The 55430-nt window shown below is 62.1% G+C and carries 60 protein-coding genes (2 of these 60 running past the window's edge); 35 read left to right on the forward strand and 25 right to left on the reverse strand.

Translation table 11 applies throughout. The features are described from left to right. Both SB765_RS13660 and SB765_RS13665 read left to right on the forward strand, forming a co-directional pair. Window positions 1-210: the end of a biliverdin-producing heme oxygenase gene (locus SB765_RS13660; RefSeq protein ID WP_341797677.1), read on the forward strand. 384 nt of this gene lie to the left of the window's left edge; only the last 210 of its 594 coding nucleotides appear in the window; its start codon lies off the left edge, out of view; it ends in the stop codon at window positions 208-210. Between the two features lie 54 nt (window positions 211-264). Continuing rightward, window positions 265-678, forward strand: coding sequence for a YbaN family protein (locus SB765_RS13665; RefSeq protein WP_341797676.1), 414 nt, complete (start codon window positions 265-267; stop codon window positions 676-678). Here the strand turns inward: SB765_RS13665 and arcD (SB765_RS13670) are convergent. Further along, window positions 658-2085, reverse strand: a complete 1428-nt coding sequence (arcD, locus tag SB765_RS13670) for an arginine-ornithine antiporter (RefSeq protein ID WP_341797675.1) — start codon at window positions 2083-2085, stop codon at window positions 658-660. The two genes, SB765_RS13665 and arcD (SB765_RS13670), sit on opposite strands and share 21 nt — an antisense overlap. Before the next feature lie 435 nt (window positions 2086-2520). On the opposite strand from arcD (SB765_RS13670), the gene arcD (SB765_RS13675) reads away from it, so the two are divergent. From arcD (SB765_RS13675) to SB765_RS13735, 13 genes are all read left to right on the forward strand, one after another. Next, a complete protein-coding gene (arcD, locus tag SB765_RS13675; RefSeq protein WP_410931473.1) occupies window positions 2521-3948 on the forward strand; it encodes an arginine-ornithine antiporter in 1428 nt (475 codons plus the stop codon). A 33-nt stretch (window positions 3949-3981) separates the two neighbouring features. Beyond that, window positions 3982-5244 carry an arginine deiminase gene (gene arcA / locus SB765_RS13680; RefSeq protein WP_410931474.1) on the forward strand — a complete coding sequence of 421 codons (1263 nt, stop codon included), beginning with the start codon at window positions 3982-3984 and terminating at the stop codon, window positions 5242-5244. 69 nt (window positions 5245-5313) lie between these two features. Further along, a complete protein-coding gene (locus tag SB765_RS13685; protein ID WP_016501296.1) occupies window positions 5314-6324 on the forward strand; it encodes an ornithine carbamoyltransferase in 1011 nt (336 codons plus the stop codon). A 102-nt stretch (window positions 6325-6426) separates the two neighbouring features. Next, a complete protein-coding gene (gene arcC / locus SB765_RS13690; protein WP_410931475.1) occupies window positions 6427-7356 on the forward strand; it encodes a carbamate kinase in 930 nt (309 codons plus the stop codon). Between the two features lie 55 nt (window positions 7357-7411). Continuing rightward, complete coding sequence (locus SB765_RS13695; RefSeq protein WP_410931476.1) at window positions 7412-7780, forward strand: DUF5064 family protein; 369 nt, start codon at window positions 7412-7414, stop codon at window positions 7778-7780. Between the two features lie 170 nt (window positions 7781-7950). After that, the gene (locus tag SB765_RS13700; protein WP_016501299.1) at window positions 7951-9459 is read left to right on the forward strand and encodes a sigma-54-dependent transcriptional regulator; all 1509 of its coding nucleotides are present in this window, start codon (window positions 7951-7953) and stop codon (window positions 9457-9459) included. Between the two features lie 127 nt (window positions 9460-9586). Then, window positions 9587-10792 (forward strand): sodium/glutamate symporter, encoded by a 1206-nt coding sequence (gene gltS / locus SB765_RS13705; RefSeq protein ID WP_341797671.1) that lies wholly within the window; start codon window positions 9587-9589, stop codon window positions 10790-10792. Between the two features lie 278 nt (window positions 10793-11070). Next, entirely contained in the window at window positions 11071-11454 is a 384-nt protein-coding gene (gene gcvH / locus SB765_RS13710; protein ID WP_016501301.1) for a glycine cleavage system protein GcvH, read from the forward strand. An 11-nt stretch (window positions 11455-11465) separates the two neighbouring features. Further along, entirely contained in the window at window positions 11466-14321 is a 2856-nt protein-coding gene (gcvP, locus tag SB765_RS13715) for an aminomethyl-transferring glycine dehydrogenase (RefSeq protein WP_341797670.1), read from the forward strand. Between the two features lie 154 nt (window positions 14322-14475). Beyond that, the gene (locus tag SB765_RS13720; protein WP_341797669.1) at window positions 14476-15852 is read left to right on the forward strand and encodes an L-serine ammonia-lyase; all 1377 of its coding nucleotides are present in this window, start codon (window positions 14476-14478) and stop codon (window positions 15850-15852) included. Window positions 15853-15879: 27 nt separating this feature from the next. Further along, the gene (gcvT, locus tag SB765_RS13725) at window positions 15880-17001 is read left to right on the forward strand and encodes a glycine cleavage system aminomethyltransferase GcvT (RefSeq protein WP_410910808.1); all 1122 of its coding nucleotides are present in this window, start codon (window positions 15880-15882) and stop codon (window positions 16999-17001) included. 357 nt (window positions 17002-17358) lie between these two features. Further along, a complete protein-coding gene (locus SB765_RS13730; RefSeq protein WP_016501305.1) occupies window positions 17359-17571 on the forward strand; it encodes a cold-shock protein in 213 nt (70 codons plus the stop codon). A gap of 94 nt (window positions 17572-17665) precedes the next feature. Continuing rightward, window positions 17666-18154 (forward strand): RDD family protein, encoded by a 489-nt coding sequence (locus SB765_RS13735; RefSeq protein WP_016501306.1) that lies wholly within the window; start codon window positions 17666-17668, stop codon window positions 18152-18154. A gap of 119 nt (window positions 18155-18273) precedes the next feature. On the opposite strand, the gene lptG is transcribed toward SB765_RS13735, so the two are convergent. Both lptG and lptF read right to left on the reverse strand, forming a co-directional pair. Then, complete coding sequence (gene lptG / locus SB765_RS13740; protein WP_063426410.1) at window positions 18274-19335, reverse strand: LPS export ABC transporter permease LptG; 1062 nt, start codon at window positions 19333-19335, stop codon at window positions 18274-18276. Continuing rightward, window positions 19328-20443: an LPS export ABC transporter permease LptF gene (gene lptF, locus SB765_RS13745; RefSeq protein ID WP_410931477.1), complete on the reverse strand. Its 1116-nt coding sequence runs from the start codon at window positions 20441-20443 to the stop codon at window positions 19328-19330. Before lptF ends, lptG begins: the two co-directional genes overlap by 8 nt. Before the next feature lie 301 nt (window positions 20444-20744). Here lptF and SB765_RS13750 point away from each other — a divergent pair, with 301 nt between their 5' ends. The 5 genes from SB765_RS13750 (at window position 20745) to rlmF (ending at window position 27247) form a co-directional block, all read left to right on the forward strand. Continuing rightward, entirely contained in the window at window positions 20745-22238 is a 1494-nt protein-coding gene (locus SB765_RS13750; RefSeq protein WP_341797667.1) for a leucyl aminopeptidase, read from the forward strand. 50 nt (window positions 22239-22288) lie between these two features. Next, window positions 22289-22717, forward strand: a complete 429-nt coding sequence (locus tag SB765_RS13755; RefSeq protein WP_410910807.1) for a DNA polymerase III subunit chi — start codon at window positions 22289-22291, stop codon at window positions 22715-22717. A gap of 5 nt (window positions 22718-22722) precedes the next feature. Then, window positions 22723-23088 (forward strand): hypothetical protein, encoded by a 366-nt coding sequence (locus tag SB765_RS13760; protein WP_016501311.1) that lies wholly within the window; start codon window positions 22723-22725, stop codon window positions 23086-23088. 185 nt (window positions 23089-23273) lie between these two features. Beyond that, window positions 23274-26120 (forward strand): valine--tRNA ligase, encoded by a 2847-nt coding sequence (locus SB765_RS13765; RefSeq protein WP_341797664.1) that lies wholly within the window; start codon window positions 23274-23276, stop codon window positions 26118-26120. A gap of 173 nt (window positions 26121-26293) precedes the next feature. Beyond that, window positions 26294-27247, forward strand: coding sequence for a 23S rRNA (adenine(1618)-N(6))-methyltransferase RlmF (gene rlmF, locus SB765_RS13770; RefSeq protein ID WP_410931478.1), 954 nt, complete (start codon window positions 26294-26296; stop codon window positions 27245-27247). A 51-nt stretch (window positions 27248-27298) separates the two neighbouring features. Here rlmF and SB765_RS13775 read toward each other — a convergent pair whose 3' ends face one another. Further along, window positions 27299-27580 carry an HU family DNA-binding protein gene (locus tag SB765_RS13775; protein ID WP_003255106.1) on the reverse strand — a complete coding sequence of 94 codons (282 nt, stop codon included), beginning with the start codon at window positions 27578-27580 and terminating at the stop codon, window positions 27299-27301. A gap of 370 nt (window positions 27581-27950) precedes the next feature. Between SB765_RS13775 and yejK the strand changes: the two genes are divergently transcribed. Next, on the forward strand, window positions 27951-28958 hold the full coding sequence (gene yejK, locus SB765_RS13780; protein WP_410931479.1) for a nucleoid-associated protein YejK: 1008 nt from the start codon (window positions 27951-27953) through the stop codon (window positions 28956-28958). Here the strand turns inward: yejK and SB765_RS13785 are convergent. The 4 genes from SB765_RS13785 to SB765_RS13800 form a co-directional block, all read right to left on the reverse strand. Continuing rightward, window positions 28918-29247 carry a GIY-YIG nuclease family protein gene (locus tag SB765_RS13785; protein WP_258911672.1) on the reverse strand — a complete coding sequence of 110 codons (330 nt, stop codon included), beginning with the start codon at window positions 29245-29247 and terminating at the stop codon, window positions 28918-28920. The genes yejK and SB765_RS13785 overlap by 41 nt on opposite strands. Continuing rightward, window positions 29240-29716, reverse strand: coding sequence for a nuclear transport factor 2 family protein (locus tag SB765_RS13790; RefSeq protein ID WP_016501316.1), 477 nt, complete (start codon window positions 29714-29716; stop codon window positions 29240-29242). The genes SB765_RS13785 and SB765_RS13790 overlap by 8 nt, the downstream gene beginning before the upstream one ends. Before the next feature lie 63 nt (window positions 29717-29779). After that, window positions 29780-31060, reverse strand: coding sequence for a CynX/NimT family MFS transporter (locus tag SB765_RS13795; protein ID WP_410910806.1), 1281 nt, complete (start codon window positions 31058-31060; stop codon window positions 29780-29782). Between the two features lie 13 nt (window positions 31061-31073). Beyond that, window positions 31074-31724, reverse strand: coding sequence for a FadR/GntR family transcriptional regulator (locus SB765_RS13800; RefSeq protein WP_016501318.1), 651 nt, complete (start codon window positions 31722-31724; stop codon window positions 31074-31076). Between the two features lie 139 nt (window positions 31725-31863). Here SB765_RS13800 and SB765_RS13805 point away from each other — a divergent pair, with 139 nt between their 5' ends. Then, window positions 31864-33048, forward strand: coding sequence for an alkaline phosphatase family protein (locus SB765_RS13805; RefSeq protein ID WP_410931480.1), 1185 nt, complete (start codon window positions 31864-31866; stop codon window positions 33046-33048). A 171-nt stretch (window positions 33049-33219) separates the two neighbouring features. On the opposite strand, the gene hisC is transcribed toward SB765_RS13805, so the two are convergent. The 10 genes from hisC to SB765_RS13855 all read right to left on the reverse strand — a co-directional run bounded on the left by hisC (window position 33220) and on the right by SB765_RS13855 (window position 41142). After that, window positions 33220-34266: a histidinol-phosphate transaminase gene (gene hisC / locus SB765_RS13810; protein ID WP_410910804.1), complete on the reverse strand. Its 1047-nt coding sequence runs from the start codon at window positions 34264-34266 to the stop codon at window positions 33220-33222. A gap of 2 nt (window positions 34267-34268) precedes the next feature. Beyond that, window positions 34269-35594 carry a histidinol dehydrogenase gene (gene hisD, locus SB765_RS13815; protein ID WP_410931481.1) on the reverse strand — a complete coding sequence of 442 codons (1326 nt, stop codon included), beginning with the start codon at window positions 35592-35594 and terminating at the stop codon, window positions 34269-34271. A gap of 126 nt (window positions 35595-35720) precedes the next feature. Next, a complete protein-coding gene (gene hisG, locus SB765_RS13820; RefSeq protein WP_016501322.1) occupies window positions 35721-36356 on the reverse strand; it encodes an ATP phosphoribosyltransferase in 636 nt (211 codons plus the stop codon). Window positions 36357-36447: 91 nt separating this feature from the next. Beyond that, window positions 36448-37713 carry a UDP-N-acetylglucosamine 1-carboxyvinyltransferase gene (murA, locus tag SB765_RS13825; protein WP_016501323.1) on the reverse strand — a complete coding sequence of 422 codons (1266 nt, stop codon included), beginning with the start codon at window positions 37711-37713 and terminating at the stop codon, window positions 36448-36450. Between the two features lie 23 nt (window positions 37714-37736). After that, on the reverse strand, window positions 37737-37976 hold the full coding sequence (locus SB765_RS13830) for a BolA family protein (protein ID WP_016501324.1): 240 nt from the start codon (window positions 37974-37976) through the stop codon (window positions 37737-37739). A 118-nt stretch (window positions 37977-38094) separates the two neighbouring features. Beyond that, window positions 38095-38397, reverse strand: a complete 303-nt coding sequence (locus SB765_RS13835) for a lipid asymmetry maintenance protein MlaB (RefSeq protein ID WP_341797659.1) — start codon at window positions 38395-38397, stop codon at window positions 38095-38097. Continuing rightward, window positions 38394-39041 (reverse strand): phospholipid-binding protein MlaC, encoded by a 648-nt coding sequence (locus SB765_RS13840; RefSeq protein WP_341797658.1) that lies wholly within the window; start codon window positions 39039-39041, stop codon window positions 38394-38396. Before SB765_RS13840 ends, SB765_RS13835 begins: the two co-directional genes overlap by 4 nt. Before the next feature lie 9 nt (window positions 39042-39050). After that, complete coding sequence (mlaD, locus tag SB765_RS13845; RefSeq protein ID WP_016501327.1) at window positions 39051-39536, reverse strand: outer membrane lipid asymmetry maintenance protein MlaD; 486 nt, start codon at window positions 39534-39536, stop codon at window positions 39051-39053. After that, on the reverse strand, window positions 39536-40333 hold the full coding sequence (gene mlaE, locus SB765_RS13850) for a lipid asymmetry maintenance ABC transporter permease subunit MlaE (protein ID WP_016501328.1): 798 nt from the start codon (window positions 40331-40333) through the stop codon (window positions 39536-39538). The genes mlaD and mlaE overlap by 1 nt, the downstream gene beginning before the upstream one ends. Further along, a complete protein-coding gene (locus SB765_RS13855) occupies window positions 40333-41142 on the reverse strand; it encodes an ATP-binding cassette domain-containing protein (protein ID WP_016501329.1) in 810 nt (269 codons plus the stop codon). The genes mlaE and SB765_RS13855 overlap by 1 nt, the downstream gene beginning before the upstream one ends. Window positions 41143-41390: 248 nt before the next feature. On the opposite strand from SB765_RS13855, the gene SB765_RS13860 reads away from it, so the two are divergent. The 12 genes from SB765_RS13860 (at window position 41391) to SB765_RS13915 (ending at window position 49175) form a co-directional block, all read left to right on the forward strand. Beyond that, on the forward strand, window positions 41391-42365 hold the full coding sequence (locus SB765_RS13860) for an SIS domain-containing protein (RefSeq protein ID WP_410931482.1): 975 nt from the start codon (window positions 41391-41393) through the stop codon (window positions 42363-42365). Window positions 42366-42376: 11 nt separating this feature from the next. Then, window positions 42377-42901, forward strand: a complete 525-nt coding sequence (locus tag SB765_RS13865; protein WP_016501331.1) for a KdsC family phosphatase — start codon at window positions 42377-42379, stop codon at window positions 42899-42901. An 8-nt stretch (window positions 42902-42909) separates the two neighbouring features. Beyond that, window positions 42910-43482, forward strand: a complete 573-nt coding sequence (gene lptC / locus SB765_RS13870) for an LPS export ABC transporter periplasmic protein LptC (RefSeq protein WP_410931483.1) — start codon at window positions 42910-42912, stop codon at window positions 43480-43482. Continuing rightward, window positions 43469-43993, forward strand: a complete 525-nt coding sequence (gene lptA, locus SB765_RS13875) for a lipopolysaccharide transport periplasmic protein LptA (RefSeq protein ID WP_016501333.1) — start codon at window positions 43469-43471, stop codon at window positions 43991-43993. The genes lptC and lptA overlap by 14 nt, the downstream gene beginning before the upstream one ends. Continuing rightward, window positions 43994-44719, forward strand: a complete 726-nt coding sequence (gene lptB / locus SB765_RS13880) for an LPS export ABC transporter ATP-binding protein (RefSeq protein WP_016501334.1) — start codon at window positions 43994-43996, stop codon at window positions 44717-44719. 175 nt (window positions 44720-44894) lie between these two features. Then, the gene (locus tag SB765_RS13885) at window positions 44895-46388 is read left to right on the forward strand and encodes an RNA polymerase factor sigma-54 (protein ID WP_041167860.1); all 1494 of its coding nucleotides are present in this window, start codon (window positions 44895-44897) and stop codon (window positions 46386-46388) included. Between the two features lie 79 nt (window positions 46389-46467). Next, window positions 46468-46776, forward strand: a complete 309-nt coding sequence (hpf, locus tag SB765_RS13890; RefSeq protein ID WP_016501336.1) for a ribosome hibernation-promoting factor, HPF/YfiA family — start codon at window positions 46468-46470, stop codon at window positions 46774-46776. A 12-nt stretch (window positions 46777-46788) separates the two neighbouring features. Further along, a complete protein-coding gene (gene ptsN, locus SB765_RS13895; RefSeq protein WP_341797657.1) occupies window positions 46789-47253 on the forward strand; it encodes a PTS IIA-like nitrogen regulatory protein PtsN in 465 nt (154 codons plus the stop codon). A gap of 2 nt (window positions 47254-47255) precedes the next feature. After that, on the forward strand, window positions 47256-48110 hold the full coding sequence (rapZ, locus tag SB765_RS13900; protein WP_016501338.1) for an RNase adapter RapZ: 855 nt from the start codon (window positions 47256-47258) through the stop codon (window positions 48108-48110). Between the two features lie 19 nt (window positions 48111-48129). Beyond that, entirely contained in the window at window positions 48130-48402 is a 273-nt protein-coding gene (locus SB765_RS13905) for an HPr family phosphocarrier protein (protein WP_341797656.1), read from the forward strand. An 88-nt stretch (window positions 48403-48490) separates the two neighbouring features. Further along, window positions 48491-48862 carry a type II toxin-antitoxin system RelE/ParE family toxin gene (locus SB765_RS13910; protein WP_341797655.1) on the forward strand — a complete coding sequence of 124 codons (372 nt, stop codon included), beginning with the start codon at window positions 48491-48493 and terminating at the stop codon, window positions 48860-48862. Further along, window positions 48855-49175, forward strand: a complete 321-nt coding sequence (locus SB765_RS13915; protein ID WP_341797654.1) for a helix-turn-helix domain-containing protein — start codon at window positions 48855-48857, stop codon at window positions 49173-49175. Before SB765_RS13910 ends, SB765_RS13915 begins: the two co-directional genes overlap by 8 nt. 36 nt (window positions 49176-49211) lie before the next feature. On the opposite strand, the gene SB765_RS13920 is transcribed toward SB765_RS13915, so the two are convergent. From SB765_RS13920 to pmbA, 6 genes are all read right to left on the reverse strand, one after another. Next, the gene (locus SB765_RS13920) at window positions 49212-50105 is read right to left on the reverse strand and encodes a ZIP family metal transporter (protein ID WP_410931484.1); all 894 of its coding nucleotides are present in this window, start codon (window positions 50103-50105) and stop codon (window positions 49212-49214) included. A gap of 11 nt (window positions 50106-50116) precedes the next feature. After that, window positions 50117-50728: a superoxide dismutase gene (locus SB765_RS13925; RefSeq protein WP_016501340.1), complete on the reverse strand. Its 612-nt coding sequence runs from the start codon at window positions 50726-50728 to the stop codon at window positions 50117-50119. Between the two features lies 1 nt (window position 50729). Continuing rightward, window positions 50730-51191, reverse strand: coding sequence for a hypothetical protein (locus tag SB765_RS13930; RefSeq protein ID WP_016501341.1), 462 nt, complete (start codon window positions 51189-51191; stop codon window positions 50730-50732). Between the two features lie 28 nt (window positions 51192-51219). Then, the gene (locus tag SB765_RS13935) at window positions 51220-52596 is read right to left on the reverse strand and encodes a class II fumarate hydratase (protein ID WP_410910801.1); all 1377 of its coding nucleotides are present in this window, start codon (window positions 52594-52596) and stop codon (window positions 51220-51222) included. Then, entirely contained in the window at window positions 52589-52990 is a 402-nt protein-coding gene (locus SB765_RS13940) for a FagA protein (RefSeq protein WP_341797651.1), read from the reverse strand. Before SB765_RS13940 ends, SB765_RS13935 begins: the two co-directional genes overlap by 8 nt. Window positions 52991-53117: 127 nt before the next feature. Then, window positions 53118-54464, reverse strand: a complete 1347-nt coding sequence (pmbA, locus tag SB765_RS13945; protein WP_063426389.1) for a metalloprotease PmbA — start codon at window positions 54462-54464, stop codon at window positions 53118-53120. 109 nt (window positions 54465-54573) lie between these two features. Between pmbA and yjgA the strand changes: the two genes are divergently transcribed. Continuing rightward, complete coding sequence (gene yjgA / locus SB765_RS13950) at window positions 54574-55092, forward strand: ribosome biogenesis factor YjgA (RefSeq protein WP_027595596.1); 519 nt, start codon at window positions 54574-54576, stop codon at window positions 55090-55092. Between the two features lie 124 nt (window positions 55093-55216). Here yjgA and tldD read toward each other — a convergent pair whose 3' ends face one another. Then, window positions 55217-55430, reverse strand: the 3' end of a protein-coding gene (gene tldD, locus SB765_RS13955) for a metalloprotease TldD (protein ID WP_341797650.1). It continues 1226 nt past the right edge of the window; the window shows 214 of its 1440 coding nt (coding positions 1227-1440); its start codon lies off the right edge, out of view; its stop codon occupies window positions 55217-55219.

A 55430-nucleotide genomic window follows, 5' to 3' on the forward strand; every position in this document is an offset into this window, starting at 1 on the left:
CTGGAGCTGTCCGACACCTTCGGTGCCCGCCACCTGGGCGAGCCAGCCGGTGGCCGTGCCGAAGGCTGGAAGCAGTTCACCCGCATCCTCGATGGCCTTGAGCTGTCCGCTGAAGAGGAAGCCGCTGCCGAACGCGGTGCAGTTGCCGCCTTCGAGCGTTTCACCGAACTGCTCAAACATGCCTATGCTGCGGATGCCGCGCTGGTCTGATACGCCGTACCCGGCCACCCTACCGGTGGCCGAACCGCTTTTTGCAGTGAGACCATGACCCGACCTGCCCGCTCGAAGATCGCCCGCCTGTTGTATGGAATCCTGGCTTACGTGAGCCTCGGGGTGGGCTTGGTCGCGATCGTCATACCCGGTTTGCCGACCACCGAATTCATCCTGCTGGCCGCCTGGGCGGCGACCCGCAGCTCGCCGCGCCTGTCTGCCTGGCTGGAGAACCACCGGCTGTTCGGGCCGATTCTCTACAACTGGCGCAACGGCAAGGTGATCCAGCGCCGGGCCAAGGTAAGCGCTACCATCAGCATGCTGCTGTGCGCGGGCCTGATGCTGACGTTTCTGGAGCACCACTGGCCGGTGTTCGTGGCAATCGCCGGCATGACCCTGGGCAACCTGTGGATCTGGTCACGCCCGGAACACGCCTGCCCTGCCCCGTCACAAGCTCAACAACCCTGAATACAGGGCGTAGGCCGCCAGTGCAGCGCCCGCCAGCACGGCGGCGAAAATCAGCTTTTCCCATGTGGTGAACAATGCCTGGCCCTGCTCATGCTTGGCCCTGGCGAACAGGATCACGCCGGGGGCATACAGCAGCGCCGACAGCAGCAGGTACTTGAGCCCGCCGGCATACAACAGCCACACGGCATACAGCAAGGCAACCAGCGCCACCAGCAAGTCCTTGCGGCGCAGCCCCGGTTGCCCGGCGTAGGTTTCTGCACGCACAGCCAGCAGCACGGCATACGCCGCCGACCACAGGTAAGGCACCAGGATCATCGACGAAGCCAGGTAGATGAGGCTGGTGTAGGTACCGGCCGAGAACAGCGTAATCAGCAGGAAGCCCTGGATCATGCAGTTGGTCAGCCACAGGGCGTTGGAGGGCACATGGTTGGCGTTTTCCTTGGCCAGAAAGCGCGGCATGGTCTTGTCCCGCGCCGTGGCGAACAGGATCTCGGCACACAGCAGCGCCCAGGACAGCAACGCACCCAGCAGCGAAACCGCCAGGCCGAGGCTGATCAGCAACGCCCCCCAAGGGCCGACGATATGCTCCAGGACCGAGGCCAGCGACGGGTTCTGCAAACCGGCCAGTTCAGGCTGGGTCATCACCCCCAGCGAAAGCACGTTGACCAGCACCAGCAGCGCCAGCACACCAAGAAAACCGATAACGGTAGCCTTGCCCACATCCGAACGACGCTCGGCGCGCCCGGAGTACACGCTGGCGCCCTCGATGCCGATGAACACGAACACGGTCACCAGCATCATGTTGCGCACCTGCTCCAGCACGCTGCCGAATTGCGGGTTGCTCAAGCCCCAGATGTCACGGGTGAAGATATCGGCACGAAAGGCGAACGCCGCAATCACCACGAACATCAGCAACGGCACCACTTTGGCCACGGTGGTCACCTGGTTGATGAACGCAGCTTCCTTGATGCCGCGCAGAACCAGAAAGTGGACTGACCACAGCAGCAACGAGGCACAGCCGATGGCGATCGGCGTGTTGCCTTCGCCGAAAACCGGAAAGTAAAAGCCCAGGGTGCTGAACAGCAGTACGAAATAGCCGACATTACCCAGCCAGGCGCTGATCCAGTAGCCCCAGGCTGACGAGAAGCCCATGTAGTCGCCGAACCCTGCCTTGGCGTAGGCGTACACCCCCGAGTCCAGTTCCGGCTTGCGGTTGGCCAGTGTCTGGAACACAAACGCCAGGGCCAGCATGCCGACGGCGGTGATGCACCAGCCGATCAGCACCGCCCCGACATCGGCACGCGCCGCCATGTTCTGTGGCAGCGAGAAGATCCCGCCACCGATCATCGAGCCGACCACCAGTGCGATCAGCGCGCCCAGGCGCAGCTTCTGTCCCGGTTCGCTCATGCATCCCCCATTTTTTTACGCGCTGTCATACCTTTGAAACAGCCCTGCAGGCCATATAAATGTGGTTACTTATAAGAGAACCCGCCACTCAAGCTATAGCACTCATAACTGCTTTGTCTATGCATCCTTCCTTAAAAGCTAGCAGCTGGACAGCAACTAGAACAGTTCCCGATAAAACTCAAAATTATTGTGAAAAATTTGCGAAAGCGTCAAAAACGGCTAGCTTCAAGCATCGCAGGCTGAACAGAGCGTTTGCTCTAGAAAGACATGGAGGTGCCAGCGCGCAAGGCTTGCAGCTTTAGCTGTCGGCACTCTCCAGGAGCACCCGTGAAGGAAATTTCCTCCTTCACGTCGCCTTAAACTGACACAAGTCAGCTTACGGCATCGGCGTCGGATTTATGCTGACGTCAACTTTCTCCTGGCAGGAGTTGTTAAATGTCTGATTCATCCGGAAAACTAAAGCTCGGCGCGTTAGTTGCACTTGTCGTCGGTTCGATGATTGGCGGCGGGATCTTCTCGCTGCCGCAAAACATGGCCGCCAGTGCAGGGGTTGGCGCCGTGCTGATCGGCTGGGGCATCACCGCGGTCGGCATGCTGACCCTGGCGTTCGTGTTCCAGACCCTGGCCAACCGCAAGCCTGACCTGGATGGCGGGGTGTATGCCTACGCCAAGGCCGGTTTCGGCGACTACATGGGCTTTTCCTCGGCCTGGGGCTACTGGATCAGTGCCTGGCTGGGTAACGTCGGCTACTTCGTGCTGCTGTTCAGCACCTTGGGTTACTTCTTCCCGATCTTCGGGGAAGGCAACACGCCGGCCGCCATCATTGGCGCATCGGTGCTGTTGTGGGCGGTGCACTTCCTGGTGCTGCGCGGCATCAAGGAAGCCGCATTCATCAACCTGGTCACCACCGTGGCCAAAGTGGTGCCGCTGGTGCTGTTCGCGCTGATCTGCCTGTTTGCCTTCAGGCTCGACATCTTCACCGCCGACATCTGGGCCCTGGGTACACCGGAGCTGGGCAGCGTGATGAACCAGGTGCGCAACATGATGCTGGTCACCGTGTGGGTGTTCATCGGCATCGAGGGCGCGAGCATCTTCTCGTCCCGGGCGGAAAAGCGCTCTGACGTGGGCAAGGCCACGGTCATCGGCTTTGTCACCGTGCTGCTGTTCCTGGTGCTGGTCAACGTACTGTCGCTGGGCATCATGACCCAACCGGAACTGGCCAAGCTGCAGAACCCGTCGATGGCAGCCGTACTGGAGCATGTGGTCGGCCACTGGGGCGCGGTGCTGATCAGCGTCGGCCTGATCATCTCGCTGTTGGGGGCCTTGCTTTCGTGGGTACTGCTGTGCGCCGAGATCATGTTCGCTGCCGCCAAAGACCACACCATGCCGGAGTTCCTGCGCCGCGAAAATGCCAACCAGGTACCGGCCAACGCCCTGTGGCTTACCAACGCCATGGTGCAGATCTTCCTGGTGATCACGCTGTTCTCCAACAGCACCTACCTGTCGCTGATCTACCTCGCCACCTCGATGATCCTGGTGCCCTACCTGTGGTCGGCAGCCTATGCGTTCCTGCTGGCACTGCGCAGCGAAACCTACGAGCAGGCCCTGGCCGAACGCAAGAAAGACCTGATCATCGGCGGCATCGCCCTGCTGTACGCCATCTGGCTGCTGTACGCCGGCGGCGTGAAATACCTGCTGCTCTCGGCCCTGCTCTACGCACCTGGGGCGATTTTGTTCGCCAAAGCCAAGCGTGAAGTTGGCCAACCTATCTTCACCAACGTGGAAAAACTGATCTTCGCAGCCGTGGTCATTGGCGCCCTGGTGGCAGCTTATGGCCTGTACGACGGCTTCCTGACCCTTTGACCCACGTCTTCGTTCAATTGGAGGAATGAAACCATGTCCGCTGAAAAACAGAAGTACGGTGTCCACTCCGAAGCCGGCAAACTGCGCAAAGTGATGGTTTGCTCGCCGGGCCTGGCGCACAAGCGCCTGACGCCGAGCAACTGTGACGAGCTGCTGTTCGACGATGTGATCTGGGTCGACCAGGCCAAGCGTGACCATTTCGACTTCGTCACCAAAATGCGCGAGCGCGGCGTGGATGTGCTGGAAATGCACAACCTGCTGACCGACATCGTGCAGCAACCCGAAGCCCTCAAGTGGATCCTTGACCGCAAGATTACCTCTGACACCGTGGGTGTCGGCCTGACCAACGAGGTGCGTAGCTGGCTCGAAGGGCTGGAACCACGCCACCTGGCAGAGTTCCTGATTGGCGGCGTGGCGGGCCAGGACCTTCCAGTAAGCGAAGGCGCCGAAGTGATCAAGATGTACAACAAGTACCTGGGCCACTCCAGCTTCATTCTGCCGCCGCTGCCCAACACCCAGTTCACCCGCGACACCACCTGCTGGATCTACGGTGGCGTGACGCTCAACCCGATGTACTGGCCTGCGCGACGCCAGGAAACCCTGCTGACCACAGCCATTTACAAGTTCCACAAGGAATTCACCGGCGCCGACTTCCAGGTGTGGTACGGCGACCCGGACAAGGATCACGGTAACGCCACCCTCGAGGGCGGCGACGTGATGCCGGTCGGCAAGGGCATCGTGCTGATCGGCATGGGTGAGCGCACCTCGCGCCATGCCATCGGCCAACTGGCTCAGAACCTGTTCGAGAAAGGCGCGGCCGAGAAAGTCATCGTCGCTGGCCTGCCGAAGTCCCGCGCGGCGATGCACCTGGACACCGTGTTCAGCTTCTGCGACCGCGACCTGGTAACGGTGTTCCCGGAGGTGGTGAAAGAGATCAAGCCATTCATCATCACCCCAGACTCCAGCAAGCCCTATGGCATGAACATCGCGCCGCAGGATGCCTCGTTCCTCGAGGTGGTATCCGAACAGTTGCTGGGCAACAAAGACAAACTGCGCGTGGTCGAGACCGGCGGCAACAGCTTTGCCGCCGAGCGCGAACAATGGGATGACGGCAACAACGTGGTGGCCATCGAGCCGGGCGTGGTCATCGGTTATGACCGCAACACCTACACCAACACCCTGCTGCGCAAGGCCGGCATCGAGGTCATCACCATCAGCGCCGGCGAACTGGGCCGGGGCCGGGGCGGCGGCCACTGCATGACCTGCCCGATTGTGCGTGACCCGATCGACTACTAACGACCATTGCACCCGGCCGCGCCCACAAAGTGCCGGCCGGGACACTACCGGACTCAAGGAGAAGCAATCATGGCGTTCAACATTCACAACCGCAACCTGCTCAGCCTGGAACACCACACCAACCGTGAGCTGCGCTACCTGCTGGACCTGTCCCGCGACCTCAAGCGTGCCAAGTACACTGGCACCGAGCAGCAGCACCTGAAGGGCAACAACATCGCGCTGATCTTCGAAAAAACCTCCACCCGTACCCGCTGCGCCTTCGAAGTGGCGGCTTACGACCAGGGCGCGAACGTTACCTACATCGACCCCAACTCTTCGCAGATCGGCCACAAAGAGAGCATGAAGGACACCGCCCGCGTGCTCGGGCGCATGTACGACGCCATCGAGTACCGTGGCTTCAAGCAGGAAATCGTCGAAGAGCTGGCCAAGTTTGCCGGCGTACCGGTGTTCAACGGCCTGACCGATGAGTACCACCCCACCCAGATGATCGCTGACGTGCTGACCATGCGCGAGAACAGCGACAAGCCGCTGCACGACATCAGCTACGCCTACCTGGGCGACGCCCGCAACAACATGGGTAACTCGCTGCTGCTGATAGGCGCCAAGCTCGGCATGGACGTGCGCATTGCTGCGCCAAAGGCACTGTGGCCGCATGACGACCTGGTCGAGCGCTGCAAGAAGTACGCTGAGGAAAGCGGCGCCCGCATCACCCTCACCGAAGACCCGAAAGCGGCGGTCAAGGGTGTGGACTTTGTTCATACCGACGTGTGGGTTTCGATGGGCGAGCCGATCGAAGCCTGGGGTGAGCGCATCAAGCAGCTCAAGCCTTACCAGGTGAATGCCGAGCTGATGAAGTCCACTGGCAACCCACGGACCAAGTTCATGCACTGCCTGCCAGCGTTCCATAACTCCGACACCAAGGTCGGCAAGCAGATCGCCGAACAGTACCCGGACCTGGCCAACGGCATCGAAGTGACTGACGACGTGTTCGAGTCGCCGGCCTGCATCGCCTTCGAGCAGGCGGAAAACCGCATGCACACCATCAAGGCAATCCTGGTATCGACCCTGGCTGACCTCTGACAATCACTTCGCTCCTGTGGGAGCTGGCTTCCGGCGATGCCGGCAAGCCAGCTCCCACAAAGGATCGAGGCGCTCACCCCATCTGCGTAAAGGACATTCCCCATGCGTATCGTTGTTGCATTGGGCGGCAACGCCCTGCTGCGTCGCGGCGAGCCCATGACCGCTGACAACCAGCGCGCCAATATCCGCACCGCCACCGAACAGATCGCCAAGATTCACCCTGGCAACGAACTGGTCATCGCCCACGGCAACGGTCCGCAAGTCGGGCTGCTGTCGCTTCAGGCCCTGTCCTACAAGCCTGACGAGGCTTACCCACTGGACGTGCTGGGTGCAGAAACCGAAGGCATGATCGGCTACATGATCGAACAGGAACTGGGCAACCTGCTGGCTTTCGAGGTGCCGTTCGCCACCCTGCTCACCCAGGTGGAAGTGGACGCCAACGACCCCGCCTTCAAGGACCCGACCAAGTTCATCGGCCCGGTCTACAGCAAGGAAGAGGCCGAGCGCCTGGCCAAAGAGAAAGGCTGGGTGGTCAAGGCCGATGGCGACAAGTACCGTCGTGTGGTGGCCAGCCCGAAACCCAAGCGCATCTTCGAAATCCGCCCGATCAAGTGGCTGCTGGAAAAGAACAGCATCGTGATTTGCGCAGGCGGTGGCGGCATCCCCACCATGTACGATGAAAACCGCAAGCTCAAAGGTATCGAAGCGGTCATCGACAAGGACCTGTGCTCGGCACTGCTGGCAGAGCAATTGGAAGCCGACCTTCTGATCATCGCCACTGACGTCGATGCAGCCTACATTGACTGGGGCAAGCCGACGCAAAAAGCCATTGCCCAGGCCCACCCGGACGAACTCGAACGCCTCGGCTTCGCCGCCGGTTCCATGGGGCCGAAAGTGCAAGCTGCCAGTGACTTTGCCCGCAAAACCGGCAAGGTGGCGGTGATCAGTTCGCTGGAAAACATTGAAGACATTGTCAAAGGTACTGCCGGCACACGGGTTTCCACCGAGAAGCCTGGGATCAGCTACCGTTGAATGCAGTTGGCGGGTGCCTGGCGCCCGCCGTTTTCGACCTCCGGGAGGATTCGCCATGGCTCAGTTTCAACCCGGTCACGTGCATATCGAGCGCACTGCGCTGAACAGCACCGACCACAGTTACGACCTCAACATCGAGTACGAAGCGACGCAAGATCCCAAGGAAGGCCGCGGCATACAGTTCCATATGCATGGCAGCATCGAAGGCAAGACGATTGATGAAAAGTTCTTTCTGCCCAAGGACCAGGTGCTGCCCAGTTTCTTGATGGTGATGAGCCGCAAGGCCCAGGCCCACCTCGCCCCGCCCAAGAAATTCGAAACCCTTGGCTCACCGCACAAGATCTACGACGCGATGTTCGAAGATATCCGCGCCAAACTGGATGTGAAGTCGGGCGACTCGATCAAGCCTGAACATCTGGAGTGATTTCAGAATTTTGGGGCTGCTTTGCAGCCCATTCGCGGCACAAGGCCGCTCCTACAGGAGAATGCATAAACTTTGTGGGAGCGGCCTTGTGTCGCGATGGGGCTGCAAAGCGGCCCCGGCAATGTTAAGGCATACTACCGCCCTCCCCGGCCACCACCTTTCGCCTCCTCATGCGCATCCACGTCAGCTTCATCGACCGCGTCGGCATCACCCAGGAAGTCCTCGCCCTGCTCGGTGCCCGCCACCTCAACCTGGACGCCGTGGAGATGGTCCCGCCGAACGTCTACATCGACGCCCCCACCCTCAGCCCCGCCGTGCTCGAAGAACTGCATGATGCACTGTTCGAGGTGCAGGGCGTGCAATCGGTGGACGTGGTCGACATCCTCCCAGGCCAGCGTCGTCACCTGCAGCTCGATGCCCTGCTGGCAGCGATGAGCGACCCGGTGCTGGCAGTGGACAGCGCAGGCCTGGTGCTGCTGGCCAACCCGGCGCTGATCGCCCTGTGCGGCCGCGAATCCGCCGGGCGCTCGGTGGGTGAACTGTTCGGCGACCCCGCGCTGCTGCAAGCGCTGCTGGACAACAACTTCCACCTGCCCATGCGCGAGATGCAGCTCAACGGCCAGAGCCTGCTGCTGGACGCCATGCCGATCACCAACGCCGGTGGCCTGCTGACGCTGTACCCCCCGACGCGCATGGGCGAACGCCTGTCGGCCCTGCACCACGACCACGCCGAAGGCTTCGATGCCCTGCTCGGCGAGTCGCCCGCCATCCGCACCCTCAAGGCCCGGGCCCTGCGCGTGGCGGCGCTCGATGCACCGCTGCTGGTGCATGGCGAAACCGGCACCGGTAAAGAGCTGGTGGCCCGCGCCTGCCATGCCATCAGCAGCCGCCATGCGGCACCATTCCTGGCGCTGAACTGTGCCGCACTGCCCGAAAGCCTGGCCGAGAGCGAGTTGTTCGGTTACGCCCCTGGCGCCTTCACCGGCGCGCAACGCGGTGGCAAGCCTGGGCTGATGGAGCTGGCCAACCAGGGCACGGTGTTCCTTGATGAAATTGGCGAAATGTCACCGTATTTGCAGGCCAAGCTGCTGCGTTTTCTAAGCGATGGCAGCTTCCGTCGGGTGGGCGGCGACCGCGAAGTGAAGGTGGATGTGCGCATCATCAGCGCCACCCACCGCGACCTGGAGCGCATGGTCGCCGAAGGCAGCTTCCGCGAAGACCTGTTCTACCGCCTCAACGTGCTCAACCTGCAGGTACCGCCCTTGCGCGACAGGGGCCAGGACATCCTGATGCTGGCGCACTTCTTCATGCAGCAAGCCTGCACACAGATCCAGCGCCCAGCCTGCCGGCTGACCCCCGCCACCCACTCTGCACTGCTGGCCAACCCTTGGCCGGGCAACGTGCGCCAGCTACAGAACGTGATTTTCCGCGCTGCAGCCATCTGCGAGGGCAACCTGGTGGATATCGGCGACCTGGACATTGCTGGCACCTCGGTGGCCCGCGGGCAGGACGGCGAAGTGGCCAGCCTGGAACAGGCCGTGGGTGATTTCGAGCGGGAACTGTTACAGCGCCTGTATGCCAGTTACCCGTCGACGCGGCAGCTGGCCGGGCGCTTGCAAACTTCGCATACCGCTATTGCCCAGCGGCTGCGTAAATATGGAATACCCGGGAAACTTTGATGCGTGTCGTCAAAACCGACAGCTCATTCAGACTTTTCCTAGCCGTGTAGCCGCAATTGACTGGAGTGCTCGCCGTAGAATGGTGACATCGTAATTTCGCATGTCACCTTGAACGAAGAGTACCTTGATGTTTGAACTCGATTTTTACGGGACACTTGTAGCCGCCTCTTTAGTACTGCTACTGGGGCGCGGGCTGGTCGCGCGCATTGGTTTCCTGCGCGTTTACAATATCCCGGAACCTGTTGCAGGCGGATTGGTCGTTGCCTTGGCACTTTTGGCATTACGCAGCTTCGATATACAGGTCCAGTTTGATACCTCATTGCAAACCCCGTTGATGCTGGCGTTCTTCGCCACCATCGGTTTGAGTGCAGACTTCGCCAGCCTGAAGAAAGGCGGGCGTGTGGTCGCCGTGTTCCTGCTGGTGGTGACTGGCTTGCTCCTGGTGCAGAACGCCATGGGCATCGGCCTGGCAACGGCCTTGGGGCTCGACCCGTTGATGGGCCTGCTGGCCGGTTCGATCAGTCTCTCCGGTGGCCACGGCACAGGCGCCGCCTGGGGCGCGACGTTCACTGAAAAATTTGGCCTGCCTTCGGCCTCCGAACTGGCGATGGCCTCTGCCACTTTCGGCCTGGTATTGGGCGGCCTTATTGGCGGCCCGGTTGCCAGGCTGCTGATCAAGCGGGTAAAGACGCACGGCAGCGAAGAAGAAGCCCCCCAACTGCCAAAAGGCTTTGAGCAGCCGAATAAAGAGCGCCTGATTACATCATCTTCATTCATCGAAACCTTGGCCCTGATTGCCGTCAGCTTGCTGGCGGGCACCCTCCTTCACGGTTTATTGAAAAGCACTGCATTTGAATTACCGACCTTCGTGTGCGTATTGTTCGTCGGCGTGCTGTTGCGCAACGTTCTTTCCGCATTCGGCTTCTACCGTGTATTCGAGCGGGAAGTTTCGGTCTTGGGCAATGTCAGTTTGTCCCTGTTCCTGGCCATTGCCTTGATGTCGCTGAAGTTGTGGGACCTGGCCGCACTGGCCTTACCCTTCTTTATATTGCTGGCCGCGCAAACACTGGTCATGGCACTGTTCGCGATCTTCGTGACGTTCCGGGTGATGGGCCGCAACTACGATGCGGCAGTACTGGCTGCCGGGCACTGCGGCTTCGGCCTGGGGGCAACGCCGACGGCCATCGCCAACATGCAGGCGGTGACCCAGCGCTACGGCGCCTCGCACATTGCTTTCCTGGTAGTGCCGATGGTGGGCGCGTTCTTCATCGACATCATCAATGTGATCGTGATCAAGTTGTACCTGGCATTGCCCTTCCTTACTGGAGGTTGAATCCCGACAACCCCACCTGTATCGATTTCAATACATCGGATTGAAATCGATACACACGCATTCGAATGCGCCTGCACAAGGGTTTGATCCCAAAACCCATTCCTCCTCCTCGCTAACTGTAGCGTTTTCATTCCACAAAAATGACAAATGGATTGCATTAATTAGATAAGTTGTTGATTTAAAAGGATTTATTATGATTGGCCGCATTATTGCTTAGGGATCCCAACCCAAGAGCGCGGAGCCACCGCGCCCAACGCCCTGCTTCCCGAGGATTCCCCATGAGCGAGTTGCGTTTCACTGAAGATCACGAATGGCTGCGCGTCGAAGCCGATGGCAGCGTCACCGTGGGCATCACTGCCTACGCCCAGAACGCCCTTGGCGATGTGGTTTTCGTGCAACTGCCCGAGTTGCAGCAGTATGAGAAAGGTAGCGAAGCGTCCACCGTCGAGTCGGTCAAGGCCGCCAGCGGCGTGTACATGCCGCTGACCGGCGAAGTGGTCGAGGTCAACGGCCAGCTCGAAAGCAGCCCTGAACTGGTCAACGAAGACCCGATGGGGGAAGGCTGGTTCTTCCGCTTCAACCCGGCCGACATGAGCGAAGTCACCGCCCTGCTCGACCAGGACGCGTACGACCGCCTGATCAAAGCCAACGACGACGCCTGAGGAACCCCGCCATGACCATCAACCTCAGCACAGCCAACGAATTCATCGCCCGCCACATCGGCCCTCGCGCCGCTGACGAGCAGGCCATGCTCGCCGCCCTGGGCTTCGACTCGCTGGACGCCATGACGGCCGCAGTCATCCCAGACAGCATCAAGGGCACCAGCGTATTGGGCTCGCACGACGGCCAGAGCGAAGCCGACGCGCTCGCCGCGCTCAAGGCCATCGCCGGCAAGAACCAGCTGTTCAAAAGCTACATCGGCCAGGGCTACTACAACACCCACACCCCGGCGCCGATCCTGCGCAACCTGCTGGAAAACCCGGCCTGGTACACCGCCTACACACCGTACCAGCCAGAAATTTCCCAAGGCCGCCTGGAAGCGCTGCTGAACTTCCAGACCCTGATCAGCGACCTGACCGGCCTGCCGATCGCCAACGCCTCCCTGCTCGACGAAGCCACTGCTGCGGCCGAGGCCATGACCTTCTGCAAGCGCCTGTCGAAGAACAAGGCCAGCCACGCCTTCTTCGCCTCCGTGCACTGCCACCCGCAAACCCTCGACGTGCTGCGCACCCGTGCCGAGCCGCTGGGTATCGAGGTGGTGGTCGGCGACGAGCGTGAGCTGGGCGATGTCAGTGCCTTCTTCGGCGCCCTGCTGCAATACCCCGCCAGCAACGGTGAAGTGTTTGACTACCGTGAAGTGGTACAGCGCTTCCACGCCGCCAACGCGCTGGTCGCCGTCGCGGCCGACCTGCTGGCCCTGACCCTGCTGACCCCACCGGGCGAGTTTGATGCCGACGTGGCCATCGGCAGCGCCCAGCGTTTTGGCGTACCACTGGGCTTCGGTGGCCCGCACGCGGCTTACTTCGCCACCCGGGACGCGTTCAAGCGCGACATGCCGGGCCGCCTGGTCGGCGTATCGATCGACCGCTTCGGCAAGACCGCCCTGCGCCTGGCCATGCAGACCCGCGAGCAGCACATCCGCCGCGAAAAGGCCACCAGCAACATCTGCACCGCCCAGGTGCTGCTGGCCAACATCGCCAGCATGTTCGCCGTTTACCACGGCCCGGCCGGCCTCAAGCGCATTGCCGAACGCACCCATGCACTGACCGCGATCCTGGCCGCCGGCCTGAAGACGCTGGGCGTACAGGTAGTGGGCGCCAGCGCCTTCGACACCCTGACCCTGGCTACTGGCACTGCCACCGCAACCCTGCATGACAAGGCACGCGCCCAGGGCATCAACCTGCGCCAGATCGATGCCGCCCACGTGGGCCTGTCGCTGGACGAAACCAGCAGCCAGGCTGACGTTGAATCCCTGTGGCAGCTGTTCGGCGACGACAAGGCCCAGCCTGACTTCGCCGCCCTGGCCGCCAGCACCGGTTCGCTGCTGCCTGCCGCCCTGCTGCGCCAGTCGGCCATCCTCGAACACCCGGTGTTCAACCGTTACCACAGCGAAACCGAGCTGATGCGCTACCTGCGCCGCCTGGCCGACAAGGACCTGGCACTGGACCGCAGCATGATCCCGCTGGGCTCGTGCACCATGAAGCTGAACGCGGCCAGTGAAATGATCCCGGTTACCTGGGCCGAGTTCGGCAACCTGCACCCGTTCGCCCCGGCCGCGCAGAGCCAGGGCTACCTGCAGATGACCACCGAGCTGGAAGCCATGCTGTGCGCCGCCACCGGCTATGATGCCGTGTCGCTGCAGCCCAACGCCGGCTCCCAAGGCGAGTACGCAGGCCTGCTGGCCATCCGCGCCTACCACCGCAGCCGTGGCGAAAGCCACCGCGACATCTGCCTGATCCCGTCGTCGGCCCACGGCACCAACCCGGCCACCGCACACATGGCTGGCATGCGCGTAGTCGTCACCGCCTGTGACGCCCGCGGCAACGTCGATGTCGAGGACCTGCGCGCCAAGGCCATCGAGCACCGCGAACGCCTGGCCGCGATCATGATCACCTACCCGTCGACCCACGGTGTGTTCGAGGAAGCGATCGGCGAAATCTGCGCGATCATCCACGACAACGGTGGCCAGGTGTACATCGACGGCGCCAACATGAACGCCATGGTCGGCCTGTGCGCGCCGGGCAAGTTCGGCGGCGACGTATCGCACCTGAACCTGCACAAGACCTTCTGCATCCCGCACGGTGGCGGCGGCCCGGGCGTTGGCCCGATTGGCGTCAAGTCGCACCTGGCGCCGTTCCTGCCAGGCCATGCGCAGCTGGAAAACACCGAAGGGGCGGTGTGCGCCGCACCGTTCGGCAGCGCCAGCATCCTGCCGATCACCTGGATGTACATCCGCATGATGGGCGGTGCCGGCCTCAAGCGTGCTTCGCAGATGGCGATCCTCAACGCCAACTACATCGCCCGCCGCCTGGAAGAGCACTATCCTGTTCTGTATACCGGTGGCAATGGCCTGGTGGCCCACGAGTGCATCCTCGACCTGCGCCCACTGAAAGACACCAGCGGCATTAGCGTCGACGACGTGGCCAAGCGCCTGATCGACTTCGGTTTCCACGCCCCGACCATGTCCTTCCCGGTGGCCGGCACGCTGATGATCGAACCGACCGAAAGCGAGGCCAAGGAAGAACTGGACCGCTTCTGCGACGCGATGATCCAGATCCGCGAAGAAATCCGTGCGGTCGAAAGCGGTAGCCTGGACAAGGACGACAACCCGCTGAAGAACGCCCCGCACACGGCGGCCGAGCTGGTTGGCGAGTGGGCCCACGGCTACAGCCGCGAGCAGGCGGTCTACCCGCTGCCAAGCCTGGTGGAAAGCAAGTACTGGCCGCCGGTCGGCCGGGTCGACAACGTGTTCGGCGACCGCAACCTGGTGTGCGCCTGCCCGTCGATCGAGAGCTATCAGGACGCCTGATTGCGCTCAGGCCCGCTACCTGACTTGAGGTGTGGACCTCTGTGGGAGCGGGCGCGCCCGCGAATGCGATGATGCCTTCACCGACGCATTCGCGGGCACGCCCGCTCCCACAGGGTTCACCGTCCGCCTAATTTTCCTGGCTGGAGGAACCACCATGTCACTGAGCGTCTTCGACCTGTTCAAGATCGGCATCGGCCCCTCCAGCTCCCATACGGTCGGCCCGATGCGTGCTGCCGCACGTTTTGCCGAAGGCCTGCGCCGCGACGGACTGCTGCCCAGCACGGTTAGCGTCAAGGCCGAGCTGTATGGCTCCCTGGGCGCCACCGGCAAGGGCCACGGCAGTGACAAGGCCGTACTGCTAGGCCTTGAAGGTGAACACCCCGACACCGTCGACACCGGCTCCATCCCAGGCCGCCTGCAAGCCATCCGCGACAGCGGCCACATCAACCTGCTGGGCGAACAGCGCATTGCGTTCATCGAAAAGCAGCACCTGGCAATGATCCGCAAGCCGCTGGACTACCACCCCAACGGCATGATCTTCCGCGCCTTCGACGACGCCGGCCTGCAAATCCGCAGCCGCGAATACTACTCGGTGGGCGGTGGTTTCGTGGTCGACGAGGATGCCGCCGGTCACGACCGTATCGTCGAGGACAGCACAGTGCTGCCCTACCCGTTCAAGACCGCCAAGGAACTGCTTGGCCACTGCACCACGCAAAACCTGTCGGTAAGCCAGGTGATGCTGGCCAACGAGGCCGCCTGGCGCCCGGAGGCGGAGACCCGCGCCGGGCTGCTGCGTATCTGGCAGGTGATGCAGGATTGCGTCGAAGCCGGCTGCCAGCATGAAGGCATCCTGCCGGGCGGGCTCAAGGTCAAGCGGCGGGCGCCAGCCCTGTATCGCCAGCTGAGCCGCCACCCGGAAGCCAGCCTGCGCGATGCGTTGTCGGTGCTCGACTGGGTCAACCTCTACGCCTTGGCAGTGAACGAGGAAAACGCCAATGGCGGGCGTGTGGTTACCGCACCCACCAACGGCGCGGCGGGCATCGTCCCGGCGGTGATGCACTACTACATGCGCTTCGTGCCGGGCGCCAGCGACGACGGGGTGGTGCGTTTTCTGCTCACCGCCGCGGCGATCGGCATCCTGTACAAAGAGAACGCCTCCATCTCCGGCGCCGAAGTGGGCTGCCAGGGTGAAGTCGGCGTGGCCTGTTCCATGGCCGCCGGCGCGCTGTGCGAAGTGATGGGCGGCAGCGTGCAGCAGGTGGAAAACGCTGCCGAAATCGGCATGGAACACAACCTGGGCCTGACCTGCGACCCGATCGGCGGGCTGGTCCAGGTGCCCTGCATCGAGCGCAACGCCATGGGCTCGGTGAAGGCGATCAACGCGGTGCGCATGGCCTTGCGCGGCGACGGGCAGCACTTCGTGTCGCTCGACAAGGTCATCCGCACCATGCGCCAGACCGGCGCCGACATGAAAAGCAAATACAAGGAGACCGCCCGCGGCGGTCTTGCCGTCAACATCATCGAATGTTGACCCAACAATAAAACCAAGGAGTCACCGATGTCCGAAACACTGCTCAAGACCCCACTGCACGCCCTGCACCAGGAACTGGGTGCGCGCATGGTGCCGTTTGCCGGCTACGACATGCCGGTGCAGTACCCGCTGGGCGTGCTCAAGGAACACCTGCACACCCGCGAGCAGGCCGGCCTGTTCGATGTCTCGCACATGGGCCAGATCATCCTGCGCGGTGCCGATGCCGCCAAGGCCCTGGAAAGCCTGGTACCGGTGGATATCATCGACCTGCCGGTGGGCATGCAGCGCTATGCCATGTTCACCAATGAACAAGGCGGCATCCTTGACGACCTGATGGTTGCCAACCTGGGCGACGACACCCTGTTCCTGGTGGTCAACGCCGCCTGCAAGGACCAGGACCTGGCTCACCTTCAAACGCACATCGGTAGCCGTTGCGAGGTGCAGCCGCTGTTCGAACAACGTGCCCTGCTTGCCCTGCAAGGGCCGGCAGCGGTCAAGGTACTGGAGCGCCTGGCCCCGGAAGTGGGCGGCATGACCTTCATGCAGTTCCGGCCGGTAAAACTGCTGGGTGAAGACTGCTTCGTCAGCCGCTCAGGCTACACCGGCGAAGACGGCTACGAGATTTCGGTACCGGTCCAGGCCGCCGAAGCCTTGGCCCGCCGCCTGCTGGCCGAGCCCGAAGTACAGCCTATCGGCCTGGGCGCACGCGACTCGCTGCGCCTGGAAGCCGGCCTGTGCCTGTATGGCCATGACATGAATACCGAGACCACCCCGATCGAAGCCAGCCTGCTGTGGGCGATTTCCAAGGTGCGCCGTGCCGACGGTGCACGTGCGGCCGGCTTCCCCGGCGCCGAAGCGATCTTTGCCCACCAGCGCGACGGCGTGGCGCGCAAACGTGTCGGCCTGTTGCCGCAGGAGCGCACGCCAGTACGTGAAGGCGCGGATATTGTCGATGCGAACGATAAGCCGGTAGGTAAAGTGTGCAGCGGCGGCTTTGGCCCGACACTCGGCGCACCTGTTGCAATGGGTTATATCGATAGTGAACATGCTGCACTCGACACCGCACTGTTTGCCGTGGTGCGCGGCAAGAAGGTTGCCTTGAAAGTCAGCAAAATGCCTTTCGTGGCGCAACGTTACTACCGTGGTTGAAACGGCTTTGTGAAGATTATGGCCAGGTTCGACATATTCGTTTTCGAACCTGCCCAATAACTTTTGAACATGGCGCCAGGCCAGGCGCCATGCCGTTTCCGACAAATTGGTCGGTTATCGGCAAGCGGCCGATTTTCCATTCGACCAAGGGCTTGTTTTTCGCTCGGGAGTTGTCGTAGAGTCAGTGCACTGTGTTTGCATGGGTCGCAACAGTTCGTGACCTGGGCCAGTAGCCGCAATCTGCTACAACCCGTTCGACGTCTCTTACTTTCCTGCAACCCAGCCCAGTAATCTTTTGCTTACAAACAATGCAGAAGAAACTGTCATCAAAATTTAAGTTTCATAGGAAATAAGACAATGGCTGAGCGTCAGAACGGTACCGTCAAGTGGTTCAATGACGAAAAAGGTTACGGTTTCATCACCCCAGAAAGCGGTCCGGATCTGTTCGTGCACTTCCGCGCCATCCAGGGCAACGGCTTCAAGAGCCTGAAAGAAGGCCAGAAAGTGACCTTCGTTGCTGTGCAAGGCCAAAAAGGCATGCAGGCTGACGAAGTCCAGGCTGAAGCCTGATACTTCTAAAAAAGAGCCCCTGCGTTGACGCGCAGGGGCTTTTTTTTGCTTGCGATTCCATAGAATGAGCTTTTTCCCCTGGAGTTGCCGAGCGATGCCCAAGCCCCACCTTATCCCTCAGGGCGACTTCCCCGCTGCTGGCCTGGGCCGACGACTGGCCGCAATGTTTTATGACTTCCTGCTATGTACTGCGCTGCTCATCGTGACAGCCGGTGCCTACAAGCTGATCCAGATGGCGATCATCGGCGAAGCGCGCATGCGAGAGCTGACCGAAGCCGGCGCACTGGATGGCGACCCGCTATTGTCGACGGTACTGCTGTTCGCCTTGTTCGGCTTCTTTGCCAAGTTCTGGACCCATGGCGGGCAGACGCTGGGTATGCAGGTGTGGGGCGTGCGCGTGCAGAATGCCGATGGTTCTGCCATCAGCCTGTGGCAGGCGTTGTTGCGCTTCGTGGTATCGATTGCCTCATGGCTGTGTCTGGGGCTGGGTTTTTTCTGGGTGTTGATCGACAAGCGAAAGCGTGGCTGGCATGACATCTATTCGGAAAGCCAGCTGGTGCGGGTGCCGAAGCAGAAGAAATGATCCGAGCGTTGTGTTGCCTGTTCAGGCCTCTTCGCGGGTTTACCCGCGAAGAGGCCTGAACAGGCAACACCCATGAAAAAGCCGACACTGAGGTCGGCTTTTTTGTACAACTCAGGCCACTATCCTGCCCGACGCAACAGCCAGACACCGGCCAAGGCGCAGATCCCCGCCGGGATCACCACCGCCAGCAGCGGCGGGAAGCCGAACACCTGGCTCGAAGGCCCCAACAGGTCCTGGGCGATGCGGAACACGAAACCCACCAGCACACCGGTGAACACGCGCTGGCCGAGGGTTACCGAGCGCAGCGGGCCGAAGATGAAGGAAATCGCCATCAGCACCAGCGCCGCGGTGACCATCGGCTGCAGCACCTTGGTCCAGAACGCCAACCAGTAACGGGCATTGTTCAGGCCCTGGTCGGACAAGTAGTGGATGTAATCCCACAACCCGGTAATGGACAGCGACTCCGGCGCCAGGATTACCGTATTGAGCAGTTCTGGCGTGAGCGAGACATCCCAGCGCTCCTGCGGTGCGCTGACGACTTCAGTGTGGTCGCCACGGAAGTAGGTGGTACGCACGTCGGCGAGCAACCAGTGGTCGCTCTGGTACTGCGCGCGGCGGGCGAAGCTCGAAGTAACGATCTTGCGCTCGCTGTCGAAGCGGTAACGGGTCACACCCAGCAACAGGCCGTTGGGCTGCACGGCGTTGATGTGCACGTATTCTTCACCCTGTCGGTGCCACATGCCGCGCTTGGAGCTTTGCGCCTCACCACCGCCCTGGGCCAGGGAACGGTCGGCCTGGGCCTTGTTCTCGGTCACCGGCGCCACGTATTCGCCAATCAGCAGGCCGACCAGCATCAGCACCAGCATCGGCTTCATCACCGCCCAGACGATGCGGCCGATGGACACCCCGGCCGCACGCATGATGGTCAGTTCGCTGCTGCTGGCCAGGCTGCCCAGGCCGATCAGGCAGCCGATCAGGGCGGCCATCGGCAGCATGTCGTACAGCCGCCGAGGTGCGGTGAGCATGACGAAGTTGCCAGCCTCCATCACCGTGTAGGTGTCACTCAGGTCGCTCATCTCGTCGATGAAGGCGAACAGCGAGGCCAGGCCGAGGATGATGCCCAGCACAGCCAGGATGGCCAGCAGTACGCTCTGGCCGATGTAGCGGTCCAGCTTACCCATGGGCCACCTCCGCACGACGGGCGGCGCGCTTGAGGCGTATCGGTTCCCAGTACAACAGGCCGAGGCCGATCAGCAGGAACAGGCCGTGGACCCACCACATGCCCAGGCCAATCGGCAATTTGCCCTTCTCGAGGGCGCCGCGTACGGAAATCAGCATTGTCAGGTAGGCCATGTACAAGAGAATTGCCGGCAGCAGCTTGAGGAAGCGGCCCTGGCGGGGGTTGACCCGGGACAGCGGTACCGCCAGCAGGGTCACGACGAATACCAGGATCGGCAGCGACAGCCGCCATTGCAGCTCGGCACGCTCTCGCAGGCCCTTCTTGCCGATCAGCTCGGAAGTGGGGATGGCCTCGCGCTCGGTGACTTCCTCGGCGACTTCCGGTTTGGGCAGCAGCACACCATAAGTGTCGTACTTGATCGCGCGGTAATCGGCCTGGCCCGGGTTACCGTCATAGCGATAGCCGTTTTCCAGCACCAGGTAGCGGTTGCCGTCGGCCTGGATCTCCTGGTGACCTTTTTCAGCGACCAGTACCGATGGGGCGCGGTCCTTGGTCTTGTCCTGGTTGAAGCGCTTCTCGGAGATGAACACCCCGGCCAGGTTGACGCGGTCGTCCGACAGCTGCTCGGTGTAGGTCACCCGCGAACCGTCACGCAAGGTCTGGAAGCGGCCCGGCACCAAGGTGTCGAACTCGGTCAGCGTGTCCTGCTGGGCAATGATCTGCTGCACCTGGGCAACGCCCAACGGCGCAAGGCTCAGGCTCAGCCAGGCCACCAGCAGGGCGACCAGCGCCGCCGGCGCCATGGTCAGCCCCAACAGGCGCTGCTGGCTCATACCGGTTGCGGACAGCACGGTCATCTCGCTTTCCAGGTACAGCCGCCCGTACGCCAGGAGAATGCCGAGGAACAGCCCCAGAGGCAGGATCAGTTGCAGGAAACCCGGCAGCCGGAAGCCCATGATCAGGAACAGCACGCCCGGGTCGAGCACGCCCTGGGCCGCCTGGGCCAGATACTTGATGAAGCGCCCGCTCATGATGATCACCAGCAGCACAGCGCTGACGGCGCTCAAGGTCACCAGGACCTCGCGGGACAGATAACGAAAGACGATCAAACCAGACACTCCTGGGTTGTCAGGGCGGACTGCCATGCAATGGCGCCAAACAATGACTTAGTACAGCCAAGACCAATGCCGGTTCGCCAAAGGCGAACCTCCATGTAAAGTGCGCGCATTATCCTGTGATTGACCGCGCCTGTCACTTGGCCGCGCATGAAGGCGCATAACGGGGTTGTCAGCACGCTTGCCGCAGGCTCAAACTGGCAGCTTTTCCGCTGGCGCGCGACTCCGCCGCCAGGCCCGTCCAGAGCGCTGGAATACACAGCGCCATTCGTATCGATCATTCGGGGACCCTGACATGGAACTGGTTGTAAAAAGCGTAGCTGCTGCATCCGTAAAAACCGCCACCCTGGTCATTCCGGTAGGTGAAAACCGCAAGCTCGGCACTGTTGCCAAGGCTGTCGACCTGGCCAGCGAAGGTGCCATCAGCGCTGTGCTCAAGCGCGGCGACCTGGCTGGCAAGCCAGGCCAGACCCTGCTGCTGCAGAACCTGCAGGGCCTGAAAGCCGAGCGCGTGCTGCTGGTAGGCAGCGGCAAGGACGAAGCCCTGGGCGACCGCGCCTGGCGCAAACTGGTCGCCAGCGTGGCCGGCGTGCTCAAGGGCCTGAATGGCGCCGATGCAGTGCTGGCCCTGGACGATGTCGCGGTCAACAACCGCGATGCACACTACGGCAAATACCGCCTGCTGGCCGAAACCCTGCTCGACGGCGAGTACGTGTTCGACCGCTTCAAGAGCCAGAAGGTCGAGCCACGCGCCCTGAAAAAAGTCACTCTGCTGGCCGACAAGGCCGGCCAGGCCGAGGTCGAGCGCGCCGTCAAGCACGCTAGCGCCATTGCCACCGGCATGGCCTTCACCCGCGACCTGGGCAACCTGCCGCCTAACCTGTGCCACCCAAGCTTCCTCGCCGAACAGGCCAAGGAGCTGGGCAAGGCGCACAAGGCGCTGAAGGTCGAGGTGCTGGACGAGAAGAAGATCAAGGACCTGGGCATGGGCGCGTTCTACGCCGTGGGCCAGGGCAGCGACCAGCCACCCCGCCTGATCGTGCTCAACTACCAGGGCGGCAAGAAGGCAGACAAGCCGTTCGTGCTGGTGGGCAAGGGCATCACCTTCGATACCGGCGGCATCAGCCTCAAGCCAGGCGCCGGCATGGACGAAATGAAGTACGACATGTGCGGTGCTGCCAGCGTGTTCGGCACCCTGCGTGCGGTGCTCGAACTGCAACTGCCGGTCAACCTGGTGTGCCTGCTTGCCTGTGCCGAGAACATGCCAAGCGGCGGCGCCACCCGCCCGGGTGACATCGTCACCACCATGAGCGGCCAGACCGTCGAAATCCTCAACACCGACGCCGAAGGCCGCCTGGTGCTGTGCGACACCCTGACCTACGCCGAGCGTTTCAAGCCGCAGGCGGTGATCGACATCGCGACCCTGACCGGCGCCTGCATCGTCGCCCTGGGCAGCCACACCACCGGCCTGATGGGCAACAACGACGACCTGGTGGGCCAGTTGCTCGACGCTGGCAAGCGCGCCGACGACCGTGCCTGGCAGTTGCCGCTGTTCGATGAATACCAAGAGCAGCTGGACAGCCCGTTCGCCGACATGGGCAACATCGGCGGGCCGAAGGCCGGCACCATCACCGCAGGCTGCTTCCTGTCGCGCTTCGCCAAGGCCTACAACTGGGCGCACATGGACATCGCCGGTACCGCATGGATCAGTGGCGGCAAGGACAAAGGCGCCACAGGACGCCCGGTACCCCTGCTGACCCAGTACCTGCTGGACCGCGCTGGCGCCTGACGCCGTGAGGCCGGTGGTGCCTTGCGCACCTCCGGCCGGCGATTACCACCATGAGCAAAGTCGACTTTTACATCCTGCCCACCGACTCGCTGTCGGCGCGGCTCGATTTCGCCTGCAAACTGTGCGAAAAGGCCTGGCGCCTCGGCCACCGGGTCTATCTGCATTGCCAGGATGAAGAACAGCGCAGCGAGCTGGACCTGCGTTTGTGGCGCTTCAAGGGTGAGGCCTTCGTGCCCCACGACCTGGCCGAGCTGCATGCCGATGCCGGCGTGGCCCTTGGCCTGGCTGACAACGCGGGCGATCACTGCGACCTGCTGATCAACCTGGGGGCCGGCGTGCCGGGCTTCGTCGGCCAGTTCGAGCGGGTGGCCGAAATCGTGGTGGAAGAGCCTGGCATCCGCCAATCAGCCCGTGAGCGATTCCGTTTCTACCGCGAACAGGGCTATGCTCTGCAAGACCACCGCTTACAGCGACTTTGACGACGATGGACAAGCCCTCCCCTTTGCCCGACTCCGCCCATCTGCTCGATGACCTCGAGTCGATCCGCCAGCTGCTTGGCGACGCCGACCTGCAACCACCGCTGCTGACCGAGACGGTGGAGCAGATCCCGTTGCTGCTGGAAGAACCTGCCGGTAACCCTGCGCCTGATGGTGAACCAATCGCTGTCGAGCCCGAAGAAGACCCGCAGACACGCCGGCAGGACACCCTGCTGCACCTGGAAAGCGAGCTGCGCGCAGCGGCGCAGATGATCATGCAGGACGTGATCAACGACTTTACCCCGCATATCGAGAACGAGATCAAGCGCCGGCTGGATGCGCGGATCGAGCGCTTGATCAAGCGTACCGAGTGATATTCCGGGGCCGCTTTGCGGCCCATTCGCAGCACAAGGCAGCTTCTGCAGGCACCGCGATCCCTGTAGGAGCGGCCTTGTGCCGCGAATGGGCTGCAAAGCAGCCCCAGCGGCTGTCGCCTCAACACCCCAGCTTGGTTATACTTCCCGGCTTTCCCGAATAAATGCACAGGGTCCCGCCGCGCATGGATAAGACCTACCAGCCGCACGCCATCGAAACTTCCTGGTACAACACCTGGGAGTCCGAGAACTATTTCGCCCCACAAGGTGCAGGCGAGTCCTACACCATCATGATCCCGCCGCCGAACGTGACCGGCAGCCTGCACATGGGCCACGGGTTCAACAACGCGATCATGGACGCCCTGATCCGTTTCCGCCGCATGCAAGGCCGCGACACCCTGTGGCAGCCAGGTACCGACCACGCCGGTATCGCCACCCAGATGCTGGTCGAACGCCAGCTCGAAGCCAAGGGCCAGAACCGGCATGACCTGGGCCGCGAGAAGTTCCTGGAAAAAGTCTGGGAATGGAAGGACCAGTCCGGTGGCAACATCAGCCGCCAGATCCGCCGTCTGGGCTCGTCGGTAGACTGGAGCCGCGAGCGTTTCACCATGGATGACGGCCTGTCCGACGCGGTCAAGGAAGCTTTCGTGCGCCTGCACGAAGACGGCCTGATCTACCGCGGCAAGCGCTTGGTCAACTGGGACACCAAGCTGCACACCGCCATCTCCGACCTCGAAGTGGAAAACCACGACGAAAAGGGCCACCTGTGGAACCTGCGCTACCCGCTGGCCGACGGCGCCAAGACCGCCGAGGGCCTGGACTACCTGGTCGTTGCCACCACCCGTCCGGAAACCCTGCTGGGTGACGCGGCCGTTGCGGTCAACCCGACTGACGAACGCTACCAGGCGCTGATCGGCAAGTTCGTCGAACTGCCGCTGGTTGGCCGCCGCATCCCGATCATCGCCGACGACTACTGCGACCCCGAGTTCGGTACCGGCTGCGTGAAGATCACCCCGGCTCACGACTTCAACGACTACGAAGTCGGCAAGCGCCACAACCTGCCGCTGCTGAACATCTTCGACAAGAATGCCTTCGTGCTGGCCAGCGCCCAGGCCTTCAACCTCGACGGCAGTATCAACGAGCAGGTCGACACCCGCCTGCCGGCCCAGTACGCCAACCTCGACCGCTTCGTCGCGCGCAAGCAGATCGTTGCCGACCTGGACGCCCAGGGCCTGCTGGTGAGCATCGACGACCACGCCCTGAAAGTGCCGAAAGGCGACCGTTCGGGCACCGTCATCGAGCCGTGGCTGACCGACCAGTGGTACGTCTCCACCAAGCCGCTGGCAGAACCTGCCATCGCTGCCGTTGAAGATGGCCGCATCCAGTTCGTGCCCAAGCAGTACGAGAACATGTACTTCTCCTGGATGCGTGACATCCAGGACTGGTGCATCAGCCGCCAGCTGTGGTGGGGCCACCGCATCCCGGCGTGGTACGACGAGGCCGGCCAGGTCTACGTTGGCCGCGACGAAGCCGAAGTGCGTGCCAAGCACAACCTGGGCGCCGACGTGGCCCTGCGCCAGGACGACGACGTACTCGACACCTGGTTCAGCTCGGGCCTGTGGACCTTCTCCACCCTGGGCTGGCCGGAACAGACCGAGTTCCTCAAGAAGTTCCACTCCACCGATGTACTGGTAACCGGCTTCGACATCATCTTCTTCTGGGTTGCGCGCATGATCATGCTGACCATGCACCTGATCAAGAACGAAGACGGCACCCCGCAAGTCCCGTTCAAGACCGTGTACGTGCACGGCCTGGTGCGTGACGGCCAGGGCCAGAAGATGTCCAAGTCCAAGGGCAACGTCCTCGACCCGCTGGACATCGTCGACGGCATTACCCTCGACGCCCTGCTGGAAAAACGCACCAGCGGCATGATGCAGCCCAAGCTTGCCGAGAAGATCGCCAAGCAGACCAAGGCCGAGTTCCCCGAAGGTATCGCCAGCTACGGCACCGACGCCCTGCGCTTCACCTTCTGCTCGCTGGCCTCCACTGGCCGCGACATCAAGTTCGACATGGGCCGCGTCGAAGGCTACCGCAACTTCTGCAACAAGATCTGGAACGCCGCCCGCTACGTGCTGGACAAAGGCGAAGACTGCGGCCAGAACGGCGAAGCCTACGAACTGTCGTTGGCTGACCGCTGGATCATCTCGCAGCTGCAGCGCACCGAAGCCGAAGTGACCCGCCAGCTGGAGCAGTTCCGCTTCGACCTGGCCAGCCAGGCGCTGTACGAGTTCATCTGGAACCAGTACTGCGACTGGTACCTGGAGCTGTCCAAGCCGGTCCTGTGGGACGAAAACGCCCCGGTCGAGCGCGCCCGCGGCACCCGTCGCACCCTGGTGCGCGTACTGGAAGTGGCGCTGCGCCTGGCGCACCCGTTCATGCCGTTCATTACCGAAGAAATCTGGCAGCGCATTGCGCCGCTGGCCGGTATCGAAGGCAAGACCATCATGCTGCAGCCGTGGCCGGTGGCCAATGAAGCGCGCATCGACGCAGCTGCCGAAGGCGACATCGAGTGGCTGAAGGAACTGATGGTCGGCCTGCGCAATATCCGCGCCGAGATGAACATCGGCCCGGGCAAGCCGCTGCCGCTGTTCCTGAAAAACGCCAATGCCGACGACCAGCGCCGCCTGCACGAAAACGAAGCGCTGCTGAAGAAGCTGGCCAAGGTCGAGTCGTTCACCGTCCTCGGCGATACCGACGAAGCGCCGCTGTCGGCCACTGCCCTGGTCGGTGACCTGCAAGTGCTGGTGCCAATGGCCGGCCTGATCGACAAGGATGCCGAGCTGGCGCGCCTGAACAAGGAAATCCAGCGTCTGCAAGGCGAAGTGCAACGTGTAGGCGGCAAGCTGTCCAACGCCGCCTTCGTCGACAAGGCTCCGCCTGCCGTGATCGAGAAGGAACGCGCCAAGCTGGCCGAGTCCGAACAGGCCCTGGCCAACTTCACCGAGCAGCATGCGCGGATTGCAGCGCTGTAACTTGACACTGCTGATCTGACCAGCGAGGGCTTCGCCCTCGTTCGCGGCACAAGGCCGCTCCTACAGGGACGGCGCCGGTTTCAAGGCCGCCGCTATCCTGCAGGAGCGGCCTTGTGCCGCGAATGGGCCGCACAGCGGCCGCCTGGCCAGCACATGCAGCACCGGACCCGAGCATGACCCAAGACAAACCCACCCTGCACCCGCGCAACCGCCACCAGGGCCGTTACGACTTCCCCAGCCTGATCAAGGCCCACCCTGACCTGGCGCGCTTTACCATCACCAACCCCCACGGCAAACCCAGCATCGACTTCGCCAACCCCGAAGCCGTGCGGGTGTTCAACCGCGCCCTGCTCAAGGCCCAGTACGGCATCCAGCACTGGGACATCCCCGCCGATTACCTGTGCCCACCCATTCCCGGTCGCGCCGACTACATCCACGCGGCCGCCGACCTGCTGGCCGACGACAATGCCGGTGAGGTGCCCAAAGGCGCACAGGTGCGTGCGCTGGATATCGGCGTGGGTGCCAACTGCATCTACCCGCTGCTGGGCTACAGCGACTACCGCTGGCGCTTCCTCGGCTCGGACATCGACGCAATGGCCTTGGCCTCGGCCAAGGCCATCGTCCAGGCCAATGGCCTGGGCAAGGCCATCACCCTGCGCCAGCAGGCCAACCGCGCGCATATCCTCAGCGGCCTGCTGCAGGATGACGACCGCTTCGACCTGACCCTGTGCAACCCGCCCTTCCATGCCTCGCGCGAGGAAGCCACCCGCGGCAGCCAGCGCAAGTGGAAAAACCTCGGCAAGCAGGACCCCAAGCGCAAGCTGCCGGTGCTGAACTTCGGGGGCCAGAACAATGAATTGTGGTGCGAAGGCGGCGAAATCCGCTTTGTTACCCAACTGGTTGGCGAAAGCGTGCAGTACGCCAAGCGGGTGCTGTGGTTTACCAGCCTGGTGTCCAAGGCCAGCAACCTGCCGGGGATAGACGCTGCGTTGAAAAAGGCCGGTGCCACGGCCGTACGCATCATTGAGATGGGCCAGGGGCAGAAGCAGAGCCGCATGGTCGCCTGGAGCTTCCATGACGACGCCGCGCGCCAGGCCTGGCACGCCCAGCGTAAATCACAGGCATGAAAAAACCGCGCCTGGACAAGCCAGGCGCGGTTTTTGTCAACGCTTCAACAATTACTTGTTGATGGCATCGGTCAGCACTTTGGCTGGAACGAACTTGACGACTTTCTTGGCAGCGATTTCGATGGCAGCGCCAGTCGAAGGGTTGCGGCCGGTACGGGCAGGACGCTCGGAGACTTTCAGCTTGCCGATGCCTGGCAGAGTGATTTCAGCGCCGTTTTCCAGTTGGTCGGCAACGATCTGGCCCAGTTGCTCCAGAGCGTTTTTAGCGGTGGCTTTTGGCGCGGCGATCGATTCGGCGATGTCGGCAATCAGTTGGTCTTTGGTCAATGCCATGGTGATGTTCCTTCCCTATCAAATTCGATGGTTATGCAGCGAACTACGACGTTATCGGGCCAGCCCCTTACAGTGGAGGGCCGCGCCAATCGCGTATGTAGATACGTAAATCGACGTTTGGTTCGACACGACGACAGCACGCTGCCAGCACTGCGCCACACGAGGGGCGCAAGACCGCGCAAAACTACCACAGGAATGGATAAATATCCGCTGCGCACTTCGATTTAATGCAGGTTTTTCGGGGGTTTTAGCCTAAAACGCACAAAACTGAACAAAAAACGAACAACCGACATATCCGCCAACATACGGCCACTGCATCACCTTGTGTCTAGGGTAAACTTGACGCCTTTTGCAGCTCGCCGAGAATCCCATGCCAATCCGTCATTGCATCGTTCACCTGATCGACAAAAAGCCCGATGGCAGCCCTGCTGTACTGCACGCCCGCGACGCCGAACTGGCGGCTTCCGACGCCATCGAAAACCTGTTGGCAGACCTCAACGACAGTTACAACGCCAAGCAAGGCAAGGCCTGGGGGTTCTTCCACGGTGAGTCCGGGGCGTATCCGCTGAGCGGCTGGCTGAAGCAGTACCTGGACGAAGAAAAAGACTTTACCGCATTCAGCCGCGTGGCGGTGGAGCACCTGCAAAAGCTGATGGAAGAGTCCAACCTCTCTACTGGCGGCCACACCCTTTTTGCTCACTACCAGCAAGGCATGACCGAATACCTGGCGATTGCCCTGCTGCACCACAGTGAAGGCGTGGCGGTGAACGCCGAGCTTGATGTGACCTCTTCGCGCCACCTTGACCTTGGCCAGTTGCACCTGGCAGCGCGCATCAACCTGTCGGAGTGGAAGAACAACAAGAATTCCAAGCAGTACATTTCGTTCATCAAGGGCAAGAACGGCAAAAAGGTTTCGGACTATTTCCGCGACTTCATCGGCTGCCAGGAAGGCGTCGACGGCCCGGGCGAAACCCGCACCCTGCTCAGGGCCTTCAGTGACTTCGTCGAGAGCGAAGACTTGCCCGAAGAGTCCGCCCGCGAAAAGACCCAGACCCTGGTCGAATACGCGACTAGCCAGACCAAAATGGGCGAACCGGTAACGCTGGAAGAACTGTCCAGCCTGATCGACGAGGACCGGCCCAAGGCGTTCTACGATCATATCCGCAACAAGGATTACGGCCTGTCGCCGGAAATTCCCGCAGACAAGCGCACCCTCAACCAGTTCCGCCGCTTCACCGGGCGTGCCGAGGGGCTGTCGATCAGCTTCGAGGCGCACTTGCTGGGCGACAAGGTGGAGTATGACGAAGAGGCGGGGACCTTGATCATCAAGGGCTTGCCTACAACCCTGGTGGATCAGCTGAAGCGGCGCAAGGACTGATACCCCCAAGGCCGCTGAAGGAGGCCACCAGCGCCTCCTTGGCCGACTTGCGCAGCCGCTTCACCAACCGCTCCTGGCGCAACGCTTCGCCTTTGTCCGGCCATTGCTCGACATACACCAGCGCCTGGGCCGGGCTGGTCTTGAAGTAACGCGCGCCCTGCCCTTTCTGATGCGCGGTAAACCGGCGCTGCGGGTCATCACTGATGCCGCAGTACAGCGAGCCGTTGGCAGCCCTTACCAGGTAGACATACCAGGGTTTGCCAACAACCGTCTCAAGGGCATCACTCACCTTGGGCCTGCTGGAATGCGCGCAATCCCTTGAATGCCTGCAAGCGTACTTTGTTCTGCACCAGTGGCGACCAGCCCAGCAACATACCCGGCACACCCAACGCCTGCCGCGACCAGCGCCACAGGTCGAAGGTGTCGTCATGCTGGCAGATCAGCCCATCGCGGATCACAAAGCGGGCCTGGATGTCGTTGACCACAATACGGCCGGTCTGGCTGAACAGGTAGGTCGCTACCCAGTGCGCGCCGCCGCTGCGCTCGTCGGCGCGCACACTGTCGAATGCCAGGGTGAAGTCTTTGGCGCGGGTGGTGAGCATCCGCCACATGTCCCCCGCATCCTTGCCGCGCAGGGTGCCGAAAACCGGGTCGCTGAAAACGATATCGTCGCTGTAGCAAGCGACCATGCCCTCGGCGTCCAGGCGCTGGAAGGCCTGGTAGAAGCGGGTGATCAGGTCGCGGTTGGCGTCACTCATGGGGCAGGTCCGTCCTGGGGTCGAAAGCAGCACGATAATCTGCCCCGATGGCTTATGCCAGTCTCAAACTTTTTCGCTGGTCACCTGCACATGCAACGCCCGCCCGGCACCCAGCCCGAACACGATGGCACCTACCCCCAGCACAGCAAAAATCCACCCTACTGCCGCCCAGCCCCCTGTGAGGTCATGCACCAGGCCCACAGCGAAGGGCCCCATCGACGCCAGGGTATAACCTACCCCCTGGGCCATGCTCGACAGGTTCGCGGCCACATGGGCATCTTTCGAGCGCAGCACGATCAAGGTCAGCGCCAGGGCAAAGGTTCCGCCCTGCCCCAGGCCCAACACCACGGCCCATCCCCACAGCCCCGACACCGGTGCATAGAGGCAACCGAACAGGCCAGCCAAGGTAATCAGCATGACCAGCACGATCGCCAGCCGCTGGTCCTTGCCGCGAGTGGCCAGCCAAGGCGCACTCAGCGAGCTGACCAGCTGCACGATCACCGACCCCGACAACACCAGCCCCGCCGCGGTCGGGCTCAGGCCGCGACCGATGAGGATCGATGGCAACCAGCCGAACACGATGTAAGCCAGTGATGACTGCAGGCCCATGTAAAGGGTCACCTGCCAGGCCAGCGGGTCACGCCACAGGCCACGCACGCGATAGGCCACCTTGTGCAGGCCATGCCCCTGACGGGCCTGCGGCAGCCACACCAGCATGGCCATCAAGGCCGGTAGCACCCAGAAGCCCAGCCCCAGCGCCCAGCTGCCGTCAAAATGTTGGGCCAAAGGTACGGTGGCACCGGCTGCCATCGCTGCGCCCAGGCACAACGCCATGGTGTACACACCGGTCAGTGTGCCAGCGTGCTGCGGGAAGTCGCGCTTGACGATACCCGGCAACAGCACGCCGATAATTCCGATGCTGGCCCCCGCCATCAGGCTGCCAAGGAAGACCCCGATAGCCCCAAAGGCGCTTCGCACAACGATGCCCAGCGCCAGGGTGACAAGGATGCCCAGGATCACCCGCTCGCTGCCAAAACGCCGCGCCAGCACCGGCGCCAGTGGGGCGAACAGCCCTAGGCACAGCACCGGCAAGGTGGTCAGCAACCCGGCCTGCGAAGCACTCAGCCCCAGGCCTTCGGCAACCTGCCCCAGCACCGGCGCCATGCTCGACAATGCAGGGCGCAGGTTCAATGCCACCAGCACTAGGCCAAGCAGCAACAGCCAGGGCCGCCGCAATACCACAGGCTGTTGCTGCACCTGCTCGTCGTCCGCTTCAGCGTCGATCAGCAGCTCATCGAGATCCCGCTCGTTGCGCGGGTTGTTACGGGTGATGGATTCAGCCATGGCCTTCTCGGAGTCAGGATTCGATGAGGGTACGGCTCAGGCGCTTGGCCCGCTCCGCATCACGTTGTTCGATGGCATCGAGGATCTGCCCATGCAGATCGAACGTGGCCTGGCAACGGGGCACGGTCGCCATGTTGTGCTGAAGAGCGGCAGCCACCACCCCGGAAAAGTACCGGTACAGCTCGCTCAATGCCGGGTTGTGGGCGGCATCTACCAGCCGCTGGTGAAACACCAGGTCACACGCCACATAGGCATCGACATTCCCGTGGAAGTGCCCGGCACTGCCGGCCAGGGCCTCGCGCAGCGCTTGCAGGTCGGCATCCGTGCGGCGCAACGCCGCCAGGCCAATGGCCTCGGCTTCGAGGATATGGCGGGTTTCACGGGCCTGCTCGGGGGTGCAGCGGGACATTGCCTGCACCGCCTGCAATGGGTCCTGGGCCGTGCGCAGGTAGCTGCCGTCGCCCTGACGAATTTCCACCAGGCCACTGAACGCCAGCACGCGCATGGCCTCACGCACAGTGTTGCGGCTAATGCCCAGCTGAAGGGCCAGCTCCGGCTCGGTGGGCAAACGCTGGCCGACTTGCCAGTCGCCCAACACGATGCGCTCGCGCATGCGCTCCACGGCCAGTTCGACCAGGGAACGCTTGGTCAACTCAGTGCTCATCTTACTCAACCAATCATCCGATGAATTGGCACAGCTTACTGGATGCCGGGTAACGCCGCAAACCACCTGGTATTTCTGCCAGTTGTGAAGAAAACCCTTTGTTGCAACGCTCGCATTGTTTTTTCAGGGGTGTACTTACATGCGACTGGCGAGCCTGCTGTTAATGCTGTTTCTGGCAATGCTGCCGGGTTGCGATCCGGCCAGACACCCCAGCCGCCCCAAAGCCTTGCTCATCGGGCTGGACGGTGTGCAGTTGGAGCAATACCTGCTGTTGGGCGACGCCACCAACCTGAATCAACGGCTGTATTACGGCAAGGCCTACGCTGGCGGAATCAACGGCAGCGCCAGCGAGCAGCCTACCTTGAGCGGTCCGGGCTGGGTCACGCTGCTTACCGGCGTCTGGAGCAACAAGCATGGCGTCGACTCGGATACCGAGTCGTTGCGGGTAGATCCGGCGTTTCCCAGCCTGTTCAAACGGCTGCGCCTGGCCATGCCCAACGCTTACCTGTCCAGTGTGGTGGGTTGGTCACCGCTGAACACGGCATTCCTGCTGGAAGATGCCCATGGTGCCGATGTACGCGAGAGTGGTTTGTCAGATGCGCGGGTAATTGAGCGAACGCTGCAAATCCTTGCCAACACGCCCGCCGACTTCACATTCATTCAGCTGGATGCGGCAGACCAGGTCGGGCACGACAGTGGCTTTGGCGATCACTATCAGCAGGCGTTGCGCACACTCGATAGCCAGATCGGGCATTTGCTGGACAAGGTCGACGAACGCCGGCGCCTGCACCCGCAGGAAGACTGGCTGGTGATCATCAGCACAGACCATGGGCGCGATTACTGGGGGAAAGGCCATGGCAGCGCTTCGGAGCAGGAAAAGAGCATCTTCATCGCCAGCAACAAGCCGCTGAATCAGGAGCTGACCGAGCTGAGCATTCCTGCGGAAATGCCAGGGCCCAACAACCTGTACGGCCTTCCCGCGCAGACTTCGGTAGCACCCACTGTGCTACGCCACATGGGCCTGACGCTGCAGCCGGAATGGCTACTGGATGGCACGCCTTTGCTGGGAAAAACCGGTGCGCGCAAGGCTCGGGCCGATGAACACAAGGGACGGTTACGCTGGAACAGCAATGCCACTGGCTACCTGACGATTCTGAAGAACGGGCAAGTGGTTGCACAGGTACCGGCCAAGGACGGGCAATGGACTGATCCGCAAGGGATGGAGAAGCAGAACGATTACGTGCTGGTGCTTGATGGCACGCCGACGGCGGTGCGCAACCGGCCAGCGGCCAAGGCATTTGTTATCGAAGAGAGCAGCTATTAAGCCGTGCTGGAGCAGTCCTGCGTCGATTTCAAGGTTAACAAAAGCCCTGTAGGAGCAGCCTTGTGCTGCGAAGAGGCCATTGCAGCCAAAGAAAGTCTCTTGCCTTACCGGCCTCTTCGCAGCACAAGGCTGCTCCTACAGGGTGATGCGTCAGCCTGAGTGGCGATGCAATCAGTTCAACGCATCGAGCAGCGCCTGGTTCATCTCTGGCGTACCGATGGTAATGCGCAGGAACTGAGCAATGCGTGGCTGCTTGAAGTGACGCACGATTACACCTTGCTCGCGCAGACGTGCTGCCAGCTCGCCGGCATCCTGCTGCGGGTGGCGCGCGAAGATGAAGTTGGCGGCCGAAGGCAGTACCTCGAAGCCCTTGGCCTCAAGCTGCCCGACCAGCACTTCGCGGCTGTCGATCACCTTGCGGCAGGTTTGCTCGAAGTACTCGCGGTCTTCAAACGCCACCGCCGCGCCAACGATCGCCGCACGGTCCAGCGGGTAGGAGTTGAAGCTGTTCTTGATCCGCTCCAGCGCCTCGATCAGGTCCGGGTGCCCGACCGCCAGGCCAACCCGCAGGCCGGCCAGGGAGCGCGACTTCGACAGGGTCTGGGTCACCAGCAGGTTGTCGTAGCGATCCACCAGGCTGATGGCCGTCTCGCCACCGAAATCAATGTAGGCCTCGTCGACCACCACCACCGAGTCACGGTTGGCCTGCAGCAACTGCTCCACCGCCTGCAGCGGCATCAGGCAGCCAGTCGGCGCGTTGGGGTTGGGGAAGATGATGCCGGCGCTGGGCTTGTTGTAGTCCTCGATGCGGATCTGGAACTGCTCATCCAGCGCCACCTGCTCGAAAGCAATACCGTACAGGCCGCAATAGACCGGGTAGAAGCTATAGCTGATGTCCGGGAACAGCAGCGGTGCATCGTGCTGGAACAGGCCGTGGAAAATGTGCGCCAGCACCTCGTCCGAGCCGTTGCCGACAAACACTTGCCCCGGGGTTACGCCGTAGTACTCGGCAACCGCCTGCTTTAGCCGGTCGCCGTTCGGGTCCGGGTACAGGCGCAGGTTGTCGTTCAGCTCGCCACGCATGGCCTCCAGCGCCTTGGGCGACGGGCCGTAGGGGTTTTCGTTGGTGTTGAGCTTGACCAGACGGGCCAGCTTGGGTTGCTCGCCCGGCACGTAAGGCACCAAATCCTTGACGAAGGGGCTCCAGAATCGACTCATGCTCAGTTCCCCTTCTCTTGGGTCAGGATACGGTATTCAGCGCTGCGGGCGTGGGCGGTCAGCGACTCGCCGCGGGCCAGTACGGAAGCGGTGTGGCCCAGCTCGGACGCGCCCTGCTCGGAACAGAAGATGATCGACGAACGCTTCTGGAAGTCGTACACCCCCAGCGGCGAAGAGAAACGCGCGGTGCCGGAGGTAGGCAGCACGTGGTTGGGGCCGGCGCAGTAATCGCCCAGCGCTTCACTGGTGTGGCGGCCCATGAAGATCGCGCCAGCGTGGCGAATGTGCGGCAACCAGGCTTGCGGGTCGGCCACCGACAGCTCCAGGTGTTCCGGGGCGATGCGGTTGGCCACATCCATGGCCTGTTGCATGTCACGTACCTGGATCAGCGCGCCGCGGCCGTTGATCGATTTCTCGATGATATCGGCACGCTCCATGGACGGCATCAGCTTGTCGATGCTGGCGGCAACGCGGTCGAGGAACGCGGCATCCGGGCTGACCAGGATGGCCTGGGCATCCTCGTCGTGCTCGGCCTGGGAGAACAGGTCCATGGCGATCCAGTCCGGGTCGGTCTGGCCGTCACATACCACGAGGATTTCCGACGGGCCGGCGATCATGTCGATGCCTACTTGGCCAAACACGTGGCGCTTGGCAGTGGCCACGTAGATGTTGCCAGGGCCGACAATCTTGTCCACCTGCGGCACGCTTTCGGTGCCGTAGGCCAGCGCTGCGACAGCTTGCGCACCACCGACGGTGAACACGCGGTCGACGCCGGCGATGCAGGCGGCGGCCAGCACCAGTTCGTTGACCTCACCACGCGGGGTCGGCACTACCATCACCACTTCGGCCACGCCGGCAACCTTGGCCGGAATGGCGTTCATCAGCACCGACGACGGGTACGACGCCTTGCCGCCCGGCACATACAGGCCTGCACGGTCCAGCGGGGTGACCTTCTGGCCCAGCACCGTGCCGTCGGCCTCGGTGTACTGCCAGGAGTCCTGCTTCTGCCGCTCGTGGTACATGCGCACACGGTTGGCGGCCTTTTCCAGGGCTTCACGCTGCTCCGGGGTAATGCGGGTCAGGGCCAGTTCAAGGCGCTCGCGACCAAGGATCAGGTCATCGATGCTGTTGGCGGCAACGCCGTCGAAACGCTGGGTGAACTCCACCAGTGCTGCATCGCCGCGCTCGCGCACGCCCTTGATGATGTCGAGCACGCGCTGGTTGACCGCGTCATCAGACACACTTTCCCAGCTCAGCAGATGATCCAGATGTCGGGCGAAATCCGGATCAGCAGCGTTGAGACGGGCAATTGCAGTGGACACGGTCATGGCGAGGGCCTCGATTATTAGCGAATGCTCAGGCGCCCTAGGCTACCAGTCCATCCGCGCGGGCACCCGAGAAAAGTGGCTATGACGCGGATAGACGGGCGCGACAGCGAAGGCCGCGCTCAGGAGTCAGCCGCGGTGTCGCGATTCGACCGCGTTACGCAGTGTGTCGATCAGGCTCTGGATACGGGCATGCTGCATTTTCATGGAGGCCTTGTTGACCACCAGGCGCGAGCTGATCGTGGCGATCAGGTCCTGGGGTTCCAGGCCGTTGGCACGCAGGGTGTTGCCGGTGTCGACTACGTCGATGATCTTGTCGGCGAGGTTGATCAGCGGTGCCAGTTCCATCGAGCCGTACAGCTTGATGATGTCGACCTGGCGGCCCTGTTCGGCGTAGTAGCGCTTGGCTACGTTGACGAACTTGGTGGCCACGCGCAGGCGGCCCTTGGGCTCGGCTGCGCCGACCACGCCGGCAGTCATCAGCTTGCACTGGGCAATCTGCAGGTCCAGGGGTTCGTACATACCCTGGCCGCCGTACTCCATCAGCACGTCCTTGCCGGCCACACCCAGGTCGGCGGCACCATGCTCGACATAGGTCGGCACGTCGGTGGCACGCACGATCAGCAGGCGCACATCGTCCTGCGTGGTGGGGATGATCAGTTTGCGGCTCTTGTCCGGGTTCTCGGTCGGCACGATACCGGCCTCGGCCAGCAACGGCAGGGTGTCGTCGAGAATACGGCCTTTGGAAAGCGCGATGGTCAACATTGGAACGTCGGTCCTTAAGCGGCTGCTGCCGGCCAGGTCATCGACCTGGCCGCATTCAATTCGAAAGGTGCATCCTTGCACCTGCGGGCTATCAGCCCGGTACGCGGCGGATTTTTGCGCCGAGCATCTGCAGTTTCTCTTCGATGCACTCGTAACCACGGTCGATGTGGTAGATGCGGTCGATCAGGGTATCGCCTTCTGCAACCAGCGCCGACAGCACCAGGCTGGCGGAAGCACGCAGGTCGGTGGCCATGACCGGTGCGCCTTTGAGCGACTTGACGCCAGTGACGATGGCAGTGTTGCCTTCGACCTGGATCTGCGCGCCCATGCGGTGCATTTCGTAAACGTGCATGAAGCGGTTTTCGAAGATGGTCTCGATCACCGCGCCAGTGCCTTCGGCAATGGCGTTCAGCGAAATGAACTGCGCCTGCATGTCGGTCGGGAACGCCGGGTACGGGGCGGTACGCAGGTTGACGGCTTTCGGCCGCTTGCCGTGCATGTCCAGCTCGATCCAGTCTTCGCCGACGTTGATGTCGGCACCGGACTCCTTGAGTTTTTCCAGTACGGCTTCAAGGATGGTCGGGTCGGTGTCCTTGACTTTGACGCGGCCACCGGTGACGGCAGCAGCGACCAGGTAGGTACCTGTCTCGATGCGGTCCGGCATCACGCGGTAGGTGGCCGAGTGCAGGCGCTCGACGCCATCGATGGTGATGGTGTCGGTACCCGCGCCCTGGACATTGCCGCCCATGGCATTGATGAAGTTGGCCAGGTCGACCACTTCAGGCTCGCGTGCGGCGTTCTGCAACACGCTGCGGCCCTTGGCCAGGGCAGCGGCCATCATGATGTTCTCGGTACCGGTGACGCTGACGGTGTCGAAGAAGAAGTGCGCGCCGCGCAGGCCACCCTCAGGCGCCTTGGCCTTGATGTAGCCACCTTCCACTTCGATCTTCGCGCCCATGGCCTCGAGGCCGCGGATGTGCAGGTCGACCGGGCGCGAACCAATCGCGCAACCGCCAGGCAGGGCCACTTCGGCTTCGCCGAAACGGGCAACCATCGGGCCCAGCACCAGGATCGAGGCGCGCATGGTCTTGACCAGCTCGTAAGGCGCAACCAGGGTCTTGATGGTGCGTGGGTCAATCTCCACCGACAGCTTTTCGTCGATCACAGGCTCGATGCCCATGCGGCCGAACAGCTCGATCATGGTGGTGATGTCGTGCAGGTGCGGCAGGTTGCCCACGGTGACCGGGCCATCGGCCAGCAGGGTCGCCGCCAGAATCGGCAGGGCTGCGTTCTTCGCGCCCGAAATGCGGATCTCGCCGTCAAGGCGAGCGCCGCCAGTAATAATCAGTTTGTCCATTGGAGTCTCGCCGCCAAGTTGGCTCAGGTGCGCTCAGCCCAGGCTGCGCTGCTGAAAAATTTCATGGTTACCGCGTGGATGCTGCCATTGGCGATCCAGGGATTAAGGTGAGCATAGATCGCCTGCTGGCGCTTGACCGGGCTCAGGCCAGCCAACTCGTCGCTGATCACGTTCAACTGGAAGTTGCAGCCTTCGCCTTCAACTTCAACCAGGGATCCCGGCAATTTTTCTTCAAGGAAGCTCTTAACTTCTAGGGCCTGCATGCTCAACCTCAATCGGCGCCCGATGCGCACGGGTCGGCCATCATACAAAAAAGCCCCTCGCCTGCGAAGCCCACCGAGGGCGTGCGCTGACCGAGGGGCCTCAATCAGTGGCGGGCCATCAGCTCGCCAGCACTTCATCGAGGTCATAAACCTCGGCGATTTCCCGCATGTCGTCGGGCATGCCGCGCACCTCGAAGGCCTTGCCGGCGGCTTGACCATCGCGAATGAACGCCAGCAACAGCGACAGGCCGACACTCGACGACTTCTCGACAGCCGAGCAATCCAGCACCAGGCGTGGCTCGCGAGAGGCTTCGATCAACGCCTTGCCTTGCTTGCGCAAGCCCGGGCCGCTGCGGTAATCCAGCACGCCAGCCAGGCGCAGCACGCCTGGTTCGGCCATGCTCACACCGGTATCACTCATTTCACTTCCTTGTCAGGCGAGCTGTCCGCGGTTTGCTTGGCCTTGGCCACTTCGCCGGCCCAGCCGTCGATGGTCTTGTCCAGATTGTTGCCGTTGCGCTGCATGGCATCGGCGAACTGGTCACGGAAGAGCTTGCCGATGTTGATGCCGTTGACGATGACGTTACGCACCTTCCACTCGCCGGCAATGTTTTCCAGGGTGTACTGCACCGGGTAAACGGCACCGTTGTTGCCGGTGACCTTCATGCCGACACTGGCCCGCTTGCCGTCATCGGCCTTGGCCGGGTCGACGATGATGCCCTGGTTGTTGTATTCGAGCAGCGCGTTGCCATAGAACTGCATCAGGCTACGCTTGAAGTTTTCCTGGAAGCGCTGCATCTGCTCAGGCGTGGCCTTGCGCGAGTACTTGACGGTCATGATGCTGCGGGAAATGCCGTCAGCGTCCACCACCGGGCCGAGGATGCGGTTAAGTGCATCGTAGAAGGCGCCAGGGTTGGACTTGTACTGTTCCTTGTTGGCCTTGAGGTCGCCCAACAGTTCGGTGGTGGTGCCCTGAATCACATCGTGGGGCGACTGCGCGGCCACGACCAGCAGGGGGAAAGCCGCCAGCAAAACCAGCAGGCCACGTCGCAGGATCGAAATCATGGAAACTCCTTAATTAGCCGGTTGCGCTTCTTTCGGTTCCTTGCCAACGGAGTTGAGCAGGAACTTGCCAATCAGATCTTCCAGCACCAGTGCCGACTGGGTGTCGTGGATGGTCGCGCCATCCTTGAGCACCTGGTCTTCACCGCCCACGCTGATGCCGATGTACTTCTCGCCAAGCAAACCGGCGGTCAGGATCGAGGCAGTGGAGTCGGTCGGCAGGTTGTCTACCGTCTTGTCCAGCTGCAACGTTACCCGACCGGTGTAGGAATCGCGGTCCAGATCGATGGCGGTGACCTTGCCGATGGTCACACCGGCCATGGTCACTTTAGCTCTGACCGTCAAACCGGCGATATTGTCGAAGTAGGCATAAACTTTATAGGTATCGCTGCTCGGGCTGGCCGACAGCCCGCTGACACGCAGGGCCAGCAGCAGCAGCGCCAGGATCCCGGCCAGGAGGAACAGGCCGACACCGATTTCCAGGGTGCGGTTTTGCATCAGAAATCTCCAAACATCAAGGCGGTCAGAATAAAGTCCAGACCCAGCACTGCCAACGAGGCATAGACCACGGTCTTGGTGGTGGCACGGCTGATCCCTTCTGAGGTGGGCTCACAGTCGTACCCCTGGAATACGGCGATCCAGGTTGTGACGAAGGCGAACACCAGGCTCTTGACCAGCCCGTTGAGCACGTCGTCAGTGAACGAAACACTGTTCTGCATGTTGGCCCAGAACGAGCCCTCGTAGACGCCCAGCCAGTCCACGGCTACCCACGAGCCACCCCAGATGCCTACCACGCTGAAGATCAGCGCCAGCAGCGGCAGCGAGATGAAGCCGGCCCACAGGCGCGGCGCGACGATGTACTTGAGCGGGTCGACGCCGATCATTTCCAGGCTCGACAGCTGCTCGGTGGACTTCATGTTGCCGATTTCGGCGGTCAGCGCAGAACCTGCACGGCCGGCAAACAGCAACGCCGTCACCACCGGGCCGAGCTCCCGCAGCAGGGTCAGGGCGACCATCTGCCCCACCGCCTGCTCCGAACCGTACTTGGTCAGGATGCTGTAGCCCTGCAGCGCCAGCACCATACCGATGAACACACCGGACACGACCACGATTGCCAGCGACAGCACGCCTACCGAATACAGCTGCTTGGTCAGCAACTGGAAGCCGCCGCCGATGCCGCCACGGCCGACCAGCGCATGGAACAGGAACAGGCACGAACGCCCCAGCACGGCCAGCACGTCGATGGCCGAACGCCCCAGCAGGCGTACACGTTCGAGTAAGGATTTTTTGCGCATCAACGCGCTCCCAACAGGTCGGCGCGGTAGTCAGGCGCAGGAAAGTGGAAGGGTACCGGGCCGTCCGGGTCGCCCTTCATGAACTGGCGAATCCGTGGGTTGTCGGAGCCCATCAGCTCGTCAGGGGTGCCCTGCCCCAGCACCTGGCCGTCGCCTACCACATAGATGTAGTCGGCGATGCTGGCGGTTTCCGCCAGGTCGTGGGAGACGACGATGCTGGTGATGCCCAAGGCATCGTTGAGCAGGCGGATCAGGCGCACCAGTACGCCCATGGCAATGGGGTCCTGGCCGACGAACGGTTCGTCGTACATGAGGATCTGCGGGTCCAGGGCAATTGCCCGTGCCAGCGCCACACGGCGCTTCATGCCACCGGACAACTCGTCGGGCATGAGGTCGATGGCACCGCGCAGGCCCACGGCCTGCAGCTTCATCAGCACGATGTCGCGGATCATTTCTTCCGACAGCTGGGTGTGCACGCGCAGCGGGAACGCGACGTTCTCGAACACATCAAGGTCGGTGAACAGTGCACCACTCTGGAACAGCACGCCCATCTGCTTGCGGGCATCGAACAGGTCGCTGCGCGACAGGGTCGGCAGGTTCTGCCCGGCAACCCATACCTCACCGCTGGAGGGGCGCAGCTGCGCGCCCATCAGGCGGAGCAACGTGGTCTTGCCGCAACCCGATGGCCCCATGATGCCGGTGACCTTGCCGCGCGGGATGCGAATGTCGACGTTGCTGAAAATGCTGCGCGAACCGCGTTTGAAGGTAACCCCCTTCAACTCGACCGCGTAGGCGCTATCCACACTCATCTAGACTCCTTGCTAGTGCAGCCTCGTCCTAGTGGACGCCAGCCTCCATCAGGAAGGCACAAGCGCCCCTGCCAGGCCGAATAGCGGCGAACTATAGCACCGCTGACGCCACCGCCCCAAGGCCAGGCAAGCAGTCGTTCAGCCCTGTGACAGGCTTTGATGACATTCGCTACAGCAATCGAAGGGGTGAGGGTTTTCATCATTGCGCGTATAATCGCTGCCTTTTCATCAGGCATTGCTTTCTCGACATGAGCCAATCCAGCGAGCTGATCCAATCCGCCCAACGCACCCTGCGCCTGGAACTCGAGGCCGTAGAGGCCCTGTTGGCGCGCATCGACGACAATTTCGTCAAAGCCTGCGAACTGATCCTGGCCAGCAAGGGCCGGGTGGTCGTGGTCGGCATGGGCAAGTCCGGGCATATCGGCAACAAGATCGCCGCCACCCTGGCCAGCACCGGTACGCCGGCGTTTTTCGTGCACCCGGCTGAAGCCAGCCATGGCGACATGGGCATGATAACCCGCGATGATGTCATCCTTGCCCTGTCGAATTCCGGTAGCACTGCCGAAATCGTCACCCTGCTGCCGCTGATCAAGCGCCTGGGCATCAAGCTGGTCAGCCTGACCGGCAACCCCGATTCGCCCCTGGCCCAGGCGGCCGAGATCAACCTCGACGCCCGCGTAGAGCAAGAGGCCTGCCCACTTAACCTGGCACCCACCTCTTCCACCACCGCATCGCTGGTGCTGGGCGACTGCCTGGCCATCGCCCTGCTCGAAGCCCGCGGCTTCACGGCAGAAGACTTTGCCTTCTCGCACCCGGGCGGTGCACTGGGCCGCCGCCTGTTGCTCAAGGTCGAGAACGTGATGCACAGCGGCGACGAGCTGCCCCAGGTAGCCCGCGGCACCCTGCTCAAGGATGCGCTGCTTGAAATGTCCCGCAAAGGTCTGGGCATGACCGTGATCGTCGAAGCCGACGGCACGCTGGCCGGGATCTTCACCGACGGCGACCTGCGCCGCAGCCTGGACCGCAACATCGACGTACACACCACCCTGATCGACCAGGTGATGACCGTGCACGGCAAGACGGCCCGCGCCGAAATGCTCGCTGCCGAAGCCCTGAAGATCATGGAAGACCACAAGATCGGCGCACTGGTGGTGGTGGACCGCGAGGACCGCCCGACCGGCGCCCTGAACATGCACGACCTGCTGCGCGCCGGTGTAATGTGAGGAGTGATGGAATGAACCAGGATCTCATGCAACGCGGCAAAACCATCAAACTGGCAGTGTTCGATGTGGACGGCGTGCTCACCGACGGGCGCCTGTACTTCCTCGAAGACGGCAGCGAGTTCAAGACCTTCAACACCCTCGACGGCCAGGGCATCAAGATGCTCATGGCCTCGGGCGTGACCACCGCGATCATCAGCGGGCGTAAAACGCCTGTGGTCGAACGCCGGGCGAAAAACCTCGGCATCCCGCACCTGTACCAGGGCCGCGAGGACAAATTGGTCGTGCTTGACGGCCTGCTCGCCGAACTGGGCCTAAGCTATGATCAAGTGGCCTACCTGGGCGACGACCTGCCCGACCTGCCGGTCATTCGCCGGGTAGCATTGGGCATGGCCGTGGCCAACGCTGCTCCGTTTGTTCGCCAGCACGCCCACGGCGTGACCCAGGCACGCGGCGGCGAAGGCGCAGCCCGTGAATTCTGCGAACTGATCATGCAGGCCCAGGGCACCCTGGACGCTGCCAACGCCAATTACCTGTAAGGCTGCCCATGTTCAGCAAGAAAGCCCGCAATATTGCGCTGCTAGCAGTGATCACCGCCCTGCTGGCGGCGGTCGGCTACTGGAACGTCAGCCCGGAAAGCTTCCTCGACAAGCCGGTGGCCCAGGTCGACGAAAGCGCCATCGACTACTATGCGATCAACGCCCACAGCGTGCAGTTTCTGCCTGATGGCAAGCTGCAGTACGAAATGACTGCCGACAAGGTCGAGCACCTCAAGGCCAGCGAAATCACGTTGCTGACCACGCCGGACCTGCACCTGTACCGCGGCACCGAATACCCGTGGCACGTGCAGAGCACCCGCGCCGAGGTCAACCCGGACGGCACCGAGGTCGAACTGATCGACAAGGTCCGGATTGCGCGCATCGACGAAAAGCAGCGTGAAACCATCATTACCAGCTCACGCATGACCGTGTTCCCGCAGAAGCAATATGCGCAGACCGAGCAAGCCGTTAGAATCGACGGCGCCGGTGGCACAACTACGGGCAAAGGAATGAAAGCGTATTTGAAAGAAAGCAGGATGGACCTGCTCTCTAACGTAAGAGGACAGTATGAGGCTCGTTAAAACCCTCCCCCTTTTGCTCAGCCTGAGCGCAGCACTGGGAAGCGCGAGCGCCTTCGCACTGCCGAATGACCGTGATCAGCCGATCCGCATCCAGGCCGACCAGGCCCACCTGGATGACAAGCAAGGCGTAGCCACCTACACCGGCGACGTGGTCATTACCCAGGGCTCGATGATGATCAAAGGCAACACCGTGACCATCACCCGCTCCGCTTCCGGCGACATCGATGTGGTGACCTCGGTGGGCAACCTGGCCTACTTCGAGCAGCAGCAGAGCGCGGCCAAGCCAGACAAGATGAAAGGCTGGGGCGTGACCATCCAGTATCAGGCGCTGAAAGACCTGGTGATCCTCACCGACCGCGCCAAGGTCGAGAACGAAGGCAACACCACCGAAGGCGAGAAGATCGTCTACAACACCCAGACCCAGGTGGCGACCGCCGGTCGCGGTGGCAACGTGACTACACCGCGTCAGCGCATCGACATGGTGATCCAGCCCAAGAAGAAGGCCGAGTAAATGGCAACCCTCAAAGCCCAGCACCTGGCCAAGAGCTACAAGGGGCGGCAGGTCGTACGCGATGTCAGCCTGTCGATCGACAGCGGCCAGATCGTCGGCCTGCTCGGCCCCAACGGCGCCGGCAAGACCACCTGCTTCTACATGATTGTCGGGCTGGTCCAGGCCGAGCAGGGGCGCGTGCTCATCGATAACCTCGATGTCAGCCACCAGCCCATGCACGGCCGCGCCCGTGCTGGCATCGGCTACCTGCCGCAGGAAGCCTCGATCTTCCGCAAGCTGTCGGTGGCCGACAACATCATGGCCATCCTCGAGACCCGCAAGGACATCGACCGCGACGGCCGGCGCAAGGAACTGGAAAGCCTGCTGCAGGAGTTCCACATCAGCCACATCCGCGACAACCTCGGCATGAGCCTCTCTGGTGGTGAACGCCGTCGCGTCGAGATTGCCCGCGCCCTGGCGACCGCACCCAAGTTCATCTTGCTGGACGAACCATTCGCCGGTGTCGACCCGATCTCGGTCGGCGACATCAAGCAGATCATCCACCACCTCAAGGCCAAGGGCATCGGTGTGCTGATCACCGACCACAACGTGCGCGAGACCCTGGATATCTGCGAAACCGCCTATATCGTCAATGATGGCCGACTGATCGCCGAAGGCGACGCCGAAACCATCCTGGCCAACGACCTGGTCAAAGAGGTTTACCTGGGCCACGAGTTCCGTCTCTGACCCCGGCACGCGCCTGGAGCACCGGAAAATAGCCGCACAACTGCGGGTAAAGTTGTTACGGTGCTCTAGGCAAACGCTACAATTTAAGGCATAAAACTTGCTTGATCTGGCGCCCCGGCGCCCTCGTGTAGTGGATGGCGCATGCGCGCCGGCGAACAAGGTACAAGCCCCTGCCATGAAACCATCGCTCGTCCTAAAAATGGGCCAGCAACTGACGATGACACCGCAGTTGCAACAGGCCATCCGTCTGCTCCAGCTTTCCACCCTGGACCTGCAACAGGAAATCCAGGAAGCGCTGGAGTCGAACCCGATGCTCGAACGTCAGGAAGACGGCGAGGACTTCGACAACAGCGACCCGATGGCGGACAACGCCGAGAACAAGCCGACAGCCGAAGCCCAGGACAACAGCTTCCAGGAAAGCACCATCAGTGCCGACAACCTGGAAGACGGTGAATGGAGCGAGCGCATTCCCAACGAGCTTCCAGTCGATACCGCATGGGAAGACATCTACCAGACCAGCGCCAGCAGCCTGCCGAGCAACGATGACGACGAGTGGGACTTCACCACCCGCACATCGGCCGGCGAAAGCCTGCAAAGCCACCTGCTGTGGCAACTGAACCTGGCGCCGATGTCCGACACCGACCGCCTGATCGCCGTTACCCTCATCGACAGCATCAACGGCCAGGGCTACCTGGAAGACACCCTCGAAGAAATCTGCGCCGGTTTCGACCCTGAGCTGGACATCGAGCTGGACGAAGTCGAGGCGGTACTGCACCGTATCCAACAGTTCGAACCGGCAGGTGTCGGCGCCCGCAATCTGGGCGAATGCCTGCTGCTGCAACTGCGCCAGCTACCTGCCAATACCCCGTGGATGACCGAAGCCAAGCGCCTGGTCACCGATTTCATCGACCTGCTCGGCAGCCGCGACTACAGCCAGCTGATGCGGCGCATGAAAATCAAGGAAGACGAGCTTCGCCAGGTCATCGAACTGGTACAAAGCCTCAACCCGCGCCCTGGTTCGCAGATCGAGTCCAGCGAACCCGAGTACGTGGTGCCCGACGTCATCGTGCGCAAAGATACCGACCGTTGGCTGGTGGAGCTGAACCAGGAAGCCATACCGCGCCTGCGGGTGAACCCGCAATACGCCGGTTTCGTGCGCCGCGCCGACACCAGCGCCGACAACACCTTCATGCGCAACCAGTTGCAGGAAGCGCGCTGGTTCATCAAGAGCCTGCAAAGCCGTAACGAAACCCTGATGAAGGTTGCCACGCAGATCGTCGAGCACCAGCGGGGTTTCCTCGACCACGGCGACGAAGCGATGAAGCCGCTGGTGCTGCATGACATTGCCGAAGCGGTGGGGATGCACGAGTCGACCATTTCGCGGGTTACCACGCAAAAGTACATGCACACACCGCGTGGCATCTACGAACTGAAATACTTTTTCTCCAGCCACGTCAGCACCTCCGAAGGCGGAGAATGCTCGTCCACGGCGATTCGCGCGATCATCAAGAAACTGGTTGCGGCGGAAAATCAGAAAAAGCCATTGAGTGACAGCAAGATCGCTGGTTTACTGGAGGCACAAGGCATCCAGGTAGCCCGTCGCACCGTCGCCAAGTACCGCGAGTCCCTCGGCATCGCACCGTCGAGCGAGCGCAAGCGACTGATGTAGCCCCTGAGATGAGCCACAGCGTTTGTGGGGCAGGTGCGAGACCTGCCTCTTTATGCACGGGCAACAAAGGAGAAGCTGTATGCAAGTCAATATCAGTGGACAGCATGTAGAAGTCACCCCACCGCTGCGTGATTATGTGGAGCAGAAGCTCAAACGCGTAGCGAGTCACTTCGACAAGATCACCAACGTGCAGGTCATCATGAAAGTCGAGAAGCTGCAGCAGAAGGTCGAAGCGACCCTGCAGATTCCTGGCGGTGAAGTGGTTGCCAATGCCGAAGACCAAGACATGTATGCAGCAATCGACGCCTTGGCCGACAAGCTCGACCGCCAACTGAAAAAACACAAGGAAAAACAGCAAAGCCTGCTGCAAGGTGCAGCTGCACGCTGATCCCCCTCATCCATGATCCGACTTGAAACCATCCTGACCCCCGGCCGTTCACTCGTGAACGTGCCGGGCGGCAGTAAGAAGCGCGCCCTGGAAAAGGTCGCCACCGTCATCGCCGACCAAGTGCCAGAACTGGAGATGCAAGACGTCTTCGAAAAACTGGTCGCCCGGGAAAAACTCGGCTCGACCGGTTTCGGCAATGGCATCGCCATCCCCCACTGCCGGCTTGAAGGCTGTTCCGCCCCGGTCAGTGCCTTGCTGCATCTGCAAGCTCCAATCGATTACGACGCCATCGATGGCGCGCCCGTGGACCTGCTGTTCGTCCTGCTGGTGCCTGAAGCCGCTACCGATGCCCATCTGGAACTGCTGCGCCAGATTGCCAGCATGCTCGATCGCAAGGAGGTTCGTGATCGCTTGCGTGCCGCCAGCAGTAACGAGGCCCTGTTCCAGGTTGTCCTGGACGTACAGAACGAGCACTGAACATGCGCCTGATCATTGTCAGCGGCCGCTCCGGCTCCGGCAAGAGCACCGCCCTCGATGTACTGGAAGACAACGGTTTCTACTGCATTGACAACCTGCCCGCCGGGCTGCTGCCGGAGCTGGCGGAAGAGGCTCTGATCAACACCGAACTGCTACAGCCGAAGGTTGCCGTGTCGATCGACGCGCGTAACCTGCCCAGCCACCTGACGCGCTTCCCCGAATTGCTCGAAGAAGCCCGTGCGCGAAACATCCAGTGTGATGTGCTGTTCCTGGATGCCGACGAAGACATGCTGCTCAAGCGCTTCTCGGAAACCCGCCGACGCCACCCACTGACCAATGCCAACCGCTCGCTGGCCGAAGCAATTCGGGTCGAGAGTGAGCTTCTGGGCCCGATCGCCGACCTGGCCGACCTGAAGATCGACACCACCAACCTGAATCTGTATCAGCTGCGTGATTCGATCAAGCTGCGCCTGCTCAACCAACCCGAGCCCGGCACCGCGTTCCTGGTCGAGTCGTTCGGTTTCAAGCGTGGCATGCCGGTCGATGCAGACCTGGTGTTCGATGTGCGCTGCCTGCCAAACCCTTACTGGAAGCCCGAGCTGCGCGAGCACTCCGGCCTCGACCAACCGGTAATCGACTATCTGGCCGCACAGCCGGATGTCGAAGACATGTTCAGCGACATTTCCAGCTATCTGCTCAAGTGGCTGCCCCGCTTCGCCGCCAGCAACCGTGCCTACGTCACCATTGCCATCGGCTGCACCGGCGGCCACCACCGCTCGGTGTACATCACTGAGCGCCTTGGCCAGTTGCTGCAGCAATCCCTGAAAAACGTCCAGGTCCGCCACCGCGACCTCTAGCCCAAGGATCCGCCCCACGATGCCCGCCCGCGAAATCACCATCATCAACAAGCTGGGCCTGCATGCCCGGGCGGCAGCCAAGTTCGTCGGCGTGGCAGGCCGCTTCCCCTGCCAGGTGCGGGTTGGCCGTACGCCGGACAAGCTGGTGGACGGCAAGAGCATCATGGCGGTGATGATGCTGGCGGCCGGCAAAGGCACCCAGGTGCACCTGCACACCGAAGGCGAGCAGGACAACGACGCCATGGATGCGCTGGTCGAGCTGATCAACAACTTCTTCGACGAAGGCGAATAGCCCTCCCGCAACATCTCCTGCCAATTATCAGGATGCAATCGGCCGTGGTTGTCTTTATACCTATATGGGTATAGATTGTGGCCATGCAATGGATGCATTAAAACGAATCAGGGCGCTGTATTGGGTTGGCAGCAGCAAGAAAGACCTTCAGGCACTTCCTGAAGATGTACAGGACATCTTCGGCTTTGCACTGCACTTGGCGCAGGAAGGCGGCAAGCATCAGCAAACCAAATGCCTCAAGGGATTCTCAGGCGCGGGGGTGCTGGAAATCATGGAGGATCACAACCGGAACACCTACCGGGCGGTCTACACCGTGAGCTTTGGCTCGGCTATTTATGTCCTGCATTGCTTTCAGAAGAAGTCCGTCTCCGGCATCAAGACTTCCAGTCACGACATCGCCTTGATCAGGTCTCGTCTGAAGCTGGCCGAGGCACACTCAAGAGGAGAAATAAATGACTGAGATCGAAGCAGGCAGTGGGAACGTCTATGCCGACCTCAACGGTGCCGACGCCAATGAAATGCTGGTAAAGGCACAGCTTGCCAGCAAGATCTGCAGCATCATCAAGGCTCGGCACCTCACCCAGTTGGAAGCCGCAGCGGTACTTGGATTACCCCAACCCAAAGTATCTGAAATGATGCGGGGCAAGTTTCGCGGCATCAGTGAGACCAAGATGATCGATTGCCTGGCGCGACTGGGGCGCGATATCCAGATTGTGGTCAAGCCAGCCCCTCGCTCCCGTCGCGAAGGGCGGGTTGAAGTCATTATCACCTGAGTGCCGCCTGCATGGAGCAGGCGCACCCAAGCTTGCTCACGACAATGCTGTATCCATCACCATCATCAGGCAGAAGCCAATACACAGCCCCAGGCTGGCCAGACGATGATGGCCGTTACTGCGCGATTCCGGGATGATCTCCTGGGTCACCACCAGCAGCATTGCCCCCGCCGCGCAGGCCAGGCCCAGCGGCAGCAGCAGTTCGGCGATGTTCACCAGCCAGGCGCAGATCACCGCAGCCACCGGCTCGACCAGGCCTGACGCTGCGCCTATCAATAAGGCTTTGAAGCGCGACATGCCCGCCCCGGCCAGCACCAGCGCAATTACCAGCCCCTCAGGCACATCCTGCAAGGCAATGCCCATGGCCAGGCTGTCGGCGTCGGCCATGCCACCACCGGCGGACACACCGATGGCCATGCCTTCGGGAATGTTGTGCGCGATGATGGCGATGACAAACAGCCAGATGCGCGCAGCAATCACCGGCTGGTTGTCGGTGCCGACCAGCGCTTCTGGTGAGGCGCCAGACACTTTGAGGTCAACCAGAAACAGGCACAGCGCACCGAACAGCAAGCCAAAGCTGATCAGGCCACCCGCCCCCCAAGGGCTGAAACCGATGGACTGGGCCGCGCCCAGACCCGGAATGATCAGGGAAAACGCGGTGGCTGCCAGCATCACGCCAGCGCCGAAGCCCAGCAGGGTGTCAGCCAGCGCCACTGGCATGTTGCGAATGACCAGTACCGGTACCGCCCCCAACGCCGTCCCCAGTGCGCACAATGCGCCGCCCTCCAGGGCGCGCAACATCCGTGGTTCCAGGTCCAGCCAGGCAAGGCCACGCGCTACCAACAGCGCGGTGCCCGCCAGCAAAAGCAAAGTCCCAAGCGCCAGGCGAAACAGGCGCACACTGCTGACAGACATCACTTCAGAGCGCATACCGGTCCGACTCACTTCAGGGCTTCAACGTAACGACGTTCCACTTCCGCCCAGTCAATGACGTTGTAGAAAGCACCGATGTATTCCGGGCGACGGTTCTGGTACTTCAGGTAGTAGGCATGCTCCCACACGTCCAGGCCGAGGATCGGCGTATTGCCGTGCATCAGCGGGCTGTCCTGGTTACCGCTGCTTTCCACCACCAGGGTTTTCTGCGGGGTCACGCTGAGCCAGGCCCAGCCGCTGCCGAAGCGGGTCAGCGCCGCTTTGGTGAAGGCATCCTTGAAGGCATCGAAACCGCCCAGTTGCGAGGAGATGGCTTGTACCAGCTGGCCCTGTGGCTCACCGCCGCCCTGCGGCGACATCACAGTCCAGAACAGGCTGTGGTTGGCGTGGCCGCCGCCATGGTTGGTTACCGCAGCGCGCAGGTTTTCTGGCAGCTGCTTGACCGCACCGACCAGTTTTTCCACCGGCCATTCGGCCCACTCAGTGCCTTCGATGGCGGCATTGAGGCCGTTGACGTAGGTCTGATGGTGCTTGCTGTGGTGGATCTCCATGGTCTGGGCGTCGATGTGCGGCTCCAGCGCATCGTAGGCGTAAGGCAAAGCAGGCAAGGTATGGGGCATGTCAGTGAATTCCGTAGGCATGGGTTCCAGGCGCCACGTCCGGCTGGGCAGCGAGTTCGCTGGCCCCGGCATTGTGGCGGTTGAGCAGGCGCTCGGTTCGCGGGTACTGGCCGTACTCGGCGATGAAATTCAGCAGTTCGGTGTAGGTTCGCCCACTGTGGCGCAGGGCTGCGTCACGCAGCGGCTGGGGCAATCGCGCCTCCTGGCTGGCGTGCAGCAGCCGCTGGTGGGCGGCGCACAAGTAGTCGGCGCTCTCGTGCGGCTGATTCAGGCGCACGTGCAGGTCGGCCAGGTTGTGGTGGGCGATGACGAACACGGCCACCGCTTCGTCGACGTCATGCCAGCGCTCGAACAGCACCTGGGCCAGCGCCAGGGCTTGCAGGTAGTGTTCCCGGGCGTCGACCAGCTCGCCTTGTTCGAACAGGCGGTTGGCGGTTTCCGTGGTGCGTTTCCAGTGCTGCATGGGTTGTCTCCTGGGCGGTGACGCAGGGTCAGATACCGCCGGCGGTGAGTTTTTCCGGGTCCAGCAGCGCTTCAAGCTGGTCACGTGACAGGTCGGTGTGCTCCAGCGCCACATCGATGACCGGGCGACCCTGCTTGTAGGCGGTCTTGGCAATTTCGGCAGCCTTGAGGTAACCGATGATCGGGTTCAGCGCAGTGACCAGGATCGGGTTGCGCGCCAGGGCTTCCTTGAGCTTGGCCTCGTTGACCTTGAAGCTGGCGATGGCCTTGTCGGCCAGCAAACGGCTGACGTTGGCCATCAGCTCGATGCTCTCCAGCAAGTTGCGGGCGATCACCGGCAGCATCACGTTCAGCTCGAAGTTGCCGGACTGGCCAGCTACAGCGATGGTCGCGTCATTACCGATCACCTGGGCGGCAACCATGGCGGTGGCCTCCGGGATCACGGGGTTGACCTTGCCTGGCATGATCGAAGAACCCGGCTGCAAGCCTTGCAGCTCGATTTCGCCCAGGCCGGCCAGTGGGCCGGAGTTCATCCAGCGCAGGTCGTTGGCGATCTTCATCAGTGCCACGGCGGTGGTCTTCAGCTGGCCAGACAGCGCCACGGCGGTGTCCTGCGAGCCGATCAGGGCGAACAGGTTCTGCCCTGGGGTGAACCGGACCTGGGTCAGGCCGCTGAGCTGTCGGGCGAAACCGGCAGCGAACAGAGGGTGGGCGTTGATGCCCGTACCCACGGCGGTGCCGCCCTGGGCGAGCGCCTGCAAGCTCGGCAGGGTCGCTTCGATGTGCCCCTTGGCAGCGTTGATCTGTGCCGCCCAGCCATCCAGCACCTGGCTCATGCGCACCGGCATGGCGTCCATCAAGTGGGTACGGCCCGTTTTCACATACTGATGCACTTGCGCCGACTTGGTCTCGATCACCTGTACCAGGTGGCTCAGGGCCGGCAGCAACTGTTCGTGCAAGGCCAGCGCAGCGCTGACATGAATGGTGGTGGGGATGATGTCGTTGCTGCTCTGGCCACAGTTGACGTGGTCATTGGCGTTGACAGCGTCACCCAGCACGCGGCTTGCCAAGGTGGCAATCACCTCGTTGGCGTTCATGTTCGAGCTGGTGCCGGAGCCGGTCTGGAACACATCCACCGGGAAGTGCTGGATGAAGTCTTCCGCCAGCAGTTGCTCGACAGCCTTGACGATGGCGTGGCCCTGCGCTGCAGACAGTTGCTCCAGCTCCACGTTGGCCTTGGCGGCAGCAGCTTTGGCCAGCAACAAGGCACGAATGAACTGGGCCGGCATGCGCAGACCACTGACCGGGAAGTTGTCGACCGCGCGCTGGGTCTGGGCACCATACAGGGCCTGGGCCGGCACCTGCAGCTCACCCATGCTGTCACGCTCGATACGGGTATCACTCATCATCAAATCCTTGCATCAGTTCATCGGGAGAAATCGACGGCAGCAGACGGCAATTGGCCAACTGCAGGGCATAGGGCTGCCAGCGCTGGTTCTGTTCCTGGCGGTCGAGGTTGCGCATGTCCAGCAGTGGGCGCCAGGCCTGGTCCAGGCACAGGCAGCGCCAATGCCAGGGCAGCATGCGGTCGCAGGCGGTATCCAGCAGCAGGCGGAAAGAGGTGAGTGCCACCGTCCATGGCGAGGTCTCGGTGCAGCACACCAGATAGCGGCCTTCGGCAAGGTAATGCTCGATCAGGCGCGGCTCGTCGGGCTCGAGCGCACAGCGGATGCGCCGGCTGAGCCAGCGCCAGTTTTCCAGGTAGGGCAGTTCGCGGAGGACGGGTTTCATGAACATCATCGCCGGGTTACTGGATAATGATATTCATTATTAAGTGATAAACAGAATCACTTCAAGAAAAAGGTGATGAAAAAAACCCGGCGCAGGGGCCGGGTCTTCATTTTATCTGAGCAGTACAGGTTAATGATCAGCTACCAGCAACAGTCATCCGTTCGATCAGAACCGAGCCCGTATGGATGTTGCTGCGGGTTTCCAGATCGCTACCAATCGCGACAATCTGCTGGAACATATCCTTCATATTGCCGGCAATGGTCACTTCCTGAACCGCATGCTGAATCTCGCCATTCTCGACCCAGAAGCCAGCCGCACCACGGGAGTAATCCCCCGTCACCATATTCAGCCCATGCCCCATCAACTCGGTCACCAGCAGCCCGCGCCCCATACGGCGGATCAATGCGGCCTGGTCTTCCACACCGTGAGTGACGAACAGGTTATGCACGCCACCGGAGTTGGCCGTGCTAGGCAAGCCCAGCTTGCGCCCGGAATAGGTGCCCAGCAGGTACGACACCAGCTCGCCTTTGTCGACGAACGGCTTGGCATAGGTAGCCAGGCCATCACCGTCGAATGCCGCGCTACCCAGTGCCCGTGGGATATGGGGGCGCTCGTCAAGGGTAAGCCAGGAGGGGAACAGGCGTTGCCCAATGGTGCCTTCAAGGAACGACGACTTGCGGTAAAGGTTGCCGCCGGAAATGGCCGAGAGGAAACTGCCGAACAGGCCACCGGCCAGCTCGGCGGAGAACAGCACCGGCACCTCGCAGGTCGGTACCGGGCGTGCGCCCAAACGGCTGGCTGCGCGCTGGGCAGCGCGGGCGCCGATACTGCGCGGGTCGGCCAGCAGGTTGCCCTGGCGGTTCACGTCGTACCAGTAGTCACGCTGCATCTGCCCGTCGCCTTCAGCGATCATCACGCAGCTCAGGCTGTGCCGGGTCGAAGCATAACTGCCGATGAAGCCATGGCTGTTGCCATACACCCGGCAGCCCTGGTGGGTATTGAGTGTGGTGCCATCGGCATTGAGAATGCGCGGGTCTTCATCGAACGCCGCAGCCTCGCAGGCCAAGGCCATTTCGATGGCCTTTTCAGGCTCCATGGCCCAGTCGTGATAGAGGTCCAGATCCGGGATTTCACGGGCCATCAGCGCCGCGTCGGCCAGGCCTGAGCATTCGTCCTCGGAGGTATGCTTGGCAATGGCCAACGCTGCGGCGACGGTCTCGCGGATCGCGTCCGGGCCACTGGCCGAGGTGCTGGCCGAGCCTTTGCGCTGGCCAACATAAAGGGTGATACCAAAGCCTTGGTCGCGGTTGAACTCGACCGTTTCAACCTCACGCTGGCGTACCGTGGTGGACAGGCCCTGCTCCAGCGACACCGCCACTTCGCAGGCGCTGGCCCCCTGGCGGCGCGCCTCGGCAATGATCGCCTCGACCTGCTCCTGCAATGCTGGCAGGTCTTTCGGACCTACGCTCTGGACTGCACTCATGGTTCTCTCCACTAAAATTCTGCGTACGGCTTGGGGTCATTCTACGACCGGGCCGGACAAGCGGCCCCCGACTGGTTATCATGGCGACGATTTCTAGCGGACTGCCACCATGGTTGATTCAAACGACGCCTACGACGGCGAAAAAAGCAAAACCCAGATCAAGCGCGAACTGCATGAGCTGGTTGAACTCGGCGAGCGCCTCACTACGCTCAAGGCCGACACTCTGGCGCGTCTGCCGTTGACCGACGAGCTACGCAAGGCCCTGGCCGAGGCTTCCAAGCACACCGCTCACGGTGCCCGCAAACGCCACATGTCGTTTGTCGGCAAGCTGATGCGCGTGCAGGACCTGGATGCCATCCACGCCTTGCTTGAGCAGATGGACAGCTCGACCCGCCAGTACAACGAGCGCTTCCACGGCCTGGAGCGCTGGCGCGACCGGCTCATCGACGGTAATGACGAAGACCTCGAGCGTTTCGTCAACGAATACCCCGATACCGATCGCCAGCAACTACGCTCGCTGATCCGACATGCCCAGCACGAAAAAGCGCGTAACAAGCCGCCTGCTGCTGCGCGCAAGGTGTTCAAGTACATCCGCGACCTCGACGAGCTGCAGCGCGGCTTGCGCTGACGGATCACCCAGGGACCCTGTGGGAGCGGGCTTGCCCCGCGAACACCGGCAAAGCCGGTGCCAGCCACCACCGTTTGGCCTGCTTCGCGGAGCAAGCCCGCTCCCACAAGAGCCCCCTGGGCCATCAAGCGCCTGTACCGCCTACGGTAATCGCGTCCAGCTTCAAAGTCGGCTGCCCTACTCCTACGGGTACCGACTGCCCGTCCTTGCCGCACGTCCCTACCCCGCTGTCCAGCGCCAGGTCGTTCCCGACCATCGACACCCGGCTCATCGCCTCCGGGCCATTGCCAATCAGGGTCGCACCCTTGACCGGCGCGGTAATCTTGCCGTCTTCGATC

Origin of the sequence: Pseudomonas sp. SIMBA_067 (assembly GCF_046534675.1) — a bacterium.
Classification (GTDB): Bacteria; Pseudomonadota; Gammaproteobacteria; order Pseudomonadales; family Pseudomonadaceae; genus Aquipseudomonas; species Aquipseudomonas putida.

Coding starts and splice junctions, on each gene's coding strand:
- SB765_RS13665 (WP_341797676.1), top strand. CDS start 265: ATGACCCGACCTGCCCGCTCGAAGATCGCCCGCCTGTTGTATGGAATC.
- gcvH (WP_016501301.1), top strand. CDS start 11,071: ATGAGCGAGTTGCGTTTCACTGAAGATCACGAATGGCTGCGCGTCGAA.
- yjgA (WP_027595596.1), top strand. CDS start 54,574: ATGGTTGATTCAAACGACGCCTACGACGGCGAAAAAAGCAAAACCCAG.
- SB765_RS13925 (WP_016501340.1), bottom strand. CDS start 50,728: ATGCCCCATACCTTGCCTGCTTTGCCTTACGCCTACGATGCGCTGGAG.
- gltS (WP_341797671.1), top strand. CDS start 9,587: ATGTTTGAACTCGATTTTTACGGGACACTTGTAGCCGCCTCTTTAGTA.
- SB765_RS13700 (WP_016501299.1), top strand. CDS start 7,951: ATGCGCATCCACGTCAGCTTCATCGACCGCGTCGGCATCACCCAGGAA.
- arcD (WP_410931473.1), top strand. CDS start 2,521: ATGTCTGATTCATCCGGAAAACTAAAGCTCGGCGCGTTAGTTGCACTT.
- SB765_RS13835 (WP_341797659.1), bottom strand. CDS start 38,397: ATGAGTGATACCGGTGTGAGCATGGCCGAACCAGGCGTGCTGCGCCTG.
- SB765_RS13860 (WP_410931482.1), top strand. CDS start 41,391: ATGAGCCAATCCAGCGAGCTGATCCAATCCGCCCAACGCACCCTGCGC.
- SB765_RS13755 (WP_410910807.1), top strand. CDS start 22,289: ATGAGCAAAGTCGACTTTTACATCCTGCCCACCGACTCGCTGTCGGCG.
- SB765_RS13730 (WP_016501305.1), top strand. CDS start 17,359: ATGGCTGAGCGTCAGAACGGTACCGTCAAGTGGTTCAATGACGAAAAA.
- SB765_RS13790 (WP_016501316.1), bottom strand. CDS start 29,716: ATGAGTGACGCCAACCGCGACCTGATCACCCGCTTCTACCAGGCCTTC.
- SB765_RS13865 (WP_016501331.1), top strand. CDS start 42,377: ATGAACCAGGATCTCATGCAACGCGGCAAAACCATCAAACTGGCAGTG.
- SB765_RS13830 (WP_016501324.1), bottom strand. CDS start 37,976: ATGCAGGCCCTAGAAGTTAAGAGCTTCCTTGAAGAAAAATTGCCGGGA.
- SB765_RS13885 (WP_041167860.1), top strand. CDS start 44,895: ATGAAACCATCGCTCGTCCTAAAAATGGGCCAGCAACTGACGATGACA.
- lptB (WP_016501334.1), top strand. CDS start 43,994: ATGGCAACCCTCAAAGCCCAGCACCTGGCCAAGAGCTACAAGGGGCGG.
- SB765_RS13940 (WP_341797651.1), bottom strand. CDS start 52,990: ATGATGTTCATGAAACCCGTCCTCCGCGAACTGCCCTACCTGGAAAAC.
- rlmF (WP_410931478.1), top strand. CDS start 26,294: ATGACCCAAGACAAACCCACCCTGCACCCGCGCAACCGCCACCAGGGC.
- SB765_RS13910 (WP_341797655.1), top strand. CDS start 48,491: ATGGATGCATTAAAACGAATCAGGGCGCTGTATTGGGTTGGCAGCAGC.
- mlaE (WP_016501328.1), bottom strand. CDS start 40,333: ATGCGCAAAAAATCCTTACTCGAACGTGTACGCCTGCTGGGGCGTTCG.
- SB765_RS13930 (WP_016501341.1), bottom strand. CDS start 51,191: ATGCAGCACTGGAAACGCACCACGGAAACCGCCAACCGCCTGTTCGAA.
- SB765_RS13720 (WP_341797669.1), top strand. CDS start 14,476: ATGTCACTGAGCGTCTTCGACCTGTTCAAGATCGGCATCGGCCCCTCC.
- SB765_RS13935 (WP_410910801.1), bottom strand. CDS start 52,596: ATGAGTGATACCCGTATCGAGCGTGACAGCATGGGTGAGCTGCAGGTG.
- gcvT (WP_410910808.1), top strand. CDS start 15,880: ATGTCCGAAACACTGCTCAAGACCCCACTGCACGCCCTGCACCAGGAA.
- arcA (WP_410931474.1), top strand. CDS start 3,982: ATGTCCGCTGAAAAACAGAAGTACGGTGTCCACTCCGAAGCCGGCAAA.
- pmbA (WP_063426389.1), bottom strand. CDS start 54,464: ATGAGTGCAGTCCAGAGCGTAGGTCCGAAAGACCTGCCAGCATTGCAG.
- SB765_RS13765 (WP_341797664.1), top strand. CDS start 23,274: ATGGATAAGACCTACCAGCCGCACGCCATCGAAACTTCCTGGTACAAC.
- arcC (WP_410931475.1), top strand. CDS start 6,427: ATGCGTATCGTTGTTGCATTGGGCGGCAACGCCCTGCTGCGTCGCGGC.
- SB765_RS13840 (WP_341797658.1), bottom strand. CDS start 39,041: ATGATTTCGATCCTGCGACGTGGCCTGCTGGTTTTGCTGGCGGCTTTC.
- gcvP (WP_341797670.1), top strand. CDS start 11,466: ATGACCATCAACCTCAGCACAGCCAACGAATTCATCGCCCGCCACATC.
- SB765_RS13905 (WP_341797656.1), top strand. CDS start 48,130: ATGCCCGCCCGCGAAATCACCATCATCAACAAGCTGGGCCTGCATGCC.
- SB765_RS13760 (WP_016501311.1), top strand. CDS start 22,723: ATGGACAAGCCCTCCCCTTTGCCCGACTCCGCCCATCTGCTCGATGAC.
- yejK (WP_410931479.1), top strand. CDS start 27,951: ATGCCAATCCGTCATTGCATCGTTCACCTGATCGACAAAAAGCCCGAT.
- SB765_RS13855 (WP_016501329.1), bottom strand. CDS start 41,142: ATGAGTGTGGATAGCGCCTACGCGGTCGAGTTGAAGGGGGTTACCTTC.
- SB765_RS13805 (WP_410931480.1), top strand. CDS start 31,864: ATGCGACTGGCGAGCCTGCTGTTAATGCTGTTTCTGGCAATGCTGCCG.
- rapZ (WP_016501338.1), top strand. CDS start 47,256: ATGCGCCTGATCATTGTCAGCGGCCGCTCCGGCTCCGGCAAGAGCACC.
- hpf (WP_016501336.1), top strand. CDS start 46,468: ATGCAAGTCAATATCAGTGGACAGCATGTAGAAGTCACCCCACCGCTG.
- SB765_RS13685 (WP_016501296.1), top strand. CDS start 5,314: ATGGCGTTCAACATTCACAACCGCAACCTGCTCAGCCTGGAACACCAC.
- lptC (WP_410931483.1), top strand. CDS start 42,910: ATGTTCAGCAAGAAAGCCCGCAATATTGCGCTGCTAGCAGTGATCACC.
- lptG (WP_063426410.1), bottom strand. CDS start 19,335: ATGGGTAAGCTGGACCGCTACATCGGCCAGAGCGTACTGCTGGCCATC.
- SB765_RS13795 (WP_410910806.1), bottom strand. CDS start 31,060: ATGGCTGAATCCATCACCCGTAACAACCCGCGCAACGAGCGGGATCTC.
- SB765_RS13775 (WP_003255106.1), bottom strand. CDS start 27,580: ATGGCATTGACCAAAGACCAACTGATTGCCGACATCGCCGAATCGATC.
- SB765_RS13695 (WP_410931476.1), top strand. CDS start 7,412: ATGGCTCAGTTTCAACCCGGTCACGTGCATATCGAGCGCACTGCGCTG.
- SB765_RS13920 (WP_410931484.1), bottom strand. CDS start 50,105: ATGCGCTCTGAAGTGATGTCTGTCAGCAGTGTGCGCCTGTTTCGCCTG.
- mlaD (WP_016501327.1), bottom strand. CDS start 39,536: ATGCAAAACCGCACCCTGGAAATCGGTGTCGGCCTGTTCCTCCTGGCC.
- SB765_RS13915 (WP_341797654.1), top strand. CDS start 48,855: ATGACTGAGATCGAAGCAGGCAGTGGGAACGTCTATGCCGACCTCAAC.
- SB765_RS13800 (WP_016501318.1), bottom strand. CDS start 31,724: ATGAGCACTGAGTTGACCAAGCGTTCCCTGGTCGAACTGGCCGTGGAG.
- ptsN (WP_341797657.1), top strand. CDS start 46,789: ATGATCCGACTTGAAACCATCCTGACCCCCGGCCGTTCACTCGTGAAC.
- SB765_RS13750 (WP_341797667.1), top strand. CDS start 20,745: ATGGAACTGGTTGTAAAAAGCGTAGCTGCTGCATCCGTAAAAACCGCC.
- hisD (WP_410931481.1), bottom strand. CDS start 35,594: ATGACCGTGTCCACTGCAATTGCCCGTCTCAACGCTGCTGATCCGGAT.
- SB765_RS13735 (WP_016501306.1), top strand. CDS start 17,666: ATGCCCAAGCCCCACCTTATCCCTCAGGGCGACTTCCCCGCTGCTGGC.
- hisC (WP_410910804.1), bottom strand. CDS start 34,266: ATGAGTCGATTCTGGAGCCCCTTCGTCAAGGATTTGGTGCCTTACGTG.
- murA (WP_016501323.1), bottom strand. CDS start 37,713: ATGGACAAACTGATTATTACTGGCGGCGCTCGCCTTGACGGCGAGATC.
- lptA (WP_016501333.1), top strand. CDS start 43,469: ATGAGGCTCGTTAAAACCCTCCCCCTTTTGCTCAGCCTGAGCGCAGCA.
- arcD (WP_341797675.1), bottom strand. CDS start 2,085: ATGAGCGAACCGGGACAGAAGCTGCGCCTGGGCGCGCTGATCGCACTG.
- hisG (WP_016501322.1), bottom strand. CDS start 36,356: ATGTTGACCATCGCGCTTTCCAAAGGCCGTATTCTCGACGACACCCTG.